Below are 55,695 nucleotides of genomic sequence, written 5' to 3'. Positions count from 1 at the left end.
CCGCTGGGCTGTCGAAAACCGTCGCGCCGTTGGTGTCGACGAAGCGCAGCCCGCCGTCCCGCCCCGGGAGCGTTTTGAGGTTTGCGGTCTTGACCGTCATGGTCAATTTGTCGAGCTTCGGATTTTTCGCCGCAGTAGCGGTCTTGACCACGAGGACCTGCGTGAAACCGCTGGCTGCCGCAGTGAGTTTCAGGTCGACGTCGGGCAGCACGTTCGCGTATGTCGCTGTACTGCCGGAGAGGGTGGGCTCCGGCAAGGCGTCGGGCCAGGAAAGCGACACTTTCCTAGCCCCCTTCGTCAGCGTGACCGTGTCGTCGCCTGCGCCGCCACGCGAAAATTGCACGCGAGTCGCCGTCGATCTGGCTTTTACGCTGCCGTCGGCGCCCGCGACGAGGGTGGTGTCGATCGGCGCCCACGACCCGTCGTCCTGACGGGCGCGTACCGGGGCGGCGCTCGATTCGAGCGTGAACGTGCCGTCCGGGTTGGCGAACAGCTGGGATGTCTCGGTGCGACTCGCTTCCACCTCGGTCCGTACGCCGGATCGGACGGCCTGCTTCCCTGCCGGGCCTTCGGTCAAAGGCCCGGGGGCGCTCTCGGTTGTGGTCACTGGCTGGGCCCATGAGGGACCAGCCAGGGTCGGCGCCACCGTCGCCGCCACAGCTATGGAAATGAGGACGCACGCCTTATTTCGCGCACGCCAAAACGAACCCCTCAAACCCCGCCCCCTACTTACAAGATCTTTACTATCCGGCCAAATATCACGCCCTTCTTTGCGCACGTCAAGCGTGATAAGAGTCACGGGAGAATCAATCGCCGCATAAGGGACCTTCAGCTCTAAGAGTGGAGAATCCACTACGCCGCACCCGTTTTCAGTTGCCTTAGACACGCAGACCAACAGACCTGACGTCGCCTGAGTATCGGCCCCGTCTTCCAGCGCTCCACGAGCTTCCTGCAGCGCTTGAGTACTCGTCAATCTATTGAGTAGGGACAGGAGTTTGTGTGATACGAGGAAAATTGAAGCCTTGACCGACGGCGGGGCAGGGGCGTTTCAAAGTCGCGCTGATCAAGGCGGAAACGGCCGCCGCAGGACTCCACGGACCGGCTGACACGAATCGTGCAGTCCCTGCGGATCGCGGCACCTTCAATACTTGGCTCCGACGGTCGGGTGATCAGATAGACACACGTGTGGGCCACGGCCTGCCGCGCCTACGTGAGTGTCTCGGTGTCGAGGCGTCCTTTGGGGGGCGTGGGGGACCAGGTGGGTACTGCTCATCGGTGCCTCGCCGGGTCATGTGGCCGCAGGGGTGGTGCGGTCTCGTTCGTCGGACGTCGACCGCATCCCGACGGTAGGAACGGGCGGGATGCGGTAGGGCTGACGTGAGAGGGTGACGCCGCGACTTCGGGAGCTGTCTTGCCACGTGATGTGGATGCTGGGCAAGCCCTCCGCACCGGAGGGCTTGCCCAGCAGAACCCGTGACCGGTCGGCCGGCCGGTCGTGACCGATCCGTCTCTCCCGATCGGTCAACCAGCACGTCTGCACCCTGGCCGATCCATGCAACTCCCGGCATGGGCGGTGACCGGTCATCGATCACGTGCCATCGGTCAGCCGCGCCCTGGCCGTGAGGTAGCTGACGCGGCGGTGCGGCGGTAGGTGGTGGAAGCACCCTGAGTCGACGACCAGGTCGTACGGGCCGCTCAACTCGGTGGCGGGGAGGGCGAAAGCGTCACCGCACAGGAAGCGGATGTCGACTCCAGCCTCGTGGGCCCGGTCCTCGCTCCAGGCGACGACAACAGGAGAGAGGTCGACGGCGTCCACCTCGAAGCCGCCCGCTACGAGGTGGGACGCGTCCTCGCCACAGGCGAGGCATACAGCCAGCCCGCCCACCACAAGAAAGGGACAAAGCCCCGACGCAAAACCGACGCTGACCGCGATCACAGCACGGCATAGGCTCGTCACAACTCGGCCCACCGGGCTTGGTCACCCCCGAGTCCGGATGCCACGTGGAGCGGCTGGAGGACGGCACGGAGGTCAAGCTCGCCGTGTTCCTGAGCAACACCAAGAGCCGCCGGGCGAAGCTGACCGCCGACAAGCTCCAGGCCCTGGCCGCCCTCGGGTTGGAGTGGGCGGCGGCGTGACACCGAACGAGTCCCGGCGCGCTGTGCGCCCCGGGAGCCTTCGCCGTCTCCGGCGGCAGCATCGCACTGGAGTGCGTGTAGGGCCTGGGGACTTGGGCCGCTGGCCCCTGGTGCGTGGCGCACTGGTTCAGGTGTCCGTGGCATCCAGTGCGTACAGCTCGTAGGGGATGGCGGTTCCGTCGTCGCCGGGCCGGTCGGACGTGCCGATGCGGGTGAACCCGGCTTTGACCAGGACGCGGCCGGAGGCGGGGTTGTCGGGGTGGTGCATGGCCTCCAGCCGGGTCAGGCCGGCGGTGGTGAAGGCTGCGGAGACCACGTGGTGGGCGGCGTAGGTGGCGTAGCCGTGCCCCCAGCTGTCGTCCCGGAGGATGTAGCTGATGGTGCCCATGACCGGGGTGCGGCGCCGCAGGGAGATCAGGCCGATCAGCTCGTCCTCGGTGACGATGCCCCAGCTCCACTGTGCCCGCGGGGTCTCGGCGGCTCGGGCCAGGGCTGCGCGGATCTTCTCGTGGGCCTGGTCGAGGGTGAGGGGCTGGCCGGTGGTGTGCCGGATGGAGGCGCCGCTGTAGACGCGGGTGAGGGCGGGGGCGTCGGCCAGGGCCAGGGCGCGCAGGGTCACCATGCGGCAGTCAGCTCCTTCGCGGTGGGGCGGTCGGCGGGGTCGGGGGCGAGGCACGCGGTGATGGCGTCCTCGAATGCGGGGAACGGCCAGGGCCGGACGTCGCGCAGCGTGGTGGTGGCGCCCTTGGCGATGACGGCGAGCTTCTCCAGCCGGTCGAGGTCGTCGTCGTAGGGGACGGGGCGGTGGCCGGTCCAGCACCAGAACAGGGAAGCGCCCAGGCTCCAGATGTCGGCGGCCGGCTGCGCCTGGAGGTGTGTGTCCGCCGGGGTCGCGAGGACTGCGGCGGCGAGTTCGGGGGCGGTGGTGTGGGTGAGCGCGCCCCGGTACGGGACGCGGCGGCCGTCGCCGGGGCCGCAGGCGAGGGCGTAGTCGATGACCGCGGCGTGGCCGCCGGGCTTGACGAGGGTGTTGGTCGGCTGGACGTCGGCGTGGGCCCACCCGGCGGCGTGCATGAGCGCGAGCTGCTCCGTCCAGGTGCGGGCGATGCCCGCGAGCCAGGGGCGCACCGAGGCACGGTCTCCTTCCGGGCCGCGGGGGAGGGCGAGGGCCCGCCACAGGGGCGCACCGTCGATCCAGTTGACGGCCAGCCACCGGCCGCCGTCGAAGGTCCCGGCGCTCACCCGGTAGTCGGAGCTGAGGGCGCCGGCGGCGGTGAGGCGGAGGAGGTGGTCGTCCTCCTGGGCCATCTCGGCGGCCTTGTCGCGGGCGTTGTCGCCGTCGGGGTCGTTGGTCTTCAGCGCGACGGCGCCCTGGGGGCCCTGGATCTTCCAGGCCCGGGAGCCGCGCCGGTCGCTCAGGAGTTGGATCGCGGTGGGTTCGCCGGTGTGTCCGGTGAGGAGGGCGACGGCTTCGCCGGGGGGAGCAGGTGCCTGGCCCATGTGCGGATCTCCTTCCAGTCGGTGGGGATGTGCTCGAACACGTCGCGGCCGTCGTCCTCGGCCGCGGCGAGCGCGGCGGCCAGGTCGGGGGTCGCAGCGAGGAAGCGCGGGTCGCGGCGGCGTACGGCGGCCCTCACGGGGAGGAACGAGGCGGGGGCGGCGGGGTCCGGTGGCCGGCCGCGGAGACTTCCTCTTCGCCCGCGTAAAACTTGCCGAACATCACCCCGACGGGGCCGTAGAGGTGTTTCAGCACCCAGTGCGGCCAGGCGAGCAGGTCACGGTGCCGGGCGCCGGGTACCTCGCCCAGCAGGACGATGTTCTCGCACCGCAGGACGCCGTGCGGCCGGTTCAGCAAGGGCCGCAGATGCTCCGCGGCCTGGGCGCCCGCGTGGAAGAGCTCCGCCTGGACCGCGTCGGCGTCGCCGTCGGCGCGGTAGACCGTCCAGGTCGTCAGACCCTGCTGGAGCGACGGGGCGAGGTAGGGGCAGTGGGCGGTCATCCGGCGCGCGTACTCGCTGACGTCCACAGATCTCGGCCGGGTGGTGCTGGCCTCAACGAGGCGCAGCGCCCCGGCGGTGGGCCGGGGCGCTGCGCTGGTGCGGCCGGTGGTCACCGGCGGGCGGTCTCCTGCTGGTCGGGCGTGACGTCGTCGCCGTCGCCGCCGCCGGCGGGGCCGCAGTCCCACTCCGCGACCACGGTGCCGGTCTGCCGGTAGCGGGCGACGGCGGTCTGGTCGACGGTGCCGTCGGCGTCGGTGAACCAGATCTCCGGCAGCGGCCCGTACGCCTCCTCGTAGGCGGCGACCCAGGCGATCGGGCCGTGGCCGTTGTTCGCGACGTGACGGATCGGCTGCCCGGCGGTCTCCAGGCACAGAGCCTCGTAGGCCGGGGTGCCGAGCAGGTCGTGCCACACCCTGTCCACGGCCGGGGAGAACGTCTCGGGTGCGGACTGGCCGCTCTTGAAGCGCTGGCCGGTGATGGTCAGGAACCGGCGCAGTTCGGTGGTTGCGGTGCTCACGGTGGTGCCCCTCTCGTTGTCGAGTGGTGCTCCCCCGGCCCGGGTTGGGCCAGGGGTGGTGCCGTGCACCGCGCACCCGGAGGGATCCGGTCCCGGCCGGGTGCGCGGTGGTCTCAGGAGGCCGCCGCGGCGGCCTGGGGTGCGACGGCCACGAGGCGGTCCAGGCGCTCGTACAGGGCGCGGACGAGCCGGGCCCGGTTCTGGGCGCAGCGGGTGCTGCCTTCGGGCGGGACGGACAGGCGGCGGTCGGCTTCCTCGAGGACGACGTCGGCCAGGGCGCGGGCGGCGTGGTCTTCGGGCAGCAGGTCGGCGGCGCGGCGGACGTCGGCGGCGACGGCGCGGGCGGTGCCGGTGAGGAGCAGGGCGATCTGCTGGAGGTCCGCGGGCGGCAGGCCGGGGTTCCCGGTCCATCCGAGCACGGCCTTGACGAGGCACTTGTGGAGCTCCCGGTCGAGGGGGAGTTCGGTGTCGAAGCGTCCTTCGGGATCGTGGAGGACCAGGTGCGTGCTGCTCATCGGGCGCCCGCCGCGTCGTCGTACTGGTCGTGGTCGCCGGTGTCGGCGGCCGGGGCCTGGACGGCGAGGAAGCGGGCGTAGCCGCGGTCGGCGCGGGCTAGCAGTGCCGGGGAAGGCTGGCCGAAGGCGGACAGCCGGAGGCCGGTGCTTCTCGGTGCGCCGGCGGGTGTGGGTGCGCTCATGGGCACCGCCTCCGTGTGCTGGGGTGCGTCGGTGTCGTTCGACGCTACGGAGGCCACCGCTCCGTCCTCAACGAGATTGCGGGGAATTGCGGAACTTCACTCCAGGGCGTCGATCGCGGCTCGGATGAGGTCGCGGGCGGCGTCGCCGTGCACGGCCATCTCCGCGAGGCCGACGAACGCCTTGGCGTAGTCGGCGAGCTCGCGGGGCTGTGTCACCTTGATCTCCGCCATCAGGGTCTCCACCACGGCCACGGTGTCGTCGTGGAGGTAGAACGCCTCCAGCGGCCACACGGTGCGCTGCGCGGTGAACGGGATGATCCCCAGCGAGACCGAGGCGAGCGGCATCACGGCCAGGAGGTGGCGCAGCTGCCCGCGCATCGCCTCGGGGTCGGCGGTGCGGTAGCGCAGGACGGATTCCTCCATGAGGACGACGTAGCGGTGGCCGCCCTCGTAGAGGAAGCGGGAGCGGGCGATGCGGGCGGCGACGGCTTCGGTGACGTCGTTGGGGGTGCCCTGGAAGCGGGTGATCTGCTCCATGAGGGCGGTGGCGAAGCCGGGGGTCTGGAAGAAGCCGGGCGGGACGTTGGAGACGTAGACGCGGCAGACGCGGGTCTGCTCGTGCAGGGTGTTCCAGTTCTGTTGGACCTTGCGCATCCCGTCTTTGTGCAGGCGGCGCCACTCCAGGTACATGAAGTCGACGGCGCGGGCGGTGGCGATGAGGTCGTCGGCCTGGTCGTCGGCGTCGCAGGCCGCGCACCAGGCGCGGATGTCCGCGTCGGAGGGCGGAGCGTCGCCCTTCTGGATGCGGGTGGTCTTCGCGGGATGCCAGCCACACCGGGCGGAGAGGTCCCTCCCGGTGAGGCCGGCGTCCTTGCGGAGGTGCTGCAAGCGCACGGCCAGCGCCTCACGGGCCGCCTGTGCACTGGACGATGGGGATGCGCTCATGGGGCTGCTCAGGGGGCCTGGACGGTGTACTTCTCGTGCGGGACGCCGCGCTCCCACACGGTCTCGAAGGCAGCGTGGCACAGGGCGACGGCGGACGGGTCGGTGGTGCGTTCCTTGCCGTCGGCTGCCCAGTCGCCGGTGCCGGTGAAGTGGTGGAACTGCACGAGCCTGTCGTCCAGGAGCCAGAAGTCGTTGCCGGGCAGCGCGATGTCGGAGGCGCGGCGGCGGGGCAGCCAGCGCACGTCCTCTCCGGCCTGGAGGTTGAGCGGGGTGATGGCGTGCTCGTAGCGGATGTAGTCGGTGACCGGCTCGGAGACGATCCGGGCGCGGCGCATCACCACGCCGCGGGCGACGGCGTCCTGAACGAGCGGCATCCACTGGGGCCAGAAGGAACGGGCCGGGTCGAGGTTCGGGACGCCGGTGCGGAGGAAGGCGGCGTAGTCGTCCGTCTCGTCGCCGACGGCGTACTGGTCGCGCATCTCCAGGTGGACCGCCGTGCGGTGGGTGTCGGCGAGCAGTTCAGCGAACGTCGCGGTGTTCAGCTGCTGCGCGTTCAGCGGCATCGCACGCCTCCCTCAAGATCTGCACCATGTGGAACGGGATCCGGATCACCCGCTCGTGCGCGGGGATCCCCGTCTTGTGGCCGGCCACCCACTCGGTGGAGCCGACCAGGTTCTTGAGGAGGGCGTCGGCTTCCTCGCCCTGGAGGACCAGGTCCGCGCTCTCCTCTTCCACCCAGACCGTCGGTGATCCCTCTCCGCCGGTGTTGGGGTCGATCCCGACGAACCGTAGCGTCATCACGTACTCCCCTGGGACTCGGTTGCGCGTAGTTGCGCCGACCGTCCCGCAGGCCGGAACCGGCGTCAAGGCCACCTCCCCGGCGATCCTGATGACTGGGTGCTGGTCGTGCCCTGTGCGCTGACGCCGTCGGAGCGCGCCTTCGCCAAGGGCCTCGGCGAGGGTGCTGAGCGTCCCAGGATCCGTGTCCTGGACCGTGCCTGGCTGGACGACAAGCTGGCCCTGCACGCGGACCTGGAGGCCTCGTTCGTCCGGGACGATCTGCGGGAGGCCGCGCGCGACTACAGGGCCGAGCTGGCGTTCCTGGAGGGCGGTACCGACGACATCGTCCAAAGGGTCGGCGCGCTGGGCCGGCGGATCATCGCCTCGATCTGCACTGGTCCATCGATGTCGCCTACCGCAACGGTGCCGTGGTACAGACCCTGCGACCAAAGCACCCCCGTGCGCATGAAGTGAGCCCGATCTACTTCACCGTCCGCAGCAATCTGCGGGGTGCCGAGCCCGGCCTGGCGGCGGCGGTGCGGCGCGTCGTGGGATTCGGCACCGCAGAGGAACTCCTTCTACCCGCATCGGCCGTCCAGGAACTCAGGGTGCACGGCCCGGAGTGGCTTCGGATCGACGGTGGGATCGCCGAGGTACGGATGACGCCGCTGTCGCCCGCGCCGGGCGAGGGTCGCAGGGTCGAGCTGGTCTTCCTCAACGGTTCGGGCAATGTCGGAGCGGTGTACGAGGGGACCGTGCGCGCCTTGGGCAAGGGGCGGCTGGGCCGCAGCCTGGACCTGCAGTTCACCGGGTGCCGCATCACGATCTGCCACGCCGACGACGCCAGTGTCAAAACGACGGTGAACTGCGCGATCGACCTAACCGGCCTGTCCTGTGGCGATGCTCTCCAGGCCCTCGACCTCTACGGGCACGTGATGGAGGGGAGCGTCTTCCGCCTACGCCTCAACGGCAGCGAGATGGCGTCAGGCCGGTTCCCCGGAGCCGAATTTTCCCGGGCCGACTACGAGCGGCACGCCAGGCTCCGGCTGACCGTGGAAGACCTCCACATCGTGCAGCAGCACACATGGCACCACTTCGCCGTACCCAGCGAGCTGCGGCCCGCCGATTGGATGCTGCTGCGCATCGCCCGGCTCCTCATCGAAGGGCACTGCGTCGCCAATCCGTTCCTCACCAGCCTGACCATGGAACTCAACGGCGAGGACTCCCCCGTCCTGCGCTCGATCCTGCTCGGCAACGGCGCCGCCAACAGGGCACTGCTGACGAACTTCACGCTCCCGTTCGACAACCGTGAGCTGCCGCTGGGCGCCGTTCACGTCTACCACCCCCACGTCCAGGCCGCAGACGGCGAATAGGCCCTGGAAGCCCTGGCCGCAGGCCGTGCGGCGGGCCACAAGGTGACGCTTCGTCCCGCCGACGGGGAGCCGTACCGGCTCTACCTCAACCGGCCCGGCGACACCACCGACCTCAGCACCCTCACCCCAACCCCATTGGAACCCTCGGGCCCCGCTTCCCTGGCGAACGACGCCACGGACAGGGCGTCGGGAACATAGCAGCCGTGTCCGTCTCGGCTTCCCGGGTGCGGGCCGTCGGGCAGAATCGTGCGCCACCAGGTGAAGCAACGGAAAAGGGGTGCTCGGCATTGCAAGAACCTGAATCGAGCATGGCAGCGAACGAGACCCTCCTCGCCTTCATCCGGGCCCGGCTGGCCGACGAAGACGCTCGCCAGGCAGGACCGGCCTCGGCCGGGATTAGGGCTCTGGTGGAGGCTTTCGAAGCCATCGCTCCGCAAGCTCGGAAACTTGCTCCGGGGTTCGATACCGGCATAGCCGACGGCCTCGGCCAAGCCCTGCGGATCATCACGATGCAGTGGGCCCAGCACCCGGACTACCTGCCCGAGTTCTGCGTCGGCGACTCGGCCCGGCCTGAGGCCTGGACCGCTCTGGGAGTGCAGGACACAGCTGTCAGCCCAGAAGGGCAGCTTCTCGCGGTGCCGGGGAGCTGGCGTGTTCCTGGCATCCCCACAGCACGGCACTACGATCCAGGCCGCGAAGTCGAGGTACCCGGGAGCGAGGTGCAGTTCCCTCCGCTGCAGAACGGCCTGGACTACCTCCTCAGCGTCACCGAACACCTCACGGCCGGCGCGGAGCGGGTCAGCGCCCGGGACCTGAAATACGCGGTTCTGCACCTGGCTGCCGCGGCCGAGGTCCTCCTCAAGCACCGGCTCCGGCTGGAGCACTGGAGCCTGGTCTTCAGCGACCCGGCCAAGGCCAGGCGCAGCGAACTGGAAGCGGGAACGCTCAGCAGCTGTACCCCGAAGGAGGCCGTCGAGCGGCTGCAGAACATCGTGGGCGTCAGCATCTCGGCCGAGCAGACCCGCCTCCTGACCAAACTCGCCGGGGAGCGCAACGCGCTGCAGCACTTCGGGCTGGTCGCAACCGCTCGCGCGATCGAGAGCCGGGCCGGCGAGGTCCTGGACTTCCTCGTCGCGTTCCTCGATCAAGAACTCGTTCCCGCCCTCGACGCAGACGAGTTCAACCGGATCGAGATCGACATGGAGCGCATCCGTGGCGGCCTGGGGCAGATCAAGGGCTACACCACCAAGCGGATGCAGCGGCTCGACGCCGAGCTGCGAGACAAAGGAGACAGCGTCCTGCGGTGCCCCGACTGCCGGAACTGGGCGCTGCACGTCGCCACACCTGGCGTGGTCGTCTGCCACTTCTGCCATCGGGTCCACAACCCGATCCACGGCGCCGAGGCCTACGCCATGGAGATCCTCGGGCGCACGTGGGAGGCCTGCGGCAACCCGTTCGCCCCCGAGGGGTTCGTCGACGAGGGCTCTCCCGCCACCTGGTCACGACTCGCCGGCGTGGACCCCTGCCCGTCCTGCACGGCGCCCTCGGTCGTACGCGGCGCGCTGTTCAGAACTGAGCCGGCTGCCCCCGTCGACTTCTGCTTCATGTGCACCGCACGTACACCGACGCCCAGCACACAGTCTGCCGCCGACGGGGGCGACGGCTGACGGCACCGGTCCGACGGAGGCCGCTGCCGGGAGCCCGGCGCTCCTCTCGGCGTGTCGGTGCTAAGGCTTCAACAGCTGATCGAAGAATCCCCGCACCATGTTCTTGGCCGCCTGTGGGTCCACGAATTCGGCTCCTCCGAACCGGTAGACCTCGTACCCCTGAAGCCGGATTCTCCGGTCCTCCCGGACCATGTCGGCGTAGAGATCCGGAGCGGCTTTCCCGTCACGCGAGTAGTGCTCCTTCCCGTCCAGCTCGATGACGTATCGACGGCCGCCGGGAGCGAGCATGAGGAAGTCCATCCGTTGCCGCGTCAGCACCTTGCCCTCCACCCGCTGGATCCGCTGGTTCTGCGACACGGGGTCGTAGTGGAGATACACCTGCGGCAGCAGAGCCGGACAGTCATCAAAGCCTCGCTGTGTCGAGTACTCCCAGTAGGAGTCCAGCAGCAGCTGTTCCGGGGCGTTGAGGGAGGTCCTCAACCGGTTCAGGAGCGCCTGCAACCTCACCCCCTCGGGCGCCCCATACATGCCGTCTTGCAGACTCCACCACTTGGCGAGTGCGCCCCAGGTGAGACCTTCTGCTCCCACCGGACGGTCGTAGAGCAGGCAGTAGGCCTTGTTCCTCGTGATCTCGATGACCCCACCCGCGACATCCCTCCAGACGATCTCGGGCTTCTGCGCGGCGGCGAAGATGAGGTTGCGCAGCTCGCCGCGCAGCCCCCGCAGGCCTCCCGTGAAGCTTGTCTGCTCCCGTCGTTCCAGCGCCGCACGCCCTGGTGCGAAGATCCTGGTCAGGTCCGTGCTGAAGTCGTTGCTGCGTTCCATCCGGAACGAGAAGTAGCCCTGCTTGTCGTGGAACGGGATCTCGAATTCGATGCCGAGGCGACGCAGGACGGCCTTGAGGCAGCGTATGACCGCTCCGGTATCGGAGTTGTCCATCAGGCCTTCATGCTGAGAATCCTGGGGCAGGTCGTCGATCAGCAGGTCGATCAGAGCGTGTGCAGCCTCTTCGTCACCGCCCGCAGAGGGGCCGGCTCGCAGCTCGTTGATGACTGCACGGTTCAGCCTCGTGTATGTGTACCCGTCCCCTTGTACCGTCTCAACGAAGTGGTCCTGCAGCACGCTCGCCCCCTTTTGCCCTCGGCGCCCGGCACGGCCCGTACGCAAGCATGATGATCCCTCATACCACTGACACCGGGATGAGGCCCGCCCGATCCCGCCCCAGCTCCGTGTCCTCGGCGGCAGGACCGTCGCCCCAGACCCTGTTCGCTGTCGCCAACAGCGTCGAAGGCGTCGCCTACGTGGCCCTTTCCGCCGATGACGGGTACTGCCACGGCCCCTCGGGCACCCCAACAGCATGAGCTCGCCGTCGGTAGGCTCTCCAGGTCGTGGCACCACATGGGGGGGCAGATGGACATCAGCAGCTTCATATCCGAGGACGTCGGATCGGTCGCGGCGGCGGGGGCGGCGTTGCTGGCGATCCCCGGGGTCATCGTCGCGGGAGCCATTCAGGGCAAGCGGGCATTGCAGGGAGCCCAGGCCCAGGCTGAGGCCGCCCTGCAGGCGGCGCAGGAGCAGGCGGCGAAGGCCCTTGAGGCCGCACAGGCTCAGGCCCAGGCGACCCTTGAGACCGGGCGGTTCCAGGCACAGGCCACCTTGGAGGGAGTCCGGGAAATGTCCCGCGAAGCCCACGCCCAGTGGCAACGCGACCGGTGCCAGGAGATCTGGGCCGCGTTCGTCGCAGAGCTGGACCTCCTGAAGGCGAAGGAGAAGGCCACGAGCAATAGGCCGGAGGTGGCCGGCTTGTTGAAGGCGTACGCCACGGTGGAGCTGATGAGCCCGCCCATCGTCCTGGAGAAGGCGAGCCAGGTCAGGGACAAGGCCATGGAAGTCGACCGCATGCTGATTGCCCTGCGAATACAGGACAGATTCGCGGACCATCTGGAACGGGCCAAGGGGCGGCTGGAGTCAGACAAGGCACGGGGGGCGAACATCGCCGACAGCCCTGGGGGACTGGCTGAGGCTGTTCTTGGGCCGGACGGGGAGGACATGGTCGAAACGCCAGGGTCAGAAGAAGAGGACGAGGAGATGAGGGAGCGCTGGGAGAGGTCGATCGCAGCCCGCGCCGCCCTCGGAGCTCTAGCGGCCGTGGAGCGTGCGCAGGATGACCCAGATGCCGGAGAACAGGCGCGTCAGGCCCTGATCGCTGCCCACTTCGAGGAGCCGTATGCCGAAGTACTTGTGTCTGCCGCGCAGGTCGACCATGGCGAGCAGCGACGGAGGCTGGCTGCGAAGAAGGCGGAGATGGCCCGGCTGCGGGACGTCTTCGTGGAGGAGGTCCGCAAGGAGCTGAACGCGCTCGGCGGATAGACCGTCACGCCCCCTCCTGGCGGCATCGCGGGCCGTCGCCCGCTATGGGCGACAGCCCGTGCACGCGTGCCGGTCAGCAGTGGGGTACGAGGCGGAAAAGAGTGCGGCATCTCGCACTGCGCGGCCAGGGACCGGCTCGGAGATCACTCGCTGCACGCTGCTGGCGTACTGGGGCAGCCGCACTTCGGCGGTGGGTCATGAACGCCTGCGGCTGGCCCCCACCAGCACCCGAACTTGCGGACGGCCTGGTGGACCAGCATCCCGGGCGTATGCCGGATGAACCCGACGAGATCCGCGGCGCTCTCACGAAGATCATGTTTCTCGACGTCAGTCACCCTGTCCGCCCCAAACTGGTGGTGCAGGCGGAGGCTCCTGCGCCGACGCCGTAGGCGGTCAGAAGAGCGCCAGTTTCTCGTCGGCAGGCTCGGGCTCGGTGTCCTCGAAAATCGGCAGCAGCAGGTCCGAGCCCGTGGGGATGAGTCGGCCCGAGGCGATGCAGGAGATCGGCGGGAGCCCGTGTCGGCGGTTCTGCGGTCCCGGCGGGTCGTGTCGGGCCAGGTGCCGGGTGTCGGGGCTGACGGCGACGGATCGACGGCAGGCGGGGCAGTTGAGGCGAGGCCATGCGGGCATGACGAAGTTCCCTTCGTTGAGGGCAGGTTGAGGAGTCACGTCTCCGAGAACCGGGGCGTGTTCGGAGCGTAGGAGTGCCGGCGGAGCCTGGCTACCGGCGGCTGGAATCACGCGGGGAAGCTGCATCTCTGCAGGTGAAACTCAAGGAAACCCGGAGAAACGCAATGGAACAGACCTATCGGGTCGAGAAGGTCGAGATTCATCGAGCGACATCGAGGCCAACGAAGTCGAAGTTGGCCGGATCGGGTCAGATGCCCGCGCCGGACTCACAAGGGAACGGATTTTCGGGCACGACGGGTATCCCTTCTGGGCGGAGGAGGGGAGAGCGCCCCGGAGGTCGAGGCTTGAAGGGAGCGTACGACCGGCGGGAGGGCCTGGCGAGCGTCGGCTGCGGAAACCGGCAACGGGGACGTTGTTGCAGGTGAAAGGCTACGCAAGGTCCCGCAAGGGGACATGAGTGCCAACCAGTCGCTAACTATGACTCACTTCCGCGAGGTCGCCAGGGGCCAGATTGGCCGGATCGCGTTGTGGGTCGCGGCCGGCCCGCATTGTCGGGATTCGAGGCATGGCGGAAATCCCTCCCATAAAGGCGCGTTCGGGGTGCGGATCCGGCTCGATCGGAGCCGGTGAAGCGAGAGTAGGACGAGGGGCCTGGCGGATGCCAGCGGCGCCCGCCGAAACCCGCCATGACCTGCACGTATACAAGCTGCCCGAGAGCGTAGTCAGAGTGCGCGAGAGTGTGCTCAGAGTGTTGGCAGAGTGGTGCCAGAGTGCTCCGAAGGGCTGTGGAGCGGCGTGGAGGAGTTGGCTTGTTCCGTGTGCTGATGAGGAGTCTGACACGCTGTCCGGCCACGGCGAAGCGCCCCGGATCTGTCTCGGCCAGGGTGCTTTGCGTGAGTTTCGGTGAGATCCGGTGAGCGTTGATGAGGGGTGCGCGGTGTTCCGCCGGATTCGGCGGCCGCAGGTCGGCCGGATGTCGCCGAGCGCTCTGCGGGGGCGCGCTTGGCACCGGACGCTCGCCGGGCCTGCCTCCGGACAGGTGACTTCCTTCATCCGGGAGGGGGAGTGGTATCCGCCGGACAGCGGACAGCCTGTCAGCGGGCGTTCCTACGTTCGCTGCCATGCCTGAAGCACCGCACGTCCAGGGCCCCACACCCGCCAGGACCGACCACGAGCCCACTCCCCCACCAGCGTCCCGACGCCGACGAAGTGGCCCCGCGGGCCGCACCGGGCCACCTCCTCCTGCAGGGGCCCGCGCCCTTCCGGCCCCGGCCCTGTGCCGCGGGCATGCTGCGGGCGATGCGGAGGACAGGAGCTTGGTCGTGGAGCTGGACGGGGTGCTGCGGCAGGTACCGGCCCGCTACCACCGGGCGGGGCCGTTCGTGGGCCGGCTGATCACCGAGCCGTGGTTCCGGGCCGACAGCAGGTTCGGCGGGGAGTGCCCGGTGCCCGTGCGGATGGTCCTGCACCGGCCGATGGCTCGTACGGATCCCCGCCTGGTCGTCGTGGACGACACCGCGAGCAGCTGGGTCCTCAGCTTCACCGCCTGCCACGACGGCACCCCCTACACGATCACCGCCTTCTACCCAGAGCGCTGACCAGCACCCCTTTCAGCCCCTGAACACCCCACGTGCCGAACAGGACGCCACTGTCGTGACCGAGATCAAGCGCGCCTTCCGCTTCGCCCTGGACCCCACCCCGGCGCAGACCGAGTTCCTCCAGCGCTACGCGAACGCCTCCCGCTGCGCCTTCAACTTCGCCCACGCCTTCATGCTCGCCCATCACCACAACTGGCACCGCGGCCGCAACACCCTGATCGCCGCCGGCATGGACAAGGCCGAGGCGACCAAGAAGGCGCCGCGGGTGAAGATGCCCGGCCGGGACCGGGCGCAGGCCTTCTGGCGCGATACCCGCGGGCAGGGGTTCGTCGGCCCGCTCCGCGAAGGGGCCGAGCGGGCCGGTGCGTACGTGTGGTGGGAGGGGGTCAACAACCGGGCCTACTACACGGCGTTCGAGGACGCGGCGACCGCGTGGAAGAACTACCTGGACTCGGCCGCCGGCCGCCGGGCGGGCGAGCGGGTGGGGCTGCCCCGGTTCAAGGCCAAGGGCCGCTGCCGGGAGTCCTTCCGGCTGGTCCACAACACCAAGAAGCCCGAGATCCGTTTCATCGAGCCACGCCGGCTGCGGATCCCCGGCGGCGGCGGTCAGCCCGCGTTCACCGTCCGGCTCCACCAGCGCGCGTCCCGCCTCATCGCCCTCATCGAGGCGGGGAAGGCCGTGATCACCTCCGTGACCGTCGCCAGGGCCGGGCACCGCTGGTACGCGTCGGTGCTGTGCACCGTCGACCAGGCGATCCCCGACCAGCCCACCTGCCGCCAGCGCCAGGCCGGCCGTATCGGCGTCGACCTCGGCGTCAAGAGCCTCCTCGCCCTCACCGACCCCCTCCACCTGACCCCCGGAACCCCCGCAGCCACCCTGGTCGGCAACCCCCGCCACTACGACAACATCGCGCGCAAACTCGCCCGGGCGCAGCGCCAGATGGCCCGCCGCCACGTCAAGGGCGCCCGGCAGCAGTCCAAGGGATTCCAGGAAGCCCGGGACCGGGTGGCCAGGCTCCAGGCACAGCTCGCCGCCCGCCGCGTCACCGGCCTGCACCTGATCTCCAAACGGCTCGTCCAGCAGTACAGCGAGATCGCGCTGGAGACCCTCAACACCAAGGGCATGACCCGCTCCGCGAAGGGCACCGTGGACCGGCCCGGCCGCAACGTGCGCGCGAAGGCCGGCCTCAACCGCGCAATCCTCGACGCCTCCTTCCGCGAACTCAACCGGCAGATCGAGTACAAGGCCCGCTGGCACGGCGTCCAGGTCGCCCGCGTCCCCACCTTCTTCCCCTCCTCCCGCACCTGCTCGACCTGCGGATGGACCAACACGACACAAACCCTCAAAGACCGCACATTCCACTGCGAAAGCTGCACAATGATCCTCGACCGCGACACCAACGCGGCCCGCAACATCAAGAAACACGCCGTACCCGTCCAGTGACCTGGACCAGTCCCCTGGAAGAGGGGCTGTAACGCCCGTGGACTGCCACACCGGGCAGCACCACGCCGCCCACCCGGCAGAACGAAGCGGGAAGGCCCCCACCAGGGCCAATCTGAGGGGAAAGCCCTCAGCCACCCCTACAAGTGCACAGTGCGCCGAATGCCGGAATCGCTGGAACCTGACCACAACCACGACACCACTGGGCAAAACACCAGGTCAACAAGCCCGGTGCCCCCGCACGCAGGGGTGGTCCCTCGCGGCCGTCGCGGGCGTGACGACCCCGGAACCGGTGCCCCCGCACGCAGGGGTGGTCCCCACCCTCGCCGGAGACGGCCCCCGCTGCTGCTCCGGTGCCCCCGCACGCAGGGGTTGTCCCGGGGGTTCGTGATCTTGCAGGTCAGCCCCGGGCCGGTGCCCCCGCACGCAGGGGTGGTCCCTGCCAGGCGTAGCGCTCGGACAGGGCGACTCCCCGGTGCCCCCGCACGCAGGGGTGGTCCCTGTGCCGCCCCGGACCCGCAAGACCACCTCGGCCGGTGCCCCCGCACGCAGGGGTGGTCCCGCGGGTCCTGGTACCAGGTGCGCGTACATCGGCCGGTGCCCCCGCACGCAGGGGTGGTCTCCTTCACCGCTTACCTCCCTGGTGCTGCGCGAGCCGGTGCCCCCGCAAGCAGGGGTGGTCCCCAGCGGAGCCCCCATTGACGGGTGCGGTCCGGCAGGTGCCCCGCACGCCTTCACGTTCCGGAACCTGTTGATCCGCTACGCTCTGCGCGGCAGCCCACGCCTGCCAGCACCCGGCCGGACCGCCCCACGCACCGGCTGCGGACAAGGGTCACGGACTCGCGTGCAGTACAACAGAGCAGTTTGTGACCTTGCTGCGGCATGGGCGTGGGCGTGCCGGGTGAGGAAGATCGTGACGCAGGACAAGAAGCGCAAGCGGGCAGCGCGCGCGGTTCAGGAAGCGACCGGGCTGCGGTACAGCGCCGCTCGGCAGCTGGAGGCCGCTTCCAGGCCGGTGGATCGTCCGCCTTTCCTCTTGGGTGCTCTGCTGGCGGAGTGCGCGACCAAGCCGGCGGCGAGCGTCGATTGGGGTGAGGTCCTCTTCCCCGAGGTCCTACCCGACGTCTTCGAATCGGAGATCGTCGGTGGCGCCATCCCCTACAACTCGGTGCTGGCTCTGGCCGGAGCCCTTTCCGCGTACGGGCCCAACGACGAGCTGCGGGTCGAGTTCCTGGATCCGCTCGATGAGGCTGTCGTCGCGAGCCGGCGCAGGCGTTTCCTCATCACGATGCTGATCGCCAGCGTCGACGAGCTCTGCCGCAAGCCCCGCTGCCACGAACAGCCGGTCTTGAACGGCGTTGTCGAGTACTGCGAGCATCACCTCGCCCAGTGCAGCCCGGAGATCCTGACCAGCCTGGCCATCAATCTCGGCAGTTACGTCTGCATGGACGCGGCCGGCACCCTGGAACGCCGTGGTGGCAGCCCGGAAGTGGACATCCTGATCCGGGCAGCGACCGCCCGGGGGGCCTTCAGCCAGGTACGCGACGCGTTCCTGCATGCGGCCTACATGGACCCGACGGACATCGACGACACGTTCATGGAGGGATCCGCCGCGATGGAGATGCGCCACGCCATCGAGCGGGAGGAAGTCCGCCTCCAGGCGGTCGCCCGATCCGAGTACCGAAGCATCCGCAACTTCGCGGGCACCTGTCGCATGTGCGGGCAAGACCTGCGACGGCTCCTCTTCGACCTCCAGGTGCCCGCGGAATACTGCACTGCGGCATGCGCGCAGTCGAGGCGCTCGACCCCTGGGAGATCGAGGAATGCCCGATCTGAGGGCATAGAACCGCTCGGCCAAAGCTGCGGGGGTGGGTCCCGGTACCGCTTTCGGTGGATCCCGGTACGCGGCCGCTGCGGGCGCGGCAGCCTGGAGGCCGCGGGCCGGCCAGCGGGCCAGCCCGATCGCGTGCTCGGCGGGGAGGGGTTGGTCGTGGTGGACAGGGTGCTCAAGGCGTTGGGGGCCGCGCACGAGGGGGCTGTGGGGGTGCTGCTGGCCGACGGCAGCGAGCCGGGTCCGGTCTACTTCGACGTCGGCAGCGGAGCCCACATGCCGTCATCGACCGCATGGCACGCATATGACGGCCGGTACGCGCGGCCGCGGGCCGCGCTCCTGCGGGGCAGCTGTACATGCGGGTGGCGGGGCGCGGCCGAGTACCCGCTCGACTGGAGCAACCTCCCCGCCGACCAGCCGCTCTACGAAGCGGACGTCGACCTGTCCGGTCCGATCGCCGACTACGAGGCGCACCTGTCGGTCATCCGCGACGGCGCCGTCCCCCTCCCCGCAGGACTCGCCGGGCTGCTGGCCGAACTCGTGCGGCAGCTCGGCGAGCTGGCCGCCGAGGAACCGCTGGTCGCGTTGAAGGCCCTCGCCGACCTGCGGCACGTCATCGCCCAGACCGGCCAGGACGCGGCGTACGAGCTTTTCGACCGGGACGTGCCGATCGAGGAGGTGGCCGCAGCCCTCGGCACGAGCTCGGCCGCGGCCCGCAGCTACCTCAGCGACTACCTGCACTGACCCTCCCCGAGTAGGGAGTCCCCGCGGGGCGGATGTGGCCGATGCCGGTGCGCGGCTGGCGTCGGCGGGCGTAGCGTGGTGGGGTATGAGCGAGGTTGTGGAAGCCAGGGGTCCGAAGGTTCCGCCGAGTTTTCCTCCGAAGTCGCCGCCGCCGCAGAAGAATCCGGTGGAGCCGCCGCGGCCACAGCCGGCGACGAAGCCGAAGTCCCTCACCGGGGTGCCGCCCCGGCTGGTCGTCACCAGCCGACGGGCCAGGGTGCTGGCGTTCCGCGCGGACCGCTGGGCGGCGAAGAAGGCCGCCGCGCAGGCAGCGCTCGCCGTCGCCGAGTGGGACTACCCGCTGCTGGACGAGCACGACTTCCTCAAGACCGTCCACGGCCTCGTGGACACGGCCGTGGCGGCCGGCGGGAAACGCGTCAGCGTCCACCTCGCCGACCAGGACGACAAGATCCTCGTCATGGCCCTCAACCACCAGACCAGTGAGCAGGACGCGGCGGGAGCCGTGCCGACCGAGGTGGCGGTGCTGCGCACCGTGGACGCGTGTGGCGCCCATGCCGACCACGACGGTCACGCCTGGTGGGCGCTCCTCGACACCCGGCCCCGGCCGAAGAAGCGTCTGGCGTAGCAAGGGGAGCGGCGTTCACCCGGGGCTGTGAATGCGGTCGTTGGGCTTGGGCCGGGGCGGATGCTGTCGACCGAGGCGGTGACCGGCTACGTGTGACGGCGGCCGAGGTCCTGCCCGCGGTCGACAGCGCCCCGGGGGGCGGGAGCAGCCCGTCCGAAAGCAGCTCCCCGCAAGGGCTATTGCACCCTTCTTGCGGGCGGGACCGGTGTTGGCGCGCGGGGACGGGTGTGAGCCGCACCCGGACAGGTGCTCGTGTCCGGGTGCGGCCCAGCCGGGTCAGGCCCGGTGGCGGGGAGGTCAGAAGGAGACGTCGAAGTAGTCGATGTCGGTGAATTCGACCTGGAGCTGGTCGGCCCGGGTGCCGCCGTCCTTGAAGTAGATCTCCTGCAAGCCCTCGGCGACGATCGCGCGCAGGTCGCGGTCGTCGGCGCCTCGGGCGCGGGCGTCGAAGAGGCGCTGGGCGTAGGCGGGCGGTAGGTGGACGGTCAGGCGCCGCATGCGGCCGTCGTCGGTGGTCCCGACGGGCGCCGTGTACCCGAAGCGAGCGCGGGTCTCGACGGTGATGCCGGTGCTGGTGGCGGCCTCCTTGCGGCGGCGGCCGCGGACCACGGGCTGCCAGCGGGCGCGCACGGCCGCCTCGATGCGGTCCGACACTGCCTTCGGCGGGGTCTTGCGGTCGCCCTTGCGGTAGCGCTCGACCGACCGCTGGCTCACCCCTAGCTCGGCGGCGACCGCGCGGGTGGTCTTGAGCTGCTTGAGCAGGAAGTTGATCCGGCCCTTCAAGGTCTTGGGCGGGTCCTTGGTGAACGCCTCCTGGTCGGCTCGGCCGATGGCGTCCTCGATCTCTCCCACAGCGGTTCAGCTCCTGACAGGTGTCCGGGTCGTACACGGTGAGCGGTCGGTCCGCCGTGGCCTCCGGTCGCGGGAGGCCACGGCTCGGTGCTATTCGCCGTCGTCGAGGACGGCGTCGCCGCCCTTGATGTGGCGGGCCGGGTTGAGGCCCTTCTCCATCAGGTCCACCGCCCACGCCATCCCCTGCACGCCCTCCAGCTTGGCCAGGCCGGGGGTGGGGCCGAGGCGGAAGCCGCCCATCAGCGGCTTGCCCGACGCCGCGTACGGCAGGAAGTCCAGCGGCGAGGCGCCCGGGGAGGGGTAGACGACGCAGTCGGAGAGGACCGCGAGCGGGTACAGGCCGGTCAGTTTGACCATGTTGGCGAGCTTGCGGTGCATGTTGACGCGCGCCTTCGAGATCACGGCCGCGCGGATGTCGGGGCGCCAGGTCGGGCGCTGCATGGCGGGCCAGGGGTCGCCGTCGCGGTAGGTGCGGCCCTGGGGGCGTTCGCGGAGCTTGCCGATGCCGCCCTTGACCGTGGCCTTGATCGCCGCGAGGACGGCGGCCATCGCGGGGTCGGCCTGCTTGTGGTGCTCCATCGCCGCCAGGAACTCGGCGTCGGTGAGATCGGCGGTGACGCCGAGGTCGGCGAGGGTGTCCATGTACGCGGTCTTGAGCCGGTCGTGCCATGGGTCGAGGTAGGCGCCGGTCTCGCGGCGCAGGTAGGCCTCGATGGGGTGGACGTCGTGGCCGAGTTCCTGGGCGTAGGCGAGGGTGTGGGTCTGGTACCAGGCAGGTCCCGTCGGCCGGGTGCCGTCAGGGGTGAACGGCGACGGCAGACGCGGGTCGAGGTCGATGTGGGAGAGGTCGGCGAGCCAGGAGCCGGGGATCTTCTTGTTGAACACCGGCCGGTGAAAGTGGTCCGGTGCCGACAGGCCCACCACCAGGCGGGCGGCTGCCGCGAGGAAGGCGGTGTTCAGGTCCAGGCCGGCCGCGTACGGCAGCAGGCACTCCTCGTCGGACAGGAGGGCGGGGTCGCGGACCCACTGGTAGGCCTCCTCGTTCAGGAAACCGCCCGTCCAGCCCGAGCGGACGACGACTGGGTGCTCGGCAATCGCCTCCGGCGGCGCCGGATCCATCGGGTCCGAGCCCAGGGAGCCCGGGTTGTGGCCCGACACCCAGGTCCCGTTCTCCTGCACGGCCCTGGTGGGCGGGCGCAGCGCGGTCATCAGCTCCAGCCCGGACACGGCGGTGGAACCGCGGGGGGTGATGACCCGCTGCGCGTAGACGCCGAGGACGCGGGCAATGTCGGCCGGGGCCAGCTCGGCGACGCCGGGCCATGAACGGGTGTCGAGGGCGTCCCAGGACAGGACCGCGAGCTGCACGCACTGGCGTGCGCTGCCTTCGGCCTTGCGGTAGATCCGCGCCCACGGGCCGAAACCGCGCTGCGTGAGCCGCCACTTCGCCGCTCCGATCTGCCGCACGACCGGGTGGTCCTCCGCCAGGCGCAGTGAGCGGCGCTCTTCACGCCCTTCAAGTCGTTCGGGGAGGCCGAGCTTCACGGCTGCCGCAGCGGTGAGCACCACCAGCGGGTCGGAGTCCTTGCCGTTGCGGTTCAGGCGCGCAGCACCGAGCCCGGACTCCTTCAACGTCCACTCCACCAACTCGACCACCGTGGCGGCAGGGCAGTCCAGCACGACCCCGCCTGCGGCGTACGCGGATCCGTCGCCGTCCAGGACAGCAAGCGGGCCGTGGGGGAAGCGAGGGTCGGCCGGGGTGGCGGCGGGCTTGGCGGCCTTCTTCGCGGCGGGACGCCGCGACGTCGCCGCCGGACGGACCGGGACCTCGGCAACGGCCTTGCTGACGGGCTCCGCTGACGGGACGGCCGGAGCGGGCGTGCCGGACAGTGCGGCGGGCACGGGCGTGTTCGGGCGGGTGGGGTGCTGGGCGGCCCAGCCATCCAGCAGCCGCTGGTAGGCCTGACGGCGCGGCGGGCGGGGTTCGGAGCGTCCCGCTTCCCAGTTCTTCACCGACTGGGTCGTGGTCTGCAGGACCTGGGCGAGACGCGCCTGGGTGATACCGGCCGCCTCGCGCAGCCGGGCCCGCTCGGCCGGCGGCGGCATCTCGGGCTCACCGGTCAGCAGGGCATCCACGGCCGCGAACAGCTCATCCTCGGTTGGCATACGCCAACCCTAGCATCCCTTAACCTCAGATTCCGACATTTCTTAGCCTTGGATTTAACCTCGGTTGATTGTTCGGAACGCAAGAGCGGGTGCGGTGGTACATGTCAGCCAGGCGGGACGGGGTGCCTCTGCGCACGCCGCCCAGCCGTAGTGACCATGGCTGCCACAGGATGCCCAAGCTGCCGCCGTCGGGCGACGATGCCGAAGGCGGCTGGCTCCGCAGGCGCGCTCGTGGGCAGCGGGCCGGGCCCCTGGAGCACTCGATGGGGTACACCTGGCGCACGAGCGGCAACCGCGTCCCGTGCAGGCCGGTTGCCGAGGGCATGAACGACGAGAACGTCATCACCATCGAGATCCGGGGCCACGAGCCGGCCGCCGTCGAAGCCGCCCAGCGGATCTCCGAGCTGTTCCTCTCCAGCGGCCCGTGCCAGCTGCGCCGAACCCCGGGTGAAGCGGAGGTGCGGGTGCTGGTGTACGCGGACGTCCACCGGAGTCCGGACGAGGGCGGTTACCTCGACCCCGGGGAGCGGGCGGAGGACGCAGGCGCGTTTCTGCGGTGAACCCGCTCCCCCACCGGAGTGAGACGGCCCTGACCCGGTTCGGCCTGGCGGCCGGTGACGCGCTATCACCAAGTTCATGATCAAGAACTTGCGCCGGGGCCTCATGGCCGCCGCCCTCGCCTTCGCCGTCCTCGCACCTGCCTCCCCCGCCCAGGCCGACGAGGTCACCCTCATGGACGGGATCACCGCGCTGCCGGTCGCGGACGAGATCCGCGAGGGCTACAGGCGGGAGCTGTACCCGCACTGGAAGGACGACGACAAGAACGGCTGCACCGCCCGCAACGACGTCCTCATCGCCGAAGCCATCGAGGCGCCGACCGTCGGGGCCAACTGTGCCCTGACCGGAGGGGTGTGGCACTCCTACTACGACGACGTCCTCGTCCAGGGCGCCTCCGGCGTCGACATCGACCACATGGTCCCGCTCGCCGAAGTCCACGACTCCGGCGGCTACGGATGGACCACCGAACGCCGCCGCCGCTACGCCAACGACCTCGGCTCCGACGTCACCCTCGTCGGCGTCACCGCCCGCTCCAACCGGCAGAAGTCCGACCAGGACCCGGCCACCTGGATGCCGGCCCCGTCCGTGCACTGCCGCTACCTCGGCGAATGGGTCGCCACCAAGCACCGCTGGGGCCTCGCCGTCGACCCCGCCGAACGCGAGGCACTGCTCCGGCACGCGGCCGACTGCCCGAACACGAGGATCGTGTACGAACCCGCGCTCTGATCACCATCTTGCAAATGGGGCGGGTGCAGGCTGCAGGGTCGGCACCCGCCCGCCGAACTCGCTCGGGGGGCCAACGGGTACGTCAGGAAGCACCCGGCGCTTCGCTCGCGGCACGACTCTCTTCCCGCAGGTGACGGTCAGTGACTTGGTTGCGCTTGTCATCCATCTTGTTCGGCAGTTCCCGCGACGGCCGGACCGAGATCGGTGGGGAGGTGGCGCACTGCCAGGGCGACGGCTTCCTCGGCTGTGGCGGCCTCGCCGAGAACGTCATCGGAGTGCGGATGGCTCATCACGCGGAATGGGCTGCCCCTGTGCGACGGGACGATGGCCACCTCACTGCGGAACGGGTATCCAGTGCAGGAGCTGAAGCCGAGCGTCCAGTGGCTGGAGAATACATAGAGCTGTCGCAGCCGTGATTCTGCATGAGCCGCTTCCACGAGTTCGCCGAACCCTGTGAAACTCGGTTCCTCGGCCGCCTGCTCCCGCATTGTGCGCCACTGCAGCTCCACCACCGCGTCCGGCCCCCGTTCGTAAGCTTCGGCGCGCTTGCTGGAGCGCAGAAACGACAGCTCCGCCCGCAGCTCCCGCAGGCTCGTGCCCTGCCCCCAAGCCGCGCCGGCCCTGACGACATCCGCCAAGTCGGACGTAGCTCCGGTGATGAGTTCGACTCCGTGGCTCCAGCCGGAGACACCGAACCAGCGGCTCTCCGCCCCGATGTGAACGGATAGCGGCTTGCGTTCAGGGACCGACGAGGCGATGCCCGCCGAAACCAGTGGACCCCAGTCGCCAGGTACCACTGTGAGGTCGGTACCTAGTTCGGCCGCCAACTGTTCCAGCGCCGCAGCCAGGCTGCCCGCAGCAACCAGATCAGGGTAAAGGTCAGAGTCCACCTCCATATTCTGCCGCCGTGACGCCACCAAGAGAACGGCGATCAGGCGTCGCAGCGAGGGCCGTGGGCACGATACTCCGAGTGTCTGTTGCTCACGGCCCGAGGAGCCATTGACATCACACTCAGTCAGCCCCCACGGAAAGTGAGCCAGAACCCAATCTCGTGAACAAAGCCACCGCTCGCAGGAGGGCGTAGAAATCGGCCGCTGAATACTGCCGGGGCGAGCGACGGTTCGCCGTCTCGCCCCGGTGGCAGCGTCAGCGCATGGCTGGGCGGTATACGTGTTGCCGGTTAAGGGCCTCGGGGGTGTCGGGGAGGATCGGTTCAGGCTCGTCGTGGTGACCGAACAGGGCCTCGAACTCGCGCCATATGTCGGCGCTGTCCTGGTAGGCGACGCCCTCCTCCTGGGTCAGGTGGTGACCGGCTGTACGGGCGTCCACGGCTGCCGGGTCTGCCGCCTCCTGGTGAGGCAGTTCGCCGGGACGTACTGCGTCGGCGGAGACCGGGTTGCCGGAGCCGACGCCGGGGGACGGCTGGTGGGGGGCGTTCTGGCGTCCGGGTTCGAGCCGGGGCGGGTTCGCGGTCAGCAGTAGGGAGATCAGCAGGATCGCCGAGCGGCTGCTGAGGGTACGGGCCGCTTCGATGAGCCGGTGGCGCTGAGAGACAGGCAAGGAGAGCGCGACGCAGCCGGCCTCGCCGCCGACGCCAAGGGGGATGGCGACGCAGACTTCGGCCTCGGAGTATTCGAGCAGGTCGAACTGCGCGGCGTGCGGGCCGTTCCCGTCCAGCGTGCGGAAGAGGTCGCTGTGGTTGGTGATGGTGCGCGATGTCAGGCGGACGGGGCGGCGGCGCGAGAGGTGGTCCATCCGCTGGTCGAAGTCGAGCTGCTGCAGCAGGCTCTTGCCCAGCGCGGTGGCGTGCCCGGAGGCCCGGAAGTCGACCCACTCGTTGACCGCGGGTGTGGTGGGCGAGTCGGCGAACTGGTCGACGCGGATCTCGCCCTCGCTGTAGGTGCCGACGTACACGGCGGCGCCCGCCGCGTCGCGCAGGCCTGCAAGGACCTTGCTGATGGCCTGTCCTGCGGTGGGCGTGTTCGGCTGGAGCGGGCCGTGAGCGGAGGCGGTCGTGGCGTCCTGGGCGAGGATGTGCAGGGTGGGGCCGGGCACGTATCCGCCGTCTGTCACGGTGGTGAGGAGGCCTCGTCCGCACAGCCAGATCAGCAGGCGTTCGATCACCTGGTGGGGCAGGCTGGTCTTGCGCCTCAGGTAATCGGCGCTGACCGAGCGTCCGGCACCGCCGACGAGGTCGAGGACTTCCAGGACGCGCTGCACCGATTCCCACCGCTTGGTCGAGCAGCTCTGGGACGGCTGCTGCTGGAAGGTGTCCGTCACGGACGGGGCGCGCAGCGCCTGCGGCGCCCAGGGCTGCGCTGCGGCGGCGGACGCCTGGACTGCTGCAGCAGGTGCGGCAGGTGCGGCAGGTGCGGCTGCGGCCGGGCGCGGTTCGAGAGCGCGGGCCACTTCGTCGTAGAACTCGGGGTCCTGCGCGCCGGGTCGCTCGCGGCCGTCCGGAAGGCTCAGGCGGCGGCGCATCAGCGCACGGGCATCGCCATGACCGCACCTGGCTGCCTCTGACACGAGGAAGACGGCCCGATGTGTGCCGACCAGGCCCAGGACCCGGCAGGCGACGACGGCCAGGCGGAAGAGGGCACCAGGGTGCTCGTGGTCGGCGGCCCGCCCGAGCCAGTGCGCGGCCTGCTGCAGTTCACCGCGGCGCAGTGCGCGGCTGCCCAGGACGTAGCAGGCGTTGGCCTCAGCACGGTCTTCCCACCATGCTTCCTCTTCCCGCAGGGGTGCGCTGTCGGTCGCACCCCAGTCGCCTTTGGGGCGGTCCCAGTAGTCCCCCGGTTCTGCTTCGGTGTCCGGCGTCGCGGTGAGCCCGGCTGGAGCGTCCGGCGCCAGCAACCCGCCGTGGTCGCCGTCAGGCCTGCTCACATCACTCACGTCCCATCTCATCGCCCCGCTGTTTCACTGTCTCCACGCCGTCACGCAGCTCCTTGAGGAACCGGGCGAGCTGCGTGCCCACCGCAGCCGCGGATATCCCGAGCTCCAACGCGATCTCCTGGTTGCCGTACCCGGCGAGGTGGAGCTTGCCCACGTCCAGGCGCTGGGTCGGGCGCATCCGTTCCAGGACCGGAAGCACTTCGAGATCCAGGCGCATACGCGGTCCGTCGTCCGGCCGGCACGCCTCCACCCACGGCTCCAGCTCGTCCGCCGTCGCCAGCACCTCGTAACGGCCGTACTTGCGCCATTCGTCGATCGCCCACCGTTCCGCAGTCAGAAGCAGGGTGTTCATCAAACTCTTCGGAGCCCGCGGCGTCCCGGATCGTTCCTGCTTCAGGAGCTTCTCGTACGCGGCCTGTCCCGCGTCCTGGCACTGGGCCTCCGTCATGGTGGGAAACTTCCCCCGCAGCCTGGGGACCACCTGTTTCATGAAGGCCGGATGGATGGCCCTCAGCTGCTGCCCGAGTCCGCCGGAGTCCTCAGCCGGACTCTCACGCGGAAAAGAGGCGTCGATCACCGGCCGGCTCCCCGGCCGCGCGAGCCGGGCCTCCCGGGCACCGTGACCACCCGGACCGTGAACACGGTGCCGACGGGCACACGGACCGTGATGTCCACGGTCGGTGCCCGGCCCGGACCGGGTTCGGTCTCGACCGCGCGCCGGCGCGGCGGCCGAGCCGAGGCCCGGCGCCGCAGGGTCACAGCCCAGGGCTGGTACCAGATGGCACCCAGCGCGTGGCCCGCGCTCAACACGGCCGAGAGGTTCCCGGCCCATTCCCAGGGCGTCGTCATGCAACTGCTCCCGCTCTACGAAGAACCCGCGCGTAGTGCGCTGGTACTTCAGATACGGAAGCGAGAGCACGGGCATAAACAGGCGACAGAAAGACTTCGCAACCGACAACCGTTGACCGACCACGGCCGGACCTGTACGCCACCGACATCCGGACCGACCGCGCGAGCCTGGGCAGGAAGGGAGGGTGAGGCCGATCAGCGCCGCGGTGGTACGGGAGGTCTGCGGCCGGTCAGCGCATATGCGCGGTCCATCAGCGCGTCGGCGATGTCCGGGTACTCGCCACGGGCGACGGACTGGAGCATCTCGCACAGCGCCGCCAGCTCACCGACCCGCCCCGCCGGGGAGTCAAGAACATGGGCGAACTCGGCACGGACGCGGGCGGCGACCGCGGGGATGCGGAGGCTGTAGGCGTGGAGCAGGCCTGCGTCGAAGCCGGCCGGGACGCTGCCCCAGCGTTCCCAGTCCATGATCGTGAGCGGGGTGCCGGTGAGGTTGGCCCAGTGCAGGTCGGCATGTCCGGTGACCCGCTCGATCCGGTGCGGGGCGTCGATGCCGAGGAAGAGGGGGAAGGAGCGGCGCATCCACAGCGTCCGAACCGCCTCCCGCTCCGTCGCCACCGCGGCCAGGTCGTCCAAAGCGCCGCGCAGGTCGGCCCACCACCCGTGATCGAGGTCCGGGTCGGCGAGGAGTTGGGGGGTGTCCGGGGAGATGACGGGGTGGGCGATGTGGGTGAGGAGGTCGGCGTGATAGGTCCAGCCGTCCTTGGACCAGGCCGTGGTGGCGTGCAAGCGGGGCCGGCGAACGGCTGCGGGGAGCTTCTCGGCGCCGCTGATGCCCGCGTCCGGCTCCCGGCCGGTGGAGCGGTCTTCGGGGGTGGCTTCGACGCGGAGCCAGTGGTCGGTGCCGGCGCGGGTGCTGATGGTACGGGCGTTCCAGCCCCACGCGTACGTTCCCACAGCAGGTAAGCCGAGCCGGTGAAGGGCTTCCGCGTGTGCGGCTTCCATGCGCACGCGGGTGGGGTCATCGGGGGGCGAGTACATCGAGTACCTTCCTCAGCTCCGTGTCGTTGAGCGGTTCGTCGAGGGCTGCGACGGCGGTGTCCCAGTGGTCGCGGGTGCTGGCGGAGACGAGCAGTACGTCCAGGCTCGGGCAGGACCCGGCGGCCAGCAGGCAGGCCTCCGCAGGGCTTGCTTCGGGACGGATCAACTCAACCAGTTCGGGCGTCACCAGGTCGAGTAGTTCCCCACCGTGCAGGGGCGCGGACCCGAAGGCGAGCAGGCCGGCCGACCGGGCCTGGACCAACGGGCCGCGCCCGTCGAGGGCGCGGGTGATCGGTTGGGCCATGACCAGGCTGACCGGCTGCTGGACGGCGGCCAGGTGGTGGCCGGGCCCGCCCACGTCGCGGGCGAGAGCGAGAAGCTCCGGCACGGTGAACGCGTCCTCGGTGAACCCGGACCAGGTGGCCACCCCGTACCCGCCGATCAGACCGGAGGCAGCAAGGTCTTCGAGGACCGCGAAGGCGGCGCGGAGTTCGGCGTGCAGGCGGTCGCGGTCGCCGTGGCCCACGGTCTCGGGATTGTGGACGAACACGATGTCCGCCCGGCCCAGATCCGTAGTGGAGCGGCGGGTCTGCCAGTCCAGGAACCCGGGGTCCAGGCTGTGCCGCGCCCCGGCCAGCCCCGCGTGCAGGGCTCCGGCCGCGGCCGCTTCCTGGCCTTGGGTGCGGGTGTAGAAGCCGGTCTTCGTCGCCACCCGCACTGCGGGGAACTCCTCCAGCACCGGCCGCAGCTCACGGTGGACGGTGCCAGCGGCGTAGTTCGGGGCGGTGTCGATCCACCGGCTTCCGCCCTCGCACGCGGTGCGCGCCGCCGTGGTGGCGGCGCGCAGCCGGTGGGTGCCGAGGGCCGCTTCGGCGGTCACGAGTCCGCTCCAGTGACAGCAGCGGCCTGGCCCCGGACGAGGACCGTGGTCAGGTCGGCAATGTCGGCGACGGTCAGGTCGGCGAGGTGGGCGAGTTCGCCGAGCGTGGCGGGCCGGCCGTCGTGCAGGCGTTGGAGGGCGGGTCCGGCCGGGGCCGCGAAGTCCCACACCGTCCCGGCGGCCGCCAGACTCCACGCCCCGGTCTCGGGGTCCTGGTCAAGTCGTGCGCGCGGGCAGGTCAGCCGCACCGCCAGCTCGGGACGGGCGGGCACCTGGTCCACGTGCGGCACGGACGTGTGCGGGCGGCCGTGGTGGGTGGTGTCGAGAGAACGCGCCCACCGGCCGGTGATGGCAGGGTCGTCCAGCGCGGTCACCATCGCGTCGCGCAGGGCGGTGACGTACGCAGCCTGGTCGGCCGGGGCGCCGAAGCGGGGGACGTCGGTGCGGAAGCGGATGTCGTCGCGGAGCTGGTCGACGACCCAGTTCATGAGGTCGGCTCCGGTCTGGGTGGTGAGGCCGAAGGTGAGGTGGAGGGAGGGGGTGCCCTGGTCGGCGGTCACGGCATGCCACCAACCACGAGGGAGGTAGAGGAGGTCGCCGGGGCCCAGGACGATGTCGGCGAGCGGCTCGCCCTCGGGGACGTCGGGAGTCTGGGTGTCGCGCCAGGTGGGGGCCGGCCGGGTGGGGCCGTAGATCCGCCACCGCTTCGCGCCCTCGACCTGGCAGACCACGACGTCGTGGTCGTCCCAGTGGGTGCCGAAGCCCTCCGTCGCGGTCCACGACGCGTACGCGTTCACCTGCACCGGGGTCCGCAGGAAGCGCTCCAAGCCCTCGGCGGCGGCCGTGACCGGAGGGTGGATCTCGTCGATGGCGTCGATGACGAGGGATGCGCCTTCGCGGATGCGGGCGTGGAGTTCGGCGGGCTGGATGCGGTGCCAGACCACCGAGCGGCGGGTCGTGACCGGGACCGCGTAGCGGTGGAGCGGCACCATCTCCCCGCCCCGGGACAGCCGCAGGCGGGGTGGCTCCAGGCGATGGGTGGCGATGACCTGGTTGAGGGTGGACCAGGAGACGAGGGGCGTGAAGTCGTCTGGCTTGCCGCGGACGACGAGGTGGGAGCGGAAATACGACTGGGCGAGGAAGTGGTCCCCGCCCAGCCGCTCCGCCCACGAAGGGGCGTCGAACATCAGAAGGTCAGCTCCTGCCGGTTAGTCGTTGCCGTCCGAGCGGCCGGTGCCGCCTCCGTCGCCTTCGTGCTCGGCGCGCGAGCGGGCGGCGTTGATCCGCCGGGACGCGAGAAGCAGACCGCTCCCCGGCTTCGGGTCGGGCGTCGGGCTGTGGGGCATGGGTTCCTCCTGCTGCCGTGAGGCGGGCCGGTTGCCTGCCTCTGTTGTGCGCGGGACCGGGGTCCCTGCGCGGTTCCGCCCGGAAAGGGCGGACGGTGTGACCCGCCGGCGCGACCAGGGCCGCGGGGCGGAAGTATCGAGTGGGCCGGGCCGGTGCTCTCCGAAGGGGCGGGGGCACCGGCCCGGCGGGCGGCGGCAGCCCGGCGGGCGGCGGCAGCCCGGCGGGCGCGGGCCGGGGCTGCCGCTGGATCAGGACGCCCTGCTGGGGGCGGGGTTCACCGGGCGGGGCGGTTCGGCGGGGGTGACCAGGACGCAGCGGTCTATGGCGAGTTTGCGTTCGGTGCGGTCCGGCAGTCGCACCCAGAGGTAGGCGTTGGCCGCGTCCACGCCGCTCCAGCCGCTGCCGACCTGGACGACTTCGCCTTCGTACGTCGCGGGGGTGCGGTAGTCGCCCGCGGGGAGGGCTTCGGGTCCGCGGACCTGGTCTCCGAGTGCGTACGGCGCGGGCCCGGTGTCCGGGCGGGGCTGCTCGGTGCGGGCCACCGCGGTCATCGCCGGGTGCGGGAGGCCAGCGCGAGCTTGAGCACGTCGGCCAGGTGCGGGCGCACGGCCTCGGCGGGCGGGATCGGCAGTTCGTCGTCCGGTGCGGTGTCCCATCGCACGCCGTACGAGGGCGGCATGGCCACCCACGCGCCGGGTCCGGAGCGGACCTCGACCTGGGGGCAGCCGCCGAGGACGCTGCCGGTGCCGGCGGCCACGAGGAGGGTCGCCGTGCTGTGTCCGGCCGTCAGGCACGGGACGTGCAGGCCCTTGGCGTCGGCGCGCAGCATCACGCCCATGCCGATGGAGTGGGCGACGACCAGCGCGTCGAAGCGCGTGCAGGGGACGATGACGCCTGCTCCCGGGGCGGCTTCGAACGCGGCGGTGACGTCGCCGGGCTCCAGCTCGGTCACGACGTCCCCGTGCGGGTGGGCGCCGGGGGTGACGCATACGGTCGGGGCGGGGGCGTCCTGGCAGGTGCAGCCGGAGCCTGTGCGGTGGCGGTGCCCGATCGCGACGGGCCAGCCGAGCCGGTGGTACGCGGCGGCGCTCTCGATGCTGTCGCGGCCGTGCAGGGCCTGCAGAATCTCGCTCATGTCGCCCCCTGTATCCGGCTGGGAACCGTAGGTGATGGTCACGGCATGAGGGTCCCGCTCAACAGCGAGGGCGACCCACAGGATTCCTGTAGGCCGCCCAACTGGCATATGCGCGCCCTGCGGTTAGGACACGAGTTCCATCCCGCGTACCAGCCCGGACAGGGCGGCGGCCTGCGACGGAACGCCCTGGCGGACCATGTCGCCGACGAGCCCACGGGCCATGGGGTGGGCGTGCACGTAGTGCGGGGCGCGCTGGGCCGCGGCCCGCAGGGTGACCACGGCGTCGCCGGAGCGGCCCATGCGGTGCATCGCGCGTGCCTCGTCGATCCGGTAGTGGGTGATGCGCTCCCGGCTCGGCATCCCCGCCACATCGGCGTCGTCGACGAACGACAGCCCGGTCTCGGGGGCGTCGACCTCGACGCCGGCCTCGGTGGTGTGCACCAGGACGTTCGCCCGGGAGAACACGGTCTGCCACCTCAGGTCGTGATGCCCGTCCGGAAGGCGGTCGGAGACCTCCAGTGCGCGGGTGGCCTGGCTCCAGGCCCCGTCCGCGTCGCCGGCGCGGGCGCAGGCGACGACCTGACGCAGCACCAGGGCGCCCTCCAGCACGAGGGCGTCGGTGTCCCCGGTCGCCGAGATCGGCTCCAGATCGCGCAGGGCGGCGTCCGCGACCGCCTGCGTCTCGCGGGCCGAGCCCTGGTGGAGCAGGGCTCCGCACCGATCCCAGGCGACGGCGGCCTTCACGATCGGGTCGTCCAAGTGGGTCGCGGCCCCGGCCGCGACCTCCGCCGCGACCCACGCCAGGTCGGGCAGGCCGGTCTGGTTGAGGGTCTGGCGGGCGTTGCGGGCCGCGTCGACCAGGAGCCGCAGGGCTTCGTCCCACTCGGCGGTGCCGCGCTCGTGCATCAGGATCGTGGTGTTGAGGTCCTCCAGCAGGCCGGGCAGGAGGCCTGCGACCGCGGGGAGGTTCGCGCCCTGGCGGTGCCGGTTGGTGGCGGCGGCCTGGTCCCGGACGCTCTGGGCGTCCGTGGCCGGCCCGGACGGCACGAGACCGGGGTGGCCGGAGAGGATCAGCGAGGACCGGCGCAGCGCAGCACGGAGCGCGGGCACGTGCGGGACTGCGGAGCCCTGTTCGCGGCGCAGCCGGTAGGGCTGTCCGAGGAGCCAGACGACGTCGACCTCACAGACCGTGGCCACGGCCGTGATCAGCGAGTAGCGGTCCAGGGGGAGGCGGCCGGCCTCGACGTCCTCGGCCCAGCGCTCCGAGCGGCCCACCAGACCGGCCATCTCCGCCTGCGTCAGGCCTGCCGCGATCCGGGCCACACGCACGCGGGCACCGATACCGGTGTCAGGGGAATGGGTCATGACGGCACCTCTCCGTTCTGGACTCCTCACCCGGACGGTACCCCCCACGAGCGAACTGCGGATACGCCAACTGCCCAACAGGAAGGGCTTCTACGCCCGCCTCGGTCAGGCCAGAACGTCGATCCGTGCAGCGCACGCCTGCAGCACAGTCTCCAGATCCTCGCGCGCTCTCTGGGTGGCGGCTGCACCATCGATGTCGCGGAGCACCTTCTTCTCCAGCTCATCGATTGCGCTGTCAGCCAGGAGCGGCGTTCCGAACAGGCGATACCCGGTATCGATGGTCGTGCGGAGGTTGAGTTTGAGCGCGTCCCAGCTATCGCGTGCTGCCCTCTGCTCAAGGGCGGTCGACTCGGGCGCCCTCCTCAGCGGGAGCCACTGCTTGGCCGAACGCCCTGTCACCTCCCTGCGCTTCTCGTCGAGCCGGGCGAGGTCCCGGAGAAGAGTCTGCGCGGCGACATGAGTCTCGGTGCACAGCTTCCGTGTCCGCCCAAAGGTCTTGTGCGTAACCACGGCCATGGCGATCAGGAGGGTCAGAACGGCCGAGATCAAAGGGGGTTTCGCCGATCCAATGAGTCGTGCAGCAAGAAACGCGGCAGCTGCGCACAGGCCAGCGCCATTCGAGATCGTTCGCAAGATGGCGGTCCGACGGATACGGCCAGCGAGCCTACGGACAGGGAAGTCTTTCGGTTCCGCCCAACGCACGGCGAGTGGAAGAAAGAGGGAGACTAAGACCAGCGGGGTTACAGCACCGGCATAGTCACTCGGCAGCGCGGTGCCCTGAAATGCCTTGACAACCGTGATCACCGGGCCCAGCGAAAACAGAGCCAGGAACATAACCACCGTAACGACCCTGAGGAGGCCTCCGCGAAGCGGCTCCGCATTTACGAACCGCCTCGCCGTCGGGAGACCGCAAGACATGAGGAACGCGCCGCCCAAGAACAGGATCGCACTCCTGGTCGCAGGATAGACATTGTTGCTGGCTACGGCGAGCATGAACCCGAGAGGGATCAAGAGGGCCGGCCAGTACGCGCGCACCCGCTGGCGGACCTGCTGCTGGAGAATCATGCTCACCAACATTGCGGAGCGGCTCCCCAGCGATGGGGCCATTTGATGCAGATCAGAGGTTCCATGTCCCAACGCCGAATCGCAGTGGCCCCCGGCTGACCAGGCTCGTGCTGAGCCAGCCGCTCCGCCAGCGGGATCGGCTTGTGCGGCATCCGCCCGACCGCACACCGACCGCCTGGCCAGCCAGGGGGTGTGCGGCCGCGCGGGCGGCCTGCGGTCGACTCCACGGCGGGCGCATCGCAGGGCGTGCCTTGTGACCCGCCAGCAGCGGGTGCGCCAAAGTAGCCGGATGTGCCGCCGGACCGTGCCCTTGCTGATTGTCTTCCTGTTGGCTGCGTCGGGGTGCGTCTCCGTCGCCCCCACCGACAGCAAGCCGCCTGGTGCCCCATTGGGCGTCGATGCTCCGATGTCGGCCCCGGGCCCGGCGTCGGTCTCGAACAGAGCTGTGCAGGAGCGCGGGGTGCCGTTGTCGGCGCTGCCCTCGGAGTCGGCGCCCGCAGCCATCTCGGTCCCGGTGACTGTCGCCGCAGTCCCCACCGAGGAGAAGCCGGCAGCTCGCGCCCGGCAGAGGACACGGCCGGTGCAGCAGGATGACTGGCCTCGGACCCAGGTGCGAGTCGAGCGGAAGAAGTCGTCGTCGGCGAAGCCGAAGCGTCCGCGTACGCCTTCAGCCCTCCAGCCGTGGCGAACCGGCTCCTGTCGTCGCCGATCTCGCCCAGGATGCGGGCACCGACCTGGGGGCCGATCCCGGGGAAGCTCAGCATGATCGCCGCGTCCGGGTGTGCCCGAAAGGCATCCTCGGTGGACCGCGCCAGGTCATCGACCGCCTGACAGGCCGCGTCCAGTTGCAGCAGTAGGGCCAGTGCCTGCTTGCCCATGGCGTCCTCGACGAGGGGCAACTGCCGAGGGGCTTCCTCGCGGAAGAGCTGCTGGATTCGTTCAGCGTCCGTTTCGATGCCCCGGCGGCGGCCGGCACGCCGGAGCATGGCGGTCAGCTTCCACATCTGCAGCTTGGCGGCCAGAGCAGGTGTGGGCGCGACGGCCAGGATGCGGAGGGCATCGGGGCGGGTCAGGGTTCCCGGCTTGTCCCTGAACGCCTCGATCATCGCCGGGAAGTACTCCCTCAGCAGGGACCGCAGCTGATTGGCCACCTGCTGCCGGTTCCAGACCGCGTCCTGCTGTGCGCGGGCCAGGACGGCGACCGCTTGGGCCAGGTCGGTGTCGGCGGGCAACGGGCGGTGCACCGGAGCATCGGTGCGGATGATGTTGGCGAGGACCAGGGCGTCGCCCGGGTCGGACTTCTTGCGGCTGACTCCGTGCCGGTCGCGGTAGCGGGAGGCAGCCATCGGGTTGACCGCAAAGATCCTCCGAGGGCCTGCCTCAGCGTGGCGACCAGCAGGCCGCGGCTGGTCTCGATGGCCACCGGGATCGGCGTCTCCGCGGTGTCGCCGTGCTCGGCCAGAAGATCCAGCAGCAGCCGGTAGCCGTCCAGGTCGTCGGCGATGCGGCACTTGCCAGCAGCTTGCCGGTGTCATCGACGAGCGCGACGTCGTGGTGTCCCTCCGCCCAGTCGATTCCGCAGAACACGTCCATGGATCCCGCCAGGCGAGCACGCGGGGCCGCACGGCGCACTAATTCCAGGGCTCCAAGGTCCGCCACCTCATCAGCCGTGCGCGGCACCGCAAGGCCGCACGGGCGCACGCCGTGTCCAGAGCTCGAAGCTCGTGAGGAGTAACGCGTCACCGTGCGGCAGCTCATCCATCGAGGATCCCGAACCCGACGGGCCCGCGGGGGCAGAACGTGCGAGGACCGGCCGGCGCCCAGCGCCACCAGTCTTTTCAAAGACCTCGCACGGTCGGAGGTGTCGTAGGGGTCACCACGGCACCGACCGGACCACACACGTCCTGCCCCGGGCTGGACAACGCCGCCCCGGGCCCATCAGAGATCCGAACCTCTAATTACTAACGAATTAGAGGTGTCGTTTTCCGAAGGGGGCTTGCCCACGGGCTCCGACCTGCTCGAATGCACGATCACCAGATTCGGGGGGTCCCACCTCCGGTCACACCTGCGGTCCCCCGCCTAGTGCGCCCCTGCAGCCACCTGTGCACGCAACCTCCGGTGCAACCCCCGTGCAGCCCGTGCGGCATACGGGCGGGCCGGGCTGGGCAAGCCTCCGGCAACCATCCGATGGAAGGTCGGCCGTGCGGCGCTCTTGGCCGGTCGGTCTCTTGCGCCTGGGCGTCGGGCTGCCCGACCGTTTGGGAATCTGTTGTGCAGCTCGGGGGGAGTACGAGTTTGGGGAACAACCGGGTGCGGCTCAGCGGTGGTGCGGCGTGGCAGACGGACTTCCGTCGCCGGACCACAGGCCGGGCTCCCAGGACCGCGATGGAGATCGCCACGGTCCGCCGCACGCTGAACCACACGCTGACCGAGTTGAAGCGGGCCATCGACCGGTACGCGGTCGCAGTCGCCGCCGACCTGTACGCCCTCGCCTGGCAGCAGGCCGCAGGAGCACCGCCGAGCGAGACCCGCGAGCAGCGTGCCCAGCTGAAGGATCTCAAGGAGATCCTGGGCTCGCGCCGGTGGCAGGAGGAAGAGCGCCGCCAGGCCGCCGCAGCTTCCCCGCAGCCCGCACCGGCGCAGCCGCGAGCCGCCGTAGCGGCGCCCCGGGTCCGGCCGGACACCGCGCGGGCCGGTGAACCCTTCGCCCGGTCTACCCGCCGAAGTCCGTCGTCGACTCCGGCACCCCGGCGTCCCGCCGCACCGGACCGGCCGCCCGTCCCGGTATCGGCGCCGATACCGGTTTCAGCCCCGGCCCCCTCGCCGGTCAGGACGCCGGTCGTGGCGCCGGTCGTGAAGGTGCGCCCGCCGCGCAGAGAAGTGCCGGCGCTTCTGGAGGCCGGGCAGCTCTGGGAGATCGCGACCGAGTTGCGGCCGCTGCTGGAGCAGACCGCCCGGGCTGGCTCCACCCTCACCTGGCCCCAGATCCACAAGCGCCTGCCGAGCCTGCCCCGCCTGCACGCCGACGACCAGTGCGTGCTCCTGTGGCTGGTCGACGAAGACGGGCGGAAGGGAGAGCCTCTCCTGTCCGCGCTCGTCACCGTCGGAGACCGGCAGATGCACCCCCGGTTCCCGGCAGTGGCCGAACAGCTCGGCTGGAGAACCCAGTCCGGCACCCGCCCGCACACCGCGTGGAGCTACGAGGTCCTCAAGGCACACCAGCACTGGCGCCACCGGCGATGACCCCCGCCGGGCCCCCGGCCCTGGGCAAGCCCGTCGTGCGACCGGGCTTGCCCAGGGCCCCGGCAGGCTTGCCCAGCCATCGGCTCTCGAGGGGGGTGCGTCAGATCGCGCGCGAGAACATCTGCTCGCCGGGGAGCGGTGATGCACCGACGTCGCGGTGCCTGGAACTGCCGGGAAGCATGACCGGCTCCCCCGGGGCATGGATCGTGAACCCGTGGCGCCGATAGAACCGGGCCAGGTCGGTGTCGGCGGCGGTGAACTGCCCGTAGGCGAAGAACGCGCGATGATCACGGTGGATTTCCAAGGCCTTGACGAGGAGAGCCGAGACGATTCCCTGACGGCGGTGGTCGTCGGCGACAACCAGGGCTCGGATCTTGACGCAGGCCATAGCGGTGGCTCCCAGGACTATGGGGTCTGCCCCATCCCGTTCCATTCCACCAAGGACGGACAGCGGCGGAATCGTGGAGGAGATGCCCACGATGCGTGCGGTGGGCTTGTGTTCAGCAACCAGGAACACGAACCGACCGGCTCCGAACTGACTCATGAACGGGCCGCCCTCGTCGATGACCTCCCGCATGACCTCGCGGTCGTCGAAGTCACCGTGCCCTTCCATGGCGAGAGCAGCGAGTTCGGTGAACGCCTTGCCCTCGCCGGAGCGGGCCTCCCTGATCTGGATGCTGTCGGGCACCTCATCGAGGCGGCGGCGTCGGGGTTTGCCAGGCTTGTGTCGTCCCACGGGCGTCCTCTCGGGTTGTGGCAGGCGGTCGTGACCGCGCCCGGCCACCAGGGCACCCGGTGGCCAGAGCGAGGCACGATCACCAGTAGGCCGGAACGCCGTACTTCGATGGAGGCCGATGCAGTCTTCACGCCGCTTCAGGTGCGGATGATGGCGCATTCCCTGCGTCTGCAGATGCCACTCAGCGTCTGTGGAGCGCCGGGCGAACCCAGCCGCCGACATCCTGCGACTAGGACACGAAGGTCCGTAGGCAGGTGGCCCTGGACAAGCGGCTCAGCGGGAGGGCTCCCACGCCTCGGGGCCGGCGCCTCGCCACTCCACGAAGCCGGGGTCGGTGAGGTCCACGTCGTCGGCGTTCTCCAGTCCGGCGGCCGCGAGGAAGACCCGGATGTCGGCTGGCCGGTGCGCGACCCCGATGGCGACGCCGTCGTAGCGCACCCGGCGCCAGCCCTGCTCGTCGGGCGGGTAGACGATCAGCTTCGCGGACATGCGCCCAGCCTGTTCCCGTCGCACCCCACTGGCACCCGGCCGCGCGCGAACGGGTGAGGCGGCAGATCACGGCCCCCAGAGAAAAGCACCACCGGTGGCTTCGGCCCCGGAGTACGTTCGGACGTACGGGGTGCGGCCCTGGCCACCAGGGCCGCGACGGGGGCCGCACCCCGACAGAGCTTGCCGACCATGCGACATCCGCGGCCTGGGATCCCTCGTGCGAGTGGACGGGGGCCGCCGGCGAACCGGTCCGGCCCCACCGCCGTCGCAGGGCTCATGAAGCCGATCGACGAGCAGCACATCGCGGAGCCCGGCCTGGTGGTCCTGGACATCACCGGCGGGGACGAGGACACCGTCCGGGCCGTCATGGCCGCGCTGGAGGAGCGCTGGGCCACATCGGGTGTTGGCCCGGTGCGCCGGGATCCCGGGGAGCCCGGCGTCCGGGCCCGGATCTACGCCGACGTCCTGCGCCCGGGACGGCACAGCCCGTGAGTGGAGTCTGGGCAAGCCCCCGACGAGGGGCTTGCCCAGGGTCGCCTAAGGCTTGCCCTGACGCTCAGGCTTCTTCGTCCTTCACTCCCCAGACGGGATATGCCCGCCCGGTGCCATGGCAGTGGCGGCACGATCCGTCTCCTCCGGAGGAGCCATGCGCGTTGATGTTGTCGACGGCATCGCGCAGGAGCCGGGCGAGGCTGTCGACATGACCGGCGTGGAGGTCGATCTGGTGGCGCTTGCCGACCATGATCTCCAGCGCGGTCCCGGGCGTGGCAGTGCCCAGTTCGTAGGTGATGTCGCGGGTGAGCGTCGTGACCAGTTTGTGGAGCCGGCTCGTCGTCTCCCCGCCTGACAGCTCCACTCGCGCGGTGAAGGCGATGTCGTCGGGCTGGGTGAGGGAGAGGAACGCGTCGGGGTGGTCGAAGGGTACGAGTCGGCCGACGGGCTCGCCGTGGGCCCCGTGGAAGGAGGCAAGGGCATGCCACATGTCTCCCGGCAGGCTCGGCACGAGCCCTGCGTAGGACTGCTTGTTGCGTCTCATGGCTCCGGTGTATGGCCGGCGCGGCGGCCTCGGCCGGCTCCCGGCCGCCGCGTCCCAGACGGTGCTGCCGCGACCTTGGGAGGCGTCCCGTCCTGCGGCCCGGACGCTGGGCAAGCCCTCCATGGCGAGGGCTTGCCCAGCACGGGAACGTGACCGGTCAGCGCGGCCGAGCGTGACCGATCCGACGCCCGCGATCGGTCAAACAGCACGTCAGCGCCGTGACCGGTCCATGCAACTCCCGAACGGCCGGTGACCGGTCATCGGCTGGCACGCCCGCGTCTTGGGGCAGGGGCTGACGGTGACCGATGACGCCGCCCGGCCCGCCCTGTGGGGGGTGGGCAAGCCGGTGTCCGGGGGTGGCTTGCCCAGGCTCCCCTTGGGCTTGCCCGGCGGGCGTCGCGGTCAGTCGCGGCGGCGGAAGAGGCCGCGGCCGGGCCGAGCCGGCTCCCGGTCGTCCTCGAGGAGCGGCGCTGCGGCCTGAAGGCGGGCAGCCTGTTCGCGGGCGACGTCGTCGGCGTGGCAGGTGCCGCACACGGTCAGGTCCCCGGCCGTCCAGGCACCGCCGCGCGCGGTGGTCTCCTCCCAGCGCTCGTCGGTGAACTTCTGCCCGCACCGGCTGCACACCGGCGCTGCGCCTCCCGTTCGGCGGCCCGGCGCTGTGCCGCCCGTTCGTCGGCGCGGGCTATCTGGTGGCGGTAGAGGGCGTCGCCGTCGGGGTTGTCGAGCGCGGCCGTCAGCGTCTGCTCGCTCTTCCGGCCGAGCCGCCTCCACACCGGCCCGTCGGCGCCGTGCTCCTGGAGCTGCTCCAGGGTGGTGACCACGACGGGCACCGCCTGGCCGTAGTCGAGGGCGGTGATCCCCCGCTCGTAGGTGTCGTACCGGCGCGGCGCCCAGTAGCGGCGGCCGGCCTCCTCCAGCACGGCGATGGTGTTGGCGACTTTCGCCTCGGTGGTGTCCGCGAACACGAACGCCACCGGGGGCAGGCCCTCCCTGCCGGTGGGCGGGTAGACCCGGCGCCACAACCGCTCCTGGTGGTCGACCGTGGCGATCGCGTCCGGCCGGGACCGGACCAGGTCCACGGTGCGCTTGTCCGCGCCCTGCGGCAGCAGCCGGGCCACACCCCCAGCAGCAACCGGCCCGGGGCAGTGTCAGAAGCGACGTCCGTCCGGTGTGCTGGTGATGCCGCCCTGCTCGTCATACTCGGTGAGCAGCTCGCCTTTCGTGCCGTCGTCGAGCCAGTCGTACACCGCGTGGGTGGCCACCTTGCCGTTCGGCCAGTAGGTGAACGCCGCGACCAGGTGGCCCGCCCGAGTCTCGCGGATGACGCGGGCCTGCTCGTCGAACTCCGTCAGAGTCTCGACTCCCTGATCGTCCGTACTGGTCACACTCCGTCCGTCGGCGGAGTAGCGGTACGTCGTGATTGCGGAAATCTCCCCAAAGCTCGCAGTGTCGCGAATGAGACGGTCCTGAACGTCGTACTCCCTCAGAATCACGAACCCGTTCTCGTCAACAGCCTTCTCAGTCCTGGCAGCTGCGTCAGTGTTCTCACTCATCCTGCACTCTCTCCCCTTGAAAACGATCACTGGCAGCACCTTCCTACCAGGCGACGCACCCCCAGCAGACCGCCTGACCCACCAGTGCGGTACGTGACCCGGACCGAGCTGACCTCCTTCGAGATCCGGCCGGAGGTGTGATCCGCACTTTGGAACGCCGAGGGGTTAGCCGCGCAAGTCTACAAAAACAGCAGGTCAAGGCACACGTCAGTCGGATTCGCGCACGTGTTGCACCATCAGCCCCTACGCCACGCAAGCCCCTTCAACGAGACCACGGTCACACGTCGGCCCCGACGCTCCCGGGCGTCCGCTTCACCCCGCCGCGAACTCCCCCGCCACAACCTGCTGTGCCCCCACCCGGCAACGGGGTGAGGGCACATCAGGCCTACGGCACGGTCACGAGGCCGGGGTGAACTCCACTTCCGTGTCACCACAACCCGCTGCGATGTCCAGCAGCCGGTCCCTCTCCGGCTCGTCCACCGCCAGACCCCAGCGCAGCTTCGTCGCCGTCCACTCTGCCCCGTACCGGCACAACGCATCCGGCGACGGCGGCAGCCACTGCGACGGATCCTGATCCGCCTTCGACCGGTTCGAGCGAGCCGAGACCGCGACCAGACTCGACTCCTGGCCCAGATCGTTGGCGTACGCCTCCCGGCGCGCGGCCGTCCACCCCGAGGCCCCAGCTGGCGGGGTGCGTCATTCGAAGCGTGCGGTATTCCCCCGATGGCGGTGCAACTCCCCTGGGCGACGAGGACGGCGTCCGGCGGAACAGGCAGTGCACCTCACGAAGCCGTTGGGTCCGAAGTCGACTCGAAGCTCCCGGGACGGTTCAATGCCTGGGTGGTGAACTGGGCACAGATGTACGACTGTCGCTTTGACGTAGATCGCGTCCCTGAGCTTCTCGCTCGGGTGGAGCGTGAGTACGACTCCGAAGCGTGGACGGAGCTGGGATACCGGCTGATCCTTGAGCACGACCTGGTGTCGCCCGCCAGCGTCGCTGCCCTGCCCCGACTGGTGCGCCTTGCATCGGAGAGTAGGGAGGCACGCCACCTGGCAGGCGAGATCATGGAGCGTGCGGCCAGCCACCATGGCAGTGACGAACTGCTGGCTGAGAGCGCCGACGTGATTGCCGAGTTCGGCGCCCTCCTGGACCGGCACCTGCAGTTGCGGCCATCCGATTACCTGGTTACCTTCCGCGCACTGCTCGCGGTCGAGGAGCAGTACCACTGGGCCAATGTCCTGGGGGACTTCGAGGATGACTTCTACGACCTGCAATGCCCTCACTGCGGGGTGGAGGTGACCGTTGCCATCGGCGACCACGGACGCTACTCGGCGATCCGGGACTGGAATCTGGGCGACGTGGACCGGCGTGATCTGCGGCCGAGGCCCCGCGAGGAGCTCACGGGCATCGGCCGGTGGATGCACGACATTGCCGTCCGAGACGGGGAAGTCGCACTCGCTGAAGGAATCGCACATCTCTTCGGTAAAGCCGAGTGCCCGAGGTGTGCCAGCGTCTTCACCATCGCGGCTGAGTACGAGGCTGCCAACTGCCCAGTCCTGCGCTAGCAGCATGCTGCGTTGCCTCTGTGCCCGCACCGGAGCCGGCCGAAGCGGCTTCTCCTCTCACGCCGCCTGCGAGACCGGGAGGACCGAGGCCGGCAACGATCACGGCCCGGACCATGGTCATCTGTCACCGAGTGCGCGCTGGCGTGCCTGGAGGTAGGCGGTCCAGTCGGTTGCGGCTCGGCGGCGCCATTGCAGCGCGGTGATGACGTGGCCAAGGAGCGCAGAGTTGAGCCCGGCCGCCTCTTGACTGACCCCTGACCTGACACGATCCCTGAGACGGCGAAACGCCCCGGCTTGCCGGGGCGTTTCATGCGTGCGCTCAGTTCAGCGCAAGCCGTCGGTGCAATCGAGCTCTTCGAATGGGAGTGGCTGACGGTCGTCCCCCGGGTCATCGCTGTAGACGGCCGCGGAGACCGCGCTGTCGTAGGCATCGTCGAGGCCGTTACCGCTTGCGCCGAGTATGTTCTCCCAGTCAATTCCCATACCTACGAGCCTACCTGGTGGTTCACCCGTCAGGGCTGGTCACCTTCTCGACGTTCCGTGCCGCCTTCTGCTGCCGGGCCTGCGCCTCAGCCGCCGCTCCCGCAGCTTCCCGCGAGCGGGCCGCTGCCTCCGCGCTCGCCGCGCGTGCCGTCTCCAGCCGCGCCCTCGCTTCCCGTACCCCCTCGTCGGCGGCCGCCAGGGCGGCCGCCGCGGTGTCGGCCGTCTCCCGTGCCGCGGCCAGTCCAGCCTCCAGCCGCTCCGTCTCGGCCTCGGCCAGCTCCGCGCGGGCCGCTCCCACGCGCTCGCGGCGGGCCCGACCCGCCCGCTCCTGCATGTCCGGCGACGGGGTCCGTCCGCGTTTCACCGCCGGTTCTGCAGGCCGGGCCGCAGGCGCCTTCCAGGGCGTGCTGGCACTGAGAAGGGGTTCGAGGCCGGTGAAGCCCTGCACCACGTCCGGGGCCTTGACCAGTCGGCCCGCCGCCCACTGCGCGGCGACGTCGGGATCGGCCAGGACCACGTTGTGAGCGTTCACGTTTTTCCCCATCTCGGGTGGTTTGAGCTTCATGTAATTCCTCATCCCGACTTCTCCTAATTGGCCATGGGTACGACGGAGTTCGGGATCGAGGGACCTGGTCATCGCGGAGGCGTGTGGGCGGCCCTGGGCCTGTGGTTCGGAAGGCCGATGGTCAGCCCGAATGGCAAGGAGAACATTCGTCGTGGTCGACATCACCGAGATCTACGTCCACTGGTACGCGGGCCGCTCGAAGAGCGAGCTGGCCGCGTCGCTGGGGGTGGACCGCAAGACGATCAGGAAGTACCTGGAGCCGGCGGAGGCATCCGGGATCACGCCCGGCGGGCCGCCGATGCGGGAGGCCGACTGGGCCAAGCTGATCAAGAGCTGGTTCCCCGAACTCGGCGACCGGCGACTGCGGCAGATCACCTGGCCCGACATCGACCAGCACCGCGACTACATCAAGAACCTGCTGGGGACGGTGACGGTCTCCACGATCCACCAGCGCCTGCGGGACGAGCACAAGCTGGACGTGTCGATCTCCTCGTTCCGCCGCTGGGTGCATGCCACGCTGCCCGACGAGAGGACAAGGTCGCAGGTCACGGTCTTGCGCGATGACGTCGAGCCTGGCTCGGAGGCTCAGATCGACTACGGCCACCTCGGCCAGTGGACCAATCCGAAGACCGGCAAGCGGCACCGGATCTGGGCCTTCGTGATGGTGCTGCCGTGCTCGCGGCACATGTTCGTCCGCCCAGTCCTCTACCTGCACCAGCACGCCTGGACCGAAGCCCACGTCGCCGCCTTCCGCTACTTCGGGGGCGTCCCGCGCCGGCTGGTGCCGGACAACCTACGGACCGGGGTCGACAAGCCCGATCTCTACGACCCGAAGATCAACAAGGCGTATGCCGAGCTCGCCACCCACTACGGGGCACTGGTGGATCCGGCCCGTGCTGCCCGGCCCAAGGACAAGCCGCGGGTCGAGCGGCCGATGCCCTATATCCGGGACTCGTTCTGGCGCGGGCGGGAGTTCACCTCGATCGAGCACATGCAGGCCGAGGCTGTGACCTGGAGCCAGAAGGTGGCGGGCCGGCGGCAGTGCAGGCCACTGCAGGGAGCCGCCCCGATGGCGGTGTTCGAGGCCGTCGAAGCCGAGACCTTGCTGCCTCTGCCGCCCACTCCGTTCGTGCTGGCTCGCTGGTCAACGGCAGTGGTCGGGCCGGACATCCACGTCAAGGTCGGCCGCACTCTCTACTCGGTTCCCTGGAAGCTGATCGGCCGCCGGGTCGACGTCCGCTCGACCGCCACGATGGTGCAGGTCTTCCTCGACGGCGACCTGGTCAAGACCCACGTGGCACTTGAGCAGGGCAAACGCACCGACAGGACCGACTACCCGCCGGAGAAGATCGCCTTCCAGATGCGCACGCCGATCTGGTGCCGGACCCAGGCATCCGAGGTCGGTGACGCCTGCCGGACCGTCGTCGACCAGCTGCTGGAGGTCAACGCGCTCTACCGGCTCCGCGCCGCCCAGGGAATCCTCGGCCTGAAGAAGAAGTACGGCGACGCGAGGCTGGAGGCCGCCTGCGCGAGGGCCATCACGGTCGGAGATCCGTCCTACCGAACCATCAAGGGCATCCTGATCGCCGGCACTGAGACCGATCCGGAGCCCGAATCGAGTGGGGACGCGGGAGCCGCGGCCTTCCTCCACGGGCCCAAGCGGCTGTTCGCCTCCGTCGCCCCGGTCGAGACGGCGGATGAGCTCCACGACGACCAGGTCCACGGCGAAGCTGAGGGAAGCATCTGATGAGCGTGATGGATTCCGCCCTGCGTGAGTCGCTGAAGTCGCTGCGACTCTCAGGGATGCTGGAAACCCTCGATGCCCGCCTGGCCCAGGCCCACGGCGGCGAGCTCGGACACCTGGACTTCCTGCAGGTCCTCTGCCAGGACGAGATCACCCGCCGTGAGACCGTCGCCTTCCAACGACGCCTGGCACGGGCAAAGTTCGAGCAGCAGGTCACCCTGGAGGAGTTCGACTTCACCGCCTCCTCGAAGCTCCCGGCCGCCCAGATCCGCGACCTCGGAGCCCTGCGCTGGCTCCACTCCGGCGAGTCGGTCATCCTCTTCGGCCCGGTCGGGGTCGGAAAGACACACGTCGCCCAGGCCCTCGGTCACCTCGCGGTCCGCCAGGGCGCCCACGTCCGCTTCGCCAAGACCAGCCGGATCCTCGCGGACCTCGCCGGCGGCCACGCAGACCGCACCTGGGACAAGCGGATCCGTGAACTGGTACGGCCCGACGTGCTCATCCTCGACGACTTCGCCATGCGTCAGCTCGGAGCGTCCCAGGCCGATGACCTCTACGAACTTGTCAGCGAGCGGCAGGGCCGGTCCCTGATCATCACCAGCAACCGGGCACCCAGCGATTGGTATCCCCTCTTCCCTAACCCCGTCGTCGCCGAGTCGCTCCTGGACCGGCTGATCAACACCAGCCACCAGGTCATCATGAACGGCCCCAGCTACCGCCCGAACAAGCGGCCCAAGAACCCGACCGACAAGCCTGCCAAGCCCACGATCACCTAGGACCACGTCCCGGAGGGCCAGGCTGGCGAGGATGCCGGTCCGGGATGAGATCGTTTCCCGCATGGCTGAAACAGACGAAGCAGAAGCCGACGTTGAGCACGCCGTCATCGCTCACTATCAACTGGCCGATGACGGCCTCGGCGAGCCAAGCCAACGAGAGGTCGTCCGCCAGGCCCAGTCCCTCCTGACCGAGGCGATCGAGCAAGCCGACGTCGGCGAGTTCGACGGAAACGAGTACGGAGGAGGCGAGGTCGTCCTCTACGCCTACGGACCGGACGCCGACGCACTCTTCGCCGTCATGGCACCCATCCTGAACGACCTGCCGTTCCGCCCGGCACACGTCGTCTTGCGCTACGGCTCCGTCGATGACCCATCGGCTCCTGAGCATCGCGTCGACCTCTGACGAGACGAATCACGAGCCCCGGCCAGACGGGCGCCTGGGGAATTACGTGAACTTACCCCTGGGGAATTACGCGAACGTCCACACACGTGCAGGATCTCCTCAACCTTGGGCTCCGCAGTCACGACGACCGACTCGTTGAGCAGCTCGCTTCCCGCGCCCTCACGAGCGGGAAGCGCAAGCTGCACGTCCGACGCGACGAGGACGGGCGGATCGTCGTCCCCGTCACCGCCCTGCCCGGCCCGGAGGCCGGCGAACCGACCACGGAGATGTTCGCCCTGGAAGCCCTCGGGCAGGTCCTGGTGTCCACCCTGCGAATCTGGGCGCAGGCCGGGCCGGAGGCGGCGGAGGGCATCGCCTGCGCCGTCATCGACTTCGTCCTGCAGGTCCTCACCGACGACCACGAGGACGTCGCCGAGGTCCTACACCAGCTGGAGGCGGTGGGAGTGGGTCAGGCCCTCGCCGCCCACCCCGCACCGGCCGGCGCCCACCTGGTGCGCCTCTCCATCGCGTAGTTCGCGGCGGGGACGGCGACGGTGCGCACCGCGCCCATCGGGTGGCCTCCACCCGATGGGCGCACCACCGCACCGCACCGCACCGCACCGCACCGCACCGCACCGCACCGCACCGCACCGCACCGCACCGCACCGCACCGCACCGGGGCCATGATGCGCACCACCGTGCACCGCATCAGGTGCGCCTCCGCGTTGGCGGGGCCCTATCACACACCCCCTTGACCAGGCCCTGATCGGCGGCCGCAACCGGCTGTGTCAAGACATCTCAGGGGGCTAACAAGTCAAGCGTCGCCTCGGTAATCGGCTTCCATGAGGCGAACTCGTCGCACCCTTACGATTCCGGCTCGCCTGTAAGACGGGTGGTTCGAACGTCCCGAACAACTGGCGGCATGACTGGCCCGTGCTCTTGGCCGCAGGCCGCCGATCCGGCTTCAGGCGTAGCGCGCGAAAAGCGCCTGGAGGTATCCCTCCAGGCGCCTGGTCAGCAGGGTGGGGGTCAGATCGGCACGGCCCACCTCGCGCCATGGGACGGCGACCTTCTCCGCGTCCGGAGCGAAGGCCAAGGCGTCCAGCAGACGCCAGTAGAGATGAGAAGCGTGATCCTCAGCCAGCGTCCCTCCCGCCGCAACATAGAGGTCGGAGAACTGCATGCCCGTGGAAACCCCGTGCAGCAGGGCGAGGGCTGTCGAGCAATGGGCCACGTCCAGGTCGGCCGGTCCCCACGAGGTCTCTACCCAGTCGACGACGCCGCTGATCTGCAACCCGTCGCCCTCGCCGGTAAAGAGGACATTGCCGGGATGGAAGTCCCGGTGCAGGAAGCAGGCCCGGTAGTCCGGGGGCTCGCGGCAGATCACGTCCACGGCCCGTTGCCACAGCTCAGGCCGCTCGGTGTCTTCGGGCGGGCTCACCCGCTCGGGAGAGGTCCACGCCTGAAAGGTGCGAGGCCGTGCCTCTGCGGTCACTGGCAGCCGGTGGATGCGCAGCAACTGGTGGGCCAGCAGTTCGGCACGCTGGTCGGCGCCCTCATCGCCCAGGCGCACGGTCCCAGGCAGCAGGGACATCAGCAAGGACGGGTGGTCGCAGTACTGTGCTGTCGGGTCCGCGGCCACCAGCCTGGCCGCGGGGACATCCGTGCTGCCGAGCAGGCACAGAACTGCTGCCTCGCGGGTCAGCAGGCCCTCCGCGTGGCGAACGTAGAAGGGCTTGACGAAAGACCGCAGGACCAGCGACCGCCGACCGCCCGGCCCGCAGATGTCCAGACGGCGCATTTCCGACGTCCAGCCGCCACGCAACCGCGCGACGTCCTCGATGCGTTCTGTCTCGGTGAGCCCCTTCTCCACCCAGGCACGCGTCGCACCCCAGCCCTGGTCATCAAGATTGTTACCGGTGTGCTCGGTTCCCTCGCCCGCAACCATGGGGGCAGGCTACTCAATTATCTGGCAGATGCCTTGGTCGCCTCCCGTGGCCAACTTCCAGATCACGCAAGTGTTTGTTGTAGCGGGGCGAAGGCGCGTTGTTCGTCGAACGGCTGCCGGGTCTGAAGGCAGTGGTGGAGCTGTCCGAGGAAGCGGTTGAGCAGGTGGCGCTGGGCGGCGTTGTGCCAGTCGCCGTGTTCGCGTCGACGTCGGTAGTGGGCATTGGCTCCGGGTGAGGCCTGGAGGGCTGAGAAGGCCCAGAGGAAGCCGGCGTGCATGAGCCGGTTGTTCTTGACGAAGCGGCGGCCGACGAAGTGCTTCTTTCCGGAGGCGCGGGTGATCGGGGCCGAGCCGGCGTACGACTTCAGGGCTCTGGCGTCAGCGAACCGTGTCCGGTCGTCGCCGATCTCGGCGAGCACCCGGGCTCCGAGCAGGGGGCCGAGGCCGGGGAAACTGAGCAGGATCTCGCTGTCGGCGTGCTCCTTGAACGCGGCTTCGACCGCCGCGGTGTGAGGTCGTCCGCGGCCTGACAGGCGGCATCCAGCTGCTTGAGCAGAGCCAGAAGCTGATGGCCGAACGCGACCTCAACGGCCGGGCGATGCCGGGCGTACTCGGAGCGGAAGATCTCCCGCAGGCGCGCGGTCTCGGTGTCGAAGCTGCGGGTGCGGCCGCTTCGCTTGAGGGCGGCGCGTAGCTGGGCGAGGGTGAGTGTCGCAGCCTTCGCCGGGGTCGGGGCAAGGGTGAGGACCGTCCGGGCGTCTGCCCTGGTCAGGCCGCCTTCCTTGCCCTGGAAGGCGTGCAGGGCTGCGGGGTAGTACTCGCGCAGCAGCGAGCGGACCTGGTTGGCGACCTGCTGGCGGCTCCAGACGGCGTCCTGCTGGGCTCGGGCCAGCACGGTGATGGCCTGGGCGAGTTCACTGTCGGCGGGAAGCGGCCGGTGGGCGTGCATGTCGGTGCGCAGGATGTTCGCCAGGACCAAGGCGTCGCCGGGGTCGGATTTCTTGCGGCTGACGCCGTGTCGGTCGCGGTAGCGGGAGGCGGCGAGCGGGTTGATCGCGAAGACCTTGCGGTTGCCGCTGCGCAGGACGGCCACGAGCAGGCCGCGGCTGGTCTCGATGGCCACCGGTATCGGGTGCTCCGGGCTGTCGCCGTGCTCGGCCAACAGGTCCAAGAGCTTGCTGTAGCCGGCCGCGTCATCGCTGATGCGAGCCTTGGCGAGCAGGGTGCCGGTGTCGTCGACGACGGCGACGTCGTGGTGGCGCTCCGCCCAGTCGATGCCGCAGAACACGGTCAAGCCATCCTCCCAGATCCGTTCATTTATGCAGGTCACGAGCAAATGCGGGTCGCGCAGCGTCCTAATCCCAGGACTCACAGGTCCGCCATCTCAGTAGCCGTTCGCGACACCAGCGCACCCCAGGGGCTCGGTCTGTCTGCAGAGCTCGCGGGCTCGCGGATGAAACAAGAGGTCGACCCTGGGGCGGGCCCGTGCCGTGACTATCAACGTCCGGCCGGCCGCCGGGAGTTTCGCGGTGATCACGGAGGCGCCGGGCTGTGCCGCTCTTGACAGAGGTCTCGAAGGACCAGGGGAAACGAAGGCATCAGCCCGGCGCCCGCGTCATCACCGCGAGGTGTGGACGGTGGTGGGGTCCGTGGCCGTGGCGAAGGCGCCGGGTCTCGCCGTTCTAGGCGAAGGCCTCTCGGGCCAGGCTGATTGCAGGCGTTGCCCGACGCCCACGACACCGCCACGGATCCCACCGGTGGACAGCGGCGCCAGTCTCAGAGCGGGTCTCCAGGACCATGAGGGCCGAAGGCGTTCCGCTGCCCGTTGTCGACCGCTCACCCAGCCCCTTGCGGAGACCGGACCAAGCCGCCCACACCCCGGATTAGGAGAAACGTGCCAGCGGAGAACGTGGTCAAGGGGTGGAGCCGCACCGGTCAAGGGGGTCGGTGGAACCTGGTCAAGGGGTGGAGCGGAGGGTGGACAAGGGGGTCGGCCGAACCTGGACAAGGGGGTGGCTGGGCAAGGGTACGGAGGGTGCGCACCCGGTGCGGTGCGGGACATCGTGGTGCGCCCGAGAGTGGAGCCCACCGTCAATCGCGTGCGCACCGCGGTGGACTCCACCGCGTGATCCACCGCATGGGTGGACTCCACCGAGTGGAGCCCACCGCGAGGGTGGCACCCACTGGGTGGAGGCCACTGAGTCTCCGCCAACTTGAAGTCGCAGGTCAAAGGGATGGTGTGACCGGTTCTCGGGGCGCTCGTGCTGGTCACGGGCGACTGTCTGAGTAGTAGATCGTCCGTCAGCGGTTGATTTCGAGGTTCGTCAGGACGAGCAGGGCGCGCAGGAGGTGGGTGGCGCGGGCGGGGTCGGTGCGGAGTTTGGTGAGGATCCGCCAGTTCTTGAGGTGGGCGAAGCCGTGCTCGACCGGTGCCCGTCCGACGGCGAGGACACGGTTGGCCGCCTTCTCGCCTCGAGTGAGCTTGTGGGTACGAGTGGCGATGTAGCCGGTGACGATCACGGGGTCGAGGATGTCGTTGTCCAGGCCGCGGAAACCGAGGTCGGCCAGCGCTCCGAGACCGGCGGCGCGCAGGTGGGCCAGGATGTGGTCGTGGCGGGCGGCGGTGTTGTCGTGGGTGCGGCCGGGCCGGGCGGCGGATATCCAGATCAGGCGCCCGTTCTCGTCGGTCAGGGCGAGGAAGTGCAGGCCATGGCCGCGGTGCTTGCCGGAGTAGTTGCGCCGGTCGGCCTTGCCGGTGCGGCGTCTGGTGCGGATGAGGGTGCCGTCGATCAGGACCAGCTCCCCGCCCTGCCTGGCGACCTTCTTCAGGGCGCGGTCCAGGCGCGGCGCCTGGGCGGCGAGCAGCCCGATCAGCTCGTCGCGCCAGCGGCGGACGGTGGACTCGGACACATTGTTTCCGCCGGCCATGTCGGCCAGGCGCTGGTCGTGACGCAGCACGGCCAGGACGATCACCGCGATCTTCCCAGGCGGCAGGATGCGCCACCTGGAGCGAATCGCCTTCAGGTGGCGCCGTAGCAGATCGGCGAGGTGGTTGACGGTGCTCGTGGACAGCGGCAGACGGCACTGGTAGACAAGCGGGCAGGTGTCCTCGGCGCGCTCTTCGGTATTCGTCACACAATTCCAACGGCCGCCGGGGGCACCCCGGTTACGCCCGTGCCGAGCCGCTCCGAGTGGCGGTGGTGCTGGTCACAGGCGGGTGGTGAACCGGCCGTCGGGCAGTTTGCGCAGCCAGCCGCGATCGACGAGCCTCACCAGCTTGCTGCGTAGCGGTTCCAGCTTGGCCTTCACGCTGATGTCCACTCCCACCACCTCGCCGACCTCACGGGCCATGACCGGTCCGGCGGCCTGCCGCACGGCGGCGATGATGGGCTGGTAGTCCCACGGCAGGGCGTCCTCCTCCACTCCCGGCTCGCGGTGCGGGATCAGCATCACCGGTCGGCCGCCCACCTGCCCGGGTATCGGCGCAGTCTGGGCGCGTTCGTCGGCGAGCTGTCCGGTCATCCGTTCAAGGACGCTTTCGGCGACGGCGAGTTCGTCCCGCTCGGCCCGCACTTCCGCCAGCTGTTTGACCAGCTGCTCTTCGAGTTCGTCCAGTTCCGCGCGCCGCGCGGTGATCCGTTCCAGCAGCTCGGGATCCAGCATGCACCGGATCGTAAAGGCTGCCGGACTACGGCGAGCAAGAACCGGACAGTTCAGCTACCTACTTCTGCTGAAGACCGCTTGTTCAGGGCTCGATCGCTACGAATGTCGGTTCTGGTCGGGCCGACCATGCGCCAGACGCTGAGCTTCGGCCGTGACCTCGGCATCGAGCTGGGCCAACGTCCTGTTCCCGTACTCGACGATGTCGTACTCGTCATCGAGCTCAGCAAGGCGCTCGGCCAGGGGTAGCTGGTGGCCGAACCGCTGGTGGATGCGCATAGCAAGCTCTCGCGGCGTCAGCCGGCCCGCCAGCATCTGGTGCGCGAGCGCCCGCACGGCAGCGTCCTGCCCGGCCTCGCTGTCACGCGGGTAGAACACAAGGTCCAGCTCATGGAGTACGACGGGAAGCAGGTCGGGAACGTCGTACTCCGCCTCGGCACGCGTATATCCGGCCAGAATGCGCAGTGCCGGGCTGTCTAGGCCGGCAACGAGTGCCGCGCAGGCAGCCTCGACGACATCGTGAGCATGGGCCTCGCCAATACTCCAGAGAACAGCGAGATCCTGCAGGTCATCAGTTGCGGCTTCGATCGGCGACACCCACACATGATCCCCTGCACGAGATGATCCCGTCGACCGCCCTTCGACTCAGGCGCCGACCGCGCTGACGGACGATCTACTACTCAGACAGTCGCCCGCGACCAGCGTGAGCACCCCGAGAACCGGTCACACCAGCCCTTTGACCTGCGACTTCAAGTTGGCGGAGGCTCACTGAGTACCTGATCCATATCCCCCGTGGTGCTCCTCGGTCGACGTGGTCCGGGTACATGTAGCGTCACGGCTTACTCGTGGAGATTCATCGCAGGACCTGCTGGCGTTGACCGAACTGCAGCCTGCGACGATGCGCCTGTGAGCTATGACCTTGCTGTGTGGGACGGCGACCGTCCAGTCGACAACCGCCAAGCGACCTCGATGTACGACGAGCTCTACGAGCGCTACCTTGAGTCGGACGATGTCGTCGTGCCTCCGGCGCCGCGCATCGTGGCGTATGTGGAAGCCCTCGTCGCGCGGTACCCGGACGACGTCGACCACAGTGTCGTGTGGGCGTCGCCCCCGGTCATCGATGAGGCGTCGGGCCCGATCGTTTACTTGCTCATGTCTTACGGCAAGGCCGAGGAAGTGTCCGAGTACGCCGCTGAGCTGGCCCGTGAGCACGGCCTCGTCTGCTTCGATCCGCAGGGAGAATGCCTCCGGCCGTGAGCTGGCTGTTCTCTCAGCGGGCGGACCAGAAGAAGATGCCCGCGCCATGCTGGATCGACGACGCTATAGCCTCCGCCTGTGACCTATCGCCACAGTTGGACCGGAAATCCTCGTCCCCACGAGCTACCTCACTATCAAGCGCTCCTGGACGGTACAGACTGGGCGTCGCTCGCCACCGTGTGTGGGACAGGCGAATCCCTGCCGGCAGCGCTGGCACGCATCATCAACCCCGACCCGGCCATCAGGGCGGCCGCCACCGACAACGCGCTCAGGGAAGTGACCCACCAGAACACCATCTACGAAGCCACTGTGCCCGTAGCGCTCTACGTTGCAGCCATCCTCAACCACCCGGCTATCGCAGTAGACGACTTCGGCCACGATGCCGACACGCCACCACAGCGCCTGACCCTCGTGAGACTACTTGAGTGGCTCAGCGACACCGCCTACGACGCCGACGACGAGTGCCTCGCCATCAGCGAACGCCACCTAGGCAAGGAGTTCCTCGACGAGGACAGGGAGATGCGCGCCTTCCGAGACCTGCGCCCGGCGATTTTCTCCGCTGTTCATCCCCTTCTCAGCCACGACAACACGGACGTACGCGACGCGGCCTTCGTCGCTGCGATCCCCCTCACAGAGCACCCCCTCCTCACCGCACACCGGGCCGAGCTGGTCGACCATGCCCGCCATCTGCTGGCCACCAGTACCGACCGCCACAATCGAGACCGCGTCCTGGACGCCATGAAGGCATGGGGTTACGACACCAGCGCCCTGGAGAACGCGGACGACATCGCAGCCCACGAGCGTTACGCCCGTCTCAAGGCGAAGCATGATTCCTGGTGGGCGGCCGACGGGACAGGCGGCTACTCCGAAGACCCGCCATTCTGACTCAGCCGTTGCCCAGTGATAGGCCCAGCTACTGGACCGCTACGAAGGTGCAATGGGTGTGACCGTGGTCAGTCGCGTGTGTGTTCGCGGGAGGGCGGCTGGCTGGCCCGGCGGGTGATTCGCCTGGTCATGAGGGTGATCGCGGCAGTCAGGCGTGTCCCATCCAATCCAGGCCTTGGTCGGTCAGGCACTATGGCGCTGATGAGGGGATTCGGAGGAGGGAGCTGTGGGGTCGCGTCGACTCTGCTTGCGAGCTAGTGCCGTTGTTTTGTTGCTTGCCGCGGTTGCTGTGGCTGTCGCAGTGCCGGGCATCGGCAAGTGGATCGTGGCAGCGGTCCTCGCGGGCCTCGCCTCAGCTCTCGGCGGGCTTGTGGCCCGCGGCGCCGATAAGGCCATCACGCGCGGCCGAGAGGCCGTCCTGCCTCCCTCGCCGCTGCCCCCGATCACTGTGAAGGCTCGCCAGTACGGCGGCTTGGGCGGAGACATCAGGAATCGGTCCGAGATGAGCGTGCGCGACTGGGTCGACTTCGGCGACCCCCGGGTATACCTGAATGCAACCACTGTGGATCTTGTTGTCGAGGCCACAGTCGATCGTGCCGTGATCCTCAGCCAGCTGGAAGTACGTGTGGAATCACGGGGTGCCCCACCCCGCATCTTCGACCACGGCTACTTGGCCGGCGGGGCCATGGAGATCCGTTCCTTTCATGTGGACCTTGCCGATCCCACGCCGGAAGTAAGGCCAGCAGACGGTTCGTCGGACTTCCCGTTTACGGTCTCCCACCTTGACCCCGAACGCTTCATCATCGAGGTGACTTCCAGCACTCCTGGAGACTTCACCTGGCGCTTCGACGTGCACTGGCTCTGCAAGGGCCAGTCAGGCGTCGTCACTGCCAACCAGCAAGGACCGCCTTTCCGGCTCATCGTCGACCCCCGTCTGTATTGATCACCACGCTGGTCCAACGCGTTCGGCTTCGCCAGGTCGACCCGGTACAGCCACGCGAAGCGCTTCCCGCCACGGCATGCGATCCGGGCGACGAACTCCACTTACAGCTCGTTTCACAATGAGGGTGACGAGGAGTTTGCTGTCGAGCTCGACCTCGTCCGTAAGATCGCTCCATGCCTGCTGACAAACGTGTAACTCGGTC

The 55,695-nt window shown here is 69.7% G+C and carries 57 protein-coding genes and 5 pseudogenes (1 of these 62 only partly in view); 21 read left to right on the top strand and 41 right to left on the bottom strand.

The window, feature by feature from the left end; genetic code table 11:
* Positions 1-607: the beginning of a LamG-like jellyroll fold domain-containing protein gene (locus tag IH80_RS39270; protein WP_234432233.1), read on the bottom strand. Its footprint begins 2,978 nt before the window's first position; the window shows 607 of its 3,585 coding nt (coding positions 1-607); it begins with the start codon at positions 605-607; its stop codon lies beyond the left edge, outside the window.
* A gap of 996 nt (positions 608-1,603) precedes the next feature.
* Positions 1,604-1,891: pseudogene (locus IH80_RS0114390) on the bottom strand (class I SAM-dependent methyltransferase); the annotation flags it as partial.
* Positions 1,892-2,001: 110 nt separating this feature from the next.
* Here IH80_RS0114390 and IH80_RS0114385 point away from each other — a divergent pair.
* Positions 2,002-2,136, top strand: coding sequence for a helicase (locus IH80_RS0114385; RefSeq protein WP_234432232.1), 135 nt, complete (start codon positions 2,002-2,004; stop codon positions 2,134-2,136).
* A 127-nt stretch (positions 2,137-2,263) separates the two neighbouring features.
* Here IH80_RS0114385 and IH80_RS0114380 read toward each other — a convergent pair whose 3' ends face one another.
* The 9 genes and pseudogenes from IH80_RS0114380 to IH80_RS42255 all read right to left on the bottom strand — a co-directional run bounded on the left by IH80_RS0114380 (position 2,264) and on the right by IH80_RS42255 (position 7,093).
* Positions 2,264-2,758: a GNAT family N-acetyltransferase gene (locus IH80_RS0114380; protein WP_030960639.1), complete on the bottom strand. Its 495-nt coding sequence runs from the start codon at positions 2,756-2,758 to the stop codon at positions 2,264-2,266.
* Positions 2,752-3,636, bottom strand: coding sequence for a protein kinase domain-containing protein (locus tag IH80_RS0114375; RefSeq protein ID WP_030960638.1), 885 nt, complete (start codon positions 3,634-3,636; stop codon positions 2,752-2,754). Before IH80_RS0114375 ends, IH80_RS0114380 begins: the two co-directional genes overlap by 7 nt.
* A pseudogene (locus tag IH80_RS39265) lies at positions 3,552-4,249 on the bottom strand (DUF6875 domain-containing protein). The gene IH80_RS0114375 and the pseudogene IH80_RS39265 overlap by 85 nt, the downstream one beginning before the upstream one ends.
* Positions 4,246-4,653 (bottom strand): hypothetical protein, encoded by a 408-nt coding sequence (locus tag IH80_RS0114365; RefSeq protein ID WP_030960637.1) that lies wholly within the window; start codon positions 4,651-4,653, stop codon positions 4,246-4,248. The pseudogene IH80_RS39265 and the gene IH80_RS0114365 overlap by 4 nt, the downstream one beginning before the upstream one ends.
* A gap of 113 nt (positions 4,654-4,766) precedes the next feature.
* Positions 4,767-5,168, bottom strand: a complete 402-nt coding sequence (locus IH80_RS0114360; RefSeq protein WP_030960635.1) for a DUF6415 family natural product biosynthesis protein — start codon at positions 5,166-5,168, stop codon at positions 4,767-4,769.
* Positions 5,165-5,350 carry a hypothetical protein gene (locus tag IH80_RS0114355; protein WP_030960633.1) on the bottom strand — a complete coding sequence of 62 codons (186 nt, stop codon included), beginning with the start codon at positions 5,348-5,350 and terminating at the stop codon, positions 5,165-5,167. The genes IH80_RS0114360 and IH80_RS0114355 overlap by 4 nt, the downstream gene beginning before the upstream one ends.
* Positions 5,351-5,446: 96 nt before the next feature.
* Positions 5,447-6,295, bottom strand: coding sequence for a helix-turn-helix domain-containing protein (locus tag IH80_RS0114350; protein ID WP_030960632.1), 849 nt, complete (start codon positions 6,293-6,295; stop codon positions 5,447-5,449).
* Between the two features lie 8 nt (positions 6,296-6,303).
* Complete coding sequence (locus IH80_RS0114345; protein ID WP_030960630.1) at positions 6,304-6,858, bottom strand: DUF6879 family protein; 555 nt, start codon at positions 6,856-6,858, stop codon at positions 6,304-6,306.
* A complete protein-coding gene (locus IH80_RS42255) occupies positions 6,815-7,093 on the bottom strand; it encodes a hypothetical protein (RefSeq protein WP_078906526.1) in 279 nt (92 codons plus the stop codon). Before IH80_RS42255 ends, IH80_RS0114345 begins: the two co-directional genes overlap by 44 nt.
* A 99-nt stretch (positions 7,094-7,192) precedes the next feature.
* Here IH80_RS42255 and IH80_RS0114335 point away from each other — a divergent pair, with 99 nt between their 5' ends.
* From IH80_RS0114335 to IH80_RS0114325, 3 genes are all read left to right on the top strand, one after another.
* Entirely contained in the window at positions 7,193-7,549 is a 357-nt protein-coding gene (locus IH80_RS0114335) for a hypothetical protein (protein WP_030960628.1), read from the top strand.
* On the top strand, positions 7,546-8,448 hold the full coding sequence (locus IH80_RS0114330) for a hypothetical protein (RefSeq protein WP_030960627.1): 903 nt from the start codon (positions 7,546-7,548) through the stop codon (positions 8,446-8,448). The genes IH80_RS0114335 and IH80_RS0114330 overlap by 4 nt, the downstream gene beginning before the upstream one ends.
* A 308-nt stretch (positions 8,449-8,756) precedes the next feature.
* Positions 8,757-10,115, top strand: coding sequence for a hypothetical protein (locus IH80_RS0114325; RefSeq protein WP_158943453.1), 1,359 nt, complete (start codon positions 8,757-8,759; stop codon positions 10,113-10,115).
* A 60-nt stretch (positions 10,116-10,175) separates the two neighbouring features.
* Here the strand turns inward: IH80_RS0114325 and IH80_RS39260 are convergent, their stop codons facing one another.
* Positions 10,176-11,237 carry a hypothetical protein gene (locus tag IH80_RS39260; RefSeq protein ID WP_234432231.1) on the bottom strand — a complete coding sequence of 354 codons (1,062 nt, stop codon included), beginning with the start codon at positions 11,235-11,237 and terminating at the stop codon, positions 10,176-10,178.
* 288 nt (positions 11,238-11,525) lie between these two features.
* Between IH80_RS39260 and IH80_RS44725 the strand changes: the two genes are divergently transcribed.
* Positions 11,526-12,485, top strand: coding sequence for a hypothetical protein (locus tag IH80_RS44725; RefSeq protein WP_158943451.1), 960 nt, complete (start codon positions 11,526-11,528; stop codon positions 12,483-12,485).
* A gap of 393 nt (positions 12,486-12,878) precedes the next feature.
* Here the strand turns inward: IH80_RS44725 and IH80_RS0114310 are convergent, their stop codons facing one another.
* Positions 12,879-13,115, bottom strand: coding sequence for a hypothetical protein (locus IH80_RS0114310; protein ID WP_030960620.1), 237 nt, complete (start codon positions 13,113-13,115; stop codon positions 12,879-12,881).
* Positions 13,116-14,437: 1,322 nt separating this feature from the next.
* Here IH80_RS0114310 and IH80_RS0114305 point away from each other — a divergent pair.
* The 4 genes from IH80_RS0114305 (at position 14,438) to IH80_RS43740 (ending at position 19,354) form a co-directional block, all read left to right on the top strand.
* Entirely contained in the window at positions 14,438-14,713 is a 276-nt protein-coding gene (locus IH80_RS0114305; protein WP_030960619.1) for a hypothetical protein, read from the top strand.
* Between the two features lie 55 nt (positions 14,714-14,768).
* The gene (locus tag IH80_RS0114300) at positions 14,769-16,157 is read left to right on the top strand and encodes an RNA-guided endonuclease InsQ/TnpB family protein (protein ID WP_051809286.1); all 1,389 of its coding nucleotides are present in this window, start codon (positions 14,769-14,771) and stop codon (positions 16,155-16,157) included.
* 910 nt (positions 16,158-17,067) lie between these two features.
* Entirely contained in the window at positions 17,068-18,729 is a 1,662-nt protein-coding gene (locus IH80_RS43745; RefSeq protein WP_051809284.1) for a hypothetical protein, read from the top strand.
* Positions 18,730-18,814: 85 nt separating this feature from the next.
* Positions 18,815-19,354 (top strand): hypothetical protein, encoded by a 540-nt coding sequence (locus IH80_RS43740; RefSeq protein ID WP_158943449.1) that lies wholly within the window; start codon positions 18,815-18,817, stop codon positions 19,352-19,354.
* A gap of 297 nt (positions 19,355-19,651) precedes the next feature.
* On the opposite strand, the gene tpg is transcribed toward IH80_RS43740, so the two are convergent.
* Positions 19,652-20,206: a telomere-protecting terminal protein Tpg gene (gene tpg / locus IH80_RS0114285; RefSeq protein WP_030960613.1), complete on the bottom strand. Its 555-nt coding sequence runs from the start codon at positions 20,204-20,206 to the stop codon at positions 19,652-19,654.
* A gap of 90 nt (positions 20,207-20,296) precedes the next feature.
* On the bottom strand, positions 20,297-22,369 hold the full coding sequence (gene tap / locus IH80_RS0114280) for a telomere-associated protein Tap (protein WP_030960611.1): 2,073 nt from the start codon (positions 22,367-22,369) through the stop codon (positions 20,297-20,299).
* Between the two features lie 170 nt (positions 22,370-22,539).
* Here tap and IH80_RS0114275 point away from each other — a divergent pair, with 170 nt between their 5' ends.
* A complete protein-coding gene (locus tag IH80_RS0114275; protein WP_158943447.1) occupies positions 22,540-22,929 on the top strand; it encodes a hypothetical protein in 390 nt (129 codons plus the stop codon).
* 76 nt (positions 22,930-23,005) lie between these two features.
* Positions 23,006-23,653, top strand: coding sequence for an HNH endonuclease family protein (locus tag IH80_RS0114270; protein WP_030960606.1), 648 nt, complete (start codon positions 23,006-23,008; stop codon positions 23,651-23,653).
* 158 nt (positions 23,654-23,811) lie between these two features.
* Here the strand turns inward: IH80_RS0114270 and IH80_RS0114265 are convergent, their stop codons facing one another.
* From IH80_RS0114265 to IH80_RS42240, 13 genes and pseudogenes are all read right to left on the bottom strand, one after another.
* The gene (locus tag IH80_RS0114265) at positions 23,812-24,543 is read right to left on the bottom strand and encodes a DUF6193 family natural product biosynthesis protein (RefSeq protein WP_051809279.1); all 732 of its coding nucleotides are present in this window, start codon (positions 24,541-24,543) and stop codon (positions 23,812-23,814) included.
* Positions 24,544-24,799: 256 nt separating this feature from the next.
* The gene (locus IH80_RS40815; protein WP_158943445.1) at positions 24,800-26,545 is read right to left on the bottom strand and encodes an IclR family transcriptional regulator domain-containing protein; all 1,746 of its coding nucleotides are present in this window, start codon (positions 26,543-26,545) and stop codon (positions 24,800-24,802) included.
* Positions 26,538-26,993 (bottom strand): RNA polymerase sigma factor, encoded by a 456-nt coding sequence (locus IH80_RS0114255; protein WP_158943443.1) that lies wholly within the window; start codon positions 26,991-26,993, stop codon positions 26,538-26,540. Before IH80_RS0114255 ends, IH80_RS40815 begins: the two co-directional genes overlap by 8 nt.
* A gap of 125 nt (positions 26,994-27,118) precedes the next feature.
* Positions 27,119-27,394 (bottom strand): hypothetical protein, encoded by a 276-nt coding sequence (locus IH80_RS0114250; protein WP_030960601.1) that lies wholly within the window; start codon positions 27,392-27,394, stop codon positions 27,119-27,121.
* A 195-nt stretch (positions 27,395-27,589) separates the two neighbouring features.
* A complete protein-coding gene (locus IH80_RS0114245) occupies positions 27,590-28,351 on the bottom strand; it encodes a hypothetical protein (RefSeq protein WP_234432230.1) in 762 nt (253 codons plus the stop codon).
* A gap of 64 nt (positions 28,352-28,415) precedes the next feature.
* The gene (locus IH80_RS0114240) at positions 28,416-29,315 is read right to left on the bottom strand and encodes an aldo/keto reductase (RefSeq protein ID WP_030960597.1); all 900 of its coding nucleotides are present in this window, start codon (positions 29,313-29,315) and stop codon (positions 28,416-28,418) included.
* On the bottom strand, positions 29,312-30,502 hold the full coding sequence (locus IH80_RS0114235) for a cupin domain-containing protein (RefSeq protein ID WP_030960596.1): 1,191 nt from the start codon (positions 30,500-30,502) through the stop codon (positions 29,312-29,314). Before IH80_RS0114235 ends, IH80_RS0114240 begins: the two co-directional genes overlap by 4 nt.
* 21 nt (positions 30,503-30,523) lie before the next feature.
* Positions 30,524-30,661, bottom strand: coding sequence for a hypothetical protein (locus IH80_RS45345; RefSeq protein WP_199819258.1), 138 nt, complete (start codon positions 30,659-30,661; stop codon positions 30,524-30,526).
* A 249-nt stretch (positions 30,662-30,910) separates the two neighbouring features.
* Complete coding sequence (locus IH80_RS40810; RefSeq protein ID WP_030960593.1) at positions 30,911-31,213, bottom strand: hypothetical protein; 303 nt, start codon at positions 31,211-31,213, stop codon at positions 30,911-30,913.
* Complete coding sequence (locus tag IH80_RS0114220) at positions 31,210-31,797, bottom strand: hypothetical protein (protein ID WP_030960592.1); 588 nt, start codon at positions 31,795-31,797, stop codon at positions 31,210-31,212. The genes IH80_RS40810 and IH80_RS0114220 overlap by 4 nt, the downstream gene beginning before the upstream one ends.
* Positions 31,798-31,920: 123 nt before the next feature.
* Complete coding sequence (locus tag IH80_RS0114215) at positions 31,921-33,162, bottom strand: helix-turn-helix domain-containing protein (protein WP_078906513.1); 1,242 nt, start codon at positions 33,160-33,162, stop codon at positions 31,921-31,923.
* 105 nt (positions 33,163-33,267) lie between these two features.
* Positions 33,268-34,227 (bottom strand): hypothetical protein, encoded by a 960-nt coding sequence (locus IH80_RS0114210; protein WP_158943441.1) that lies wholly within the window; start codon positions 34,225-34,227, stop codon positions 33,268-33,270.
* Positions 34,228-34,844: 617 nt separating this feature from the next.
* Positions 34,845-35,820: pseudogene (locus IH80_RS42240) on the bottom strand (IS110 family transposase); the annotation flags it as partial.
* A gap of 792 nt (positions 35,821-36,612) precedes the next feature.
* Here IH80_RS42240 and IH80_RS0114200 point away from each other — a divergent pair.
* Positions 36,613-37,470, top strand: a complete 858-nt coding sequence (locus tag IH80_RS0114200) for a hypothetical protein (protein ID WP_030960588.1) — start codon at positions 36,613-36,615, stop codon at positions 37,468-37,470.
* A gap of 100 nt (positions 37,471-37,570) precedes the next feature.
* Here the strand turns inward: IH80_RS0114200 and IH80_RS0114195 are convergent, their stop codons facing one another.
* Positions 37,571-38,158 carry a GNAT family N-acetyltransferase gene (locus IH80_RS0114195; RefSeq protein WP_030960587.1) on the bottom strand — a complete coding sequence of 196 codons (588 nt, stop codon included), beginning with the start codon at positions 38,156-38,158 and terminating at the stop codon, positions 37,571-37,573.
* 321 nt (positions 38,159-38,479) lie between these two features.
* Entirely contained in the window at positions 38,480-38,695 is a 216-nt protein-coding gene (locus IH80_RS0114190) for a hypothetical protein (protein WP_030960586.1), read from the bottom strand.
* Positions 38,696-38,971: 276 nt separating this feature from the next.
* Between IH80_RS0114190 and IH80_RS0114185 the strand changes: the two genes are divergently transcribed.
* Positions 38,972-39,187, top strand: coding sequence for a DUF6207 family protein (locus IH80_RS0114185; protein ID WP_030960584.1), 216 nt, complete (start codon positions 38,972-38,974; stop codon positions 39,185-39,187).
* Positions 39,188-39,251: 64 nt separating this feature from the next.
* Here IH80_RS0114185 and IH80_RS45980 read toward each other — a convergent pair whose 3' ends face one another.
* From IH80_RS45980 to IH80_RS45970, 4 genes and pseudogenes are all read right to left on the bottom strand, one after another.
* The gene (locus IH80_RS45980) at positions 39,252-39,731 is read right to left on the bottom strand and encodes a hypothetical protein (RefSeq protein WP_030960582.1); all 480 of its coding nucleotides are present in this window, start codon (positions 39,729-39,731) and stop codon (positions 39,252-39,254) included.
* Between the two features lie 536 nt (positions 39,732-40,267).
* On the bottom strand, positions 40,268-40,849 hold the full coding sequence (locus IH80_RS45975; protein ID WP_234432229.1) for a hypothetical protein: 582 nt from the start codon (positions 40,847-40,849) through the stop codon (positions 40,268-40,270).
* 30 nt (positions 40,850-40,879) lie between these two features.
* Positions 40,880-41,314 carry a hypothetical protein gene (locus IH80_RS0114170; RefSeq protein ID WP_030960581.1) on the bottom strand — a complete coding sequence of 145 codons (435 nt, stop codon included), beginning with the start codon at positions 41,312-41,314 and terminating at the stop codon, positions 40,880-40,882.
* Positions 41,315-41,680: 366 nt separating this feature from the next.
* Positions 41,681-41,968 (bottom strand): annotated as a pseudogene (locus IH80_RS45970) (HNH endonuclease); the annotation flags it as partial.
* Between the two features lie 156 nt (positions 41,969-42,124).
* Here IH80_RS45970 and IH80_RS0114160 point away from each other — a divergent pair.
* Positions 42,125-42,850 (top strand): hypothetical protein, encoded by a 726-nt coding sequence (locus tag IH80_RS0114160; RefSeq protein WP_030960579.1) that lies wholly within the window; start codon positions 42,125-42,127, stop codon positions 42,848-42,850.
* A 324-nt stretch (positions 42,851-43,174) separates the two neighbouring features.
* Here the strand turns inward: IH80_RS0114160 and IH80_RS45340 are convergent, their stop codons facing one another.
* On the bottom strand, positions 43,175-43,333 hold the full coding sequence (locus IH80_RS45340) for a hypothetical protein (protein ID WP_199819257.1): 159 nt from the start codon (positions 43,331-43,333) through the stop codon (positions 43,175-43,177).
* Positions 43,334-43,355: 22 nt separating this feature from the next.
* Entirely contained in the window at positions 43,356-43,865 is a 510-nt protein-coding gene (locus IH80_RS0114150; protein ID WP_158943439.1) for a hypothetical protein, read from the bottom strand.
* A gap of 184 nt (positions 43,866-44,049) precedes the next feature.
* Here IH80_RS0114150 and istA point away from each other — a divergent pair, with 184 nt between their 5' ends.
* The 4 genes from istA (at position 44,050) to IH80_RS0114130 (ending at position 47,333) form a co-directional block, all read left to right on the top strand.
* Positions 44,050-45,645 carry an IS21 family transposase gene (gene istA, locus IH80_RS0114145; RefSeq protein ID WP_030842306.1) on the top strand — a complete coding sequence of 532 codons (1,596 nt, stop codon included), beginning with the start codon at positions 44,050-44,052 and terminating at the stop codon, positions 45,643-45,645.
* Complete coding sequence (gene istB / locus IH80_RS0114140) at positions 45,645-46,418, top strand: IS21-like element helper ATPase IstB (RefSeq protein ID WP_030960577.1); 774 nt, start codon at positions 45,645-45,647, stop codon at positions 46,416-46,418. The genes istA and istB overlap by 1 nt, the downstream gene beginning before the upstream one ends.
* A gap of 61 nt (positions 46,419-46,479) precedes the next feature.
* Positions 46,480-46,821 (top strand): hypothetical protein, encoded by a 342-nt coding sequence (locus tag IH80_RS0114135; protein WP_234330924.1) that lies wholly within the window; start codon positions 46,480-46,482, stop codon positions 46,819-46,821.
* Positions 46,822-46,907: 86 nt separating this feature from the next.
* A complete protein-coding gene (locus tag IH80_RS0114130; RefSeq protein WP_051809274.1) occupies positions 46,908-47,333 on the top strand; it encodes a hypothetical protein in 426 nt (141 codons plus the stop codon).
* 431 nt (positions 47,334-47,764) lie between these two features.
* Here the strand turns inward: IH80_RS0114130 and IH80_RS0114125 are convergent, their stop codons facing one another.
* The 5 genes and pseudogenes from IH80_RS0114125 to IH80_RS0114105 form a co-directional block, all read right to left on the bottom strand.
* Entirely contained in the window at positions 47,765-48,748 is a 984-nt protein-coding gene (locus tag IH80_RS0114125) for a phosphotransferase family protein (protein WP_030960575.1), read from the bottom strand.
* A 62-nt stretch (positions 48,749-48,810) separates the two neighbouring features.
* Positions 48,811-50,057 (bottom strand): annotated as a pseudogene (locus IH80_RS39245) (IS110 family transposase).
* A gap of 992 nt (positions 50,058-51,049) precedes the next feature.
* Positions 51,050-51,883 carry an IS5/IS1182 family transposase gene (locus IH80_RS0114115; protein WP_051809272.1) on the bottom strand — a complete coding sequence of 278 codons (834 nt, stop codon included), beginning with the start codon at positions 51,881-51,883 and terminating at the stop codon, positions 51,050-51,052.
* Between the two features lie 72 nt (positions 51,884-51,955).
* Entirely contained in the window at positions 51,956-52,411 is a 456-nt protein-coding gene (locus IH80_RS0114110; protein WP_199819256.1) for a hypothetical protein, read from the bottom strand.
* 96 nt (positions 52,412-52,507) lie between these two features.
* Positions 52,508-53,005 carry a hypothetical protein gene (locus IH80_RS0114105; RefSeq protein WP_030960571.1) on the bottom strand — a complete coding sequence of 166 codons (498 nt, stop codon included), beginning with the start codon at positions 53,003-53,005 and terminating at the stop codon, positions 52,508-52,510.
* A 309-nt stretch (positions 53,006-53,314) separates the two neighbouring features.
* On the opposite strand from IH80_RS0114105, the gene IH80_RS0114100 reads away from it, so the two are divergent.
* The 3 genes from IH80_RS0114100 to IH80_RS44720 all read left to right on the top strand — a co-directional run bounded on the left by IH80_RS0114100 (position 53,315) and on the right by IH80_RS44720 (position 55,493).
* Positions 53,315-53,665, top strand: coding sequence for a hypothetical protein (locus tag IH80_RS0114100; RefSeq protein ID WP_030960569.1), 351 nt, complete (start codon positions 53,315-53,317; stop codon positions 53,663-53,665).
* A 78-nt stretch (positions 53,666-53,743) separates the two neighbouring features.
* Positions 53,744-54,550, top strand: coding sequence for a hypothetical protein (locus IH80_RS0114095; RefSeq protein WP_030960568.1), 807 nt, complete (start codon positions 53,744-53,746; stop codon positions 54,548-54,550).
* Positions 54,551-54,851: 301 nt separating this feature from the next.
* Positions 54,852-55,493, top strand: coding sequence for a hypothetical protein (locus IH80_RS44720; RefSeq protein WP_030960566.1), 642 nt, complete (start codon positions 54,852-54,854; stop codon positions 55,491-55,493).
* The last annotated feature ends 202 nt before the right edge of the window (positions 55,494-55,695 follow it).

Origin of the sequence: Streptomyces sp. NRRL S-378, from assembly GCF_000720645.1 — a bacterium.
Lineage (GTDB): Bacteria > Actinomycetota > Actinomycetes > Streptomycetales > Streptomycetaceae > Streptomyces.
Note: the sequence above shows the minus strand (reverse complement) of the source record. Positions and strands in the feature narration are given on the sequence as shown.

What these genes read in the sequence shown, in the direction of transcription:
- IH80_RS0114380 (WP_030960639.1), bottom strand. Translation starts at nt 2,758, where the DNA reads ATGGTGACCCTGCGCGCCCTGGCCCTGGCCGACGCCCCCGCCCTCACC.
- IH80_RS0114375 (WP_030960638.1), bottom strand. Translation starts at nt 3,636, where the DNA reads ATGGGCCAGGCACCTGCTCCCCCCGGCGAAGCCGTCGCCCTCCTCACC.
- IH80_RS0114360 (WP_030960635.1), bottom strand. Translation starts at nt 5,168, where the DNA reads ATGAGCAGCACGCACCTGGTCCTCCACGATCCCGAAGGACGCTTCGAC.
- IH80_RS0114355 (WP_030960633.1), bottom strand. Translation starts at nt 5,350, where the DNA reads ATGAGCGCACCCACACCCGCCGGCGCACCGAGAAGCACCGGCCTCCGG.
- IH80_RS0114350 (WP_030960632.1), bottom strand. Translation starts at nt 6,295, where the DNA reads ATGAGCGCATCCCCATCGTCCAGTGCACAGGCGGCCCGTGAGGCGCTG.
- IH80_RS0114345 (WP_030960630.1), bottom strand. Translation starts at nt 6,858, where the DNA reads ATGCCGCTGAACGCGCAGCAGCTGAACACCGCGACGTTCGCTGAACTG.
- IH80_RS42255 (WP_078906526.1), bottom strand. Translation starts at nt 7,093, where the DNA reads ATGACGCTACGGTTCGTCGGGATCGACCCCAACACCGGCGGAGAGGGA.
- IH80_RS0114325 (WP_158943453.1), top strand. Translation starts at nt 8,757, where the DNA reads ATGGCAGCGAACGAGACCCTCCTCGCCTTCATCCGGGCCCGGCTGGCC.
- IH80_RS44725 (WP_158943451.1), top strand. Translation starts at nt 11,526, where the DNA reads ATGGACATCAGCAGCTTCATATCCGAGGACGTCGGATCGGTCGCGGCG.
- IH80_RS0114310 (WP_030960620.1), bottom strand. Translation starts at nt 13,115, where the DNA reads ATGCCCGCATGGCCTCGCCTCAACTGCCCCGCCTGCCGTCGATCCGTC.
- IH80_RS43740 (WP_158943449.1), top strand. Translation starts at nt 18,815, where the DNA reads ATGAGCGAGGTTGTGGAAGCCAGGGGTCCGAAGGTTCCGCCGAGTTTT.
- tap (WP_030960611.1), bottom strand. Translation starts at nt 22,369, where the DNA reads ATGCCAACCGAGGATGAGCTGTTCGCGGCCGTGGATGCCCTGCTGACC.
- IH80_RS0114275 (WP_158943447.1), top strand. Translation starts at nt 22,540, where the DNA reads ATGCCCAAGCTGCCGCCGTCGGGCGACGATGCCGAAGGCGGCTGGCTC.
- IH80_RS0114270 (WP_030960606.1), top strand. Translation starts at nt 23,006, where the DNA reads ATGATCAAGAACTTGCGCCGGGGCCTCATGGCCGCCGCCCTCGCCTTC.
- IH80_RS0114255 (WP_158943443.1), bottom strand. Translation starts at nt 26,993, where the DNA reads ATGACGGAGGCCCAGTGCCAGGACGCGGGACAGGCCGCGTACGAGAAG.
- IH80_RS0114250 (WP_030960601.1), bottom strand. Translation starts at nt 27,394, where the DNA reads ATGACGACGCCCTGGGAATGGGCCGGGAACCTCTCGGCCGTGTTGAGC.
- IH80_RS0114235 (WP_030960596.1), bottom strand. Translation starts at nt 30,502, where the DNA reads ATGTTCGACGCCCCTTCGTGGGCGGAGCGGCTGGGCGGGGACCACTTC.
- IH80_RS45345 (WP_199819258.1), bottom strand. Translation starts at nt 30,661, where the DNA reads ATGCCCCACAGCCCGACGCCCGACCCGAAGCCGGGGAGCGGTCTGCTT.
- IH80_RS40810 (WP_030960593.1), bottom strand. Translation starts at nt 31,213, where the DNA reads ATGACCGCGGTGGCCCGCACCGAGCAGCCCCGCCCGGACACCGGGCCC.
- IH80_RS0114220 (WP_030960592.1), bottom strand. Translation starts at nt 31,797, where the DNA reads ATGAGCGAGATTCTGCAGGCCCTGCACGGCCGCGACAGCATCGAGAGC.
- IH80_RS0114215 (WP_078906513.1), bottom strand. Translation starts at nt 33,162, where the DNA reads ATGACCCATTCCCCTGACACCGGTATCGGTGCCCGCGTGCGTGTGGCC.
- IH80_RS0114210 (WP_158943441.1), bottom strand. Translation starts at nt 34,227, where the DNA reads ATGATTCTCCAGCAGCAGGTCCGCCAGCGGGTGCGCGCGTACTGGCCG.
- IH80_RS0114200 (WP_030960588.1), top strand. Translation starts at nt 36,613, where the DNA reads ATGGAGATCGCCACGGTCCGCCGCACGCTGAACCACACGCTGACCGAG.
- IH80_RS0114190 (WP_030960586.1), bottom strand. Translation starts at nt 38,695, where the DNA reads ATGTCCGCGAAGCTGATCGTCTACCCGCCCGACGAGCAGGGCTGGCGC.
- IH80_RS0114185 (WP_030960584.1), top strand. Translation starts at nt 38,972, where the DNA reads ATGAAGCCGATCGACGAGCAGCACATCGCGGAGCCCGGCCTGGTGGTC.
- IH80_RS45980 (WP_030960582.1), bottom strand. Translation starts at nt 39,731, where the DNA reads ATGAGACGCAACAAGCAGTCCTACGCAGGGCTCGTGCCGAGCCTGCCG.
- IH80_RS45340 (WP_199819257.1), bottom strand. Translation starts at nt 43,333, where the DNA reads ATGGGAATTGACTGGGAGAACATACTCGGCGCAAGCGGTAACGGCCTC.
- istB (WP_030960577.1), top strand. Translation starts at nt 45,645, where the DNA reads ATGAGCGTGATGGATTCCGCCCTGCGTGAGTCGCTGAAGTCGCTGCGA.
- IH80_RS0114135 (WP_234330924.1), top strand. Translation starts at nt 46,480, where the DNA reads ATGGCTGAAACAGACGAAGCAGAAGCCGACGTTGAGCACGCCGTCATC.
- IH80_RS0114125 (WP_030960575.1), bottom strand. Translation starts at nt 48,748, where the DNA reads ATGGTTGCGGGCGAGGGAACCGAGCACACCGGTAACAATCTTGATGAC.
- IH80_RS0114110 (WP_199819256.1), bottom strand. Translation starts at nt 52,411, where the DNA reads ATGCTGGATCCCGAGCTGCTGGAACGGATCACCGCGCGGCGCGCGGAA.